Below are 56,011 nucleotides of genomic sequence, written 5' to 3' on the forward strand. Positions count from 1 at the left end.
TGACGAGCTCGCCTCGGTGGCGCCGCTGGTGCTGCCCTATCTCGACAATGTCGTCGCCCTGCTCGACAAGAAGCGCAAGGCCGGCAACCGCATCCTGTTCGAGGGCGCCCAGGGCGCGCTGCTCGACATCGACCACGGCACCTATCCCTATGTGACCTCGTCCAACACCGTCGCCGGCGCCGCCGCGATCGGCTCGGGACTGGGGCCGAACGCCGTCGATTACGTGCTCGGCATCACCAAGGCCTACACCACGCGCGTCGGCGAAGGGCCCTTCCCGACCGAGCTGTTCGACGATATCGGCCGGCGCATCGGCGAGCGCGGCCGCGAGTTCGGCACGGTGACCGGCCGGCCGCGCCGCTGCGGCTGGTTCGACGCGGCGCTGGTGCGCCAGTCGATCCGCACCTCCGGCATCACCGGCATCGCCCTGACCAAGCTCGACATCCTCGACGGCTTCGACACCATCAAGGTGTGCGTGCGCTATCGCCTCGACGGCGAGGAATATGACCACCTGCCCGCCGGGCAGTCGGCGCAGGAGCGCGTCGAGCCGGTCTACGAGGAGATCGAGGGCTGGAAGGGCTCGACCGCCAATGCCCGCTCCTGGGCCGACCTGCCAGCGCAGGCGATCAAGTACGTCAGGCGCATCGAGGAGCTGATCGGCGCGCCCGTGGCGATCCTCTCCACCAGCCCGGAACGCGACGACACCATCCTTGTCCAGAACCCGTTCCAGGTCTAAGTCTGGCAGCGGACATTTGCGGGTCGGTTCGCCGGGGGATTTGGCGGCCTCGACCATCTCGTAGGAGACTGCGACGGCCCGTGCGGAGACGGGAGCCGGAAGGCGCCGAACCACCCGTGGCCGGGCGGTTCGAGCCGTGCCGGCTTCATTTCCACCGCCGCGTCTCAGTCCGGTCCCATTTACCGCCTAAGCGGACAGCTGTTTCGCCAACCCGGGTTGCCTGCCTTGTCGACGGATTATTTCCCCCCCATCCAGCGTGCGGTGCAGAACCTGTCGCCGAACACCCTCGATGCGCGCCGGATCCTGTATGACAAGGCGCGCACCGCGCTGCTCAAGCAGCTGCGCAGCGCCGATCCGGCGCTGACCGAGACCCAGATCACCAAGGAACGGCTGCTGCTCGAGGATGCCATCCGGCGTATCGAGACCGACATGCTGCGTCCCGAGACCGCCGAGCGGGTGCTCGGTGCCCGGCCGCCCGCCCCGCCTCCGGCGCCGCCGCCCGCCCCTGCCCCGCAGCGCCGGGAGCCGCATGCCGACGAGCCCGACGCCCGGCCGATCGAGCACGCGCCGCCGCCGGCCGACGAGCCGATCGCCCCGCAGGGACGCCGCTCGAACGGCGCCCGCCCCAACGGCTCGCGCCCGCCGGCGCCGCGGCGCCCCGCCGCATCGGACGGACGCAACCGGCGCTTTGCCATTCTCGGCGGCACCGCCCTCGTCCTGATCCTGGTCGCCGCCGGCGTGATGACGATGATGGAGCGCGACACCGGCGAGCTGCCCTCCCCGGTCGTGCAGCAGCAGCCCGCCTCCGGCCCGGCTCCGGCCGACAAGCCGGCCGCCTCCGGCAAGCTGACCGAACGGCTCGGCGCACCCGAGTCAGGCCAGCCAGCCCCGGCCGCGGAGACGCCGCCGCCACAGCCGCCGCAACCCCAGCCTCAGGAGCAGGTCGCAGCAGTCCCGGCCCCCGAGACGCCGGCGCCCTCGACGGCTGCCCAGCCGCTGACCCCGGCCGCTCCGAACACCGCCACCGTCGCCCAGACCGCCGTGCTCTACGAGGAGCAACCCGACAGTCCGAACCGAGGCCAGGCCTTCCAGGGCACCGTGACCTGGCGCACCGAATCCGTCTCCGCCGGCGCCAACGCCCCGATGGATACCGCCATCAAGGGCGATCTCGACATCCCCGAGCGCAAGCTCAAGGCGACGATCACCCTGCGCCGCAACATCGACCCGGCCCTGCCGGCGACGCACACCATGGAGATCCAGTTCGTCGTGCCGCCCGATTTCCCGAATGGCGGCATTTCCAACATTCCCGGCGTGCTGATGAAGTCCAACGCCCAGCAGCGCGGCCTGCCGCTGGCCGGCCTGTCGGTCAAGGTGACGAACGGCTTCTTCCTGGTCGGCCTGTCCGACTCCCCCGCCGACAAGGGCCGCAACGCCCAGCTCCTGAAGGAGCGCGGCTGGATCGACATGCCCGTGCTCTACGACAATGGCCGCCGCGCCATCCTGACGCTCGAGAAGGGCGTACCCGGCGAGCGGGCCTTCGCCGAAGCGTTCAGCAGCTGGGAAAGCTCCCAGAGCGCGGCCCAGCCCTGACGGCCCAAGCGTCCTGACGGCCCTGCCCGGGCCTTCGGAAACGGCTTTCGGCAACCGACGGGCGCCGGCTGCAGGCCGGCGATGCGGGGCAGCGGCCGTCCTCTTGTCGAGCGATCCCGGAGCCTGGAAAGGCCCGCCCTGGCTTGCGTTGCGCTGACAAGGCGCATCCGCGACCGGGCCATCCGAAACCGGATCGCGGAAGTGGCCCGGCTCGCGTGCACGCCGGGACGCGGCCCGTCGTTCGGCCCCCACCGGGCCATGCCGGTCGGCCGGCGTCCCTGGACCAGCCGACGATAAAAAACGGGGGCAAGATGCCCCCGTTCGATCGGAACCCGCGGAATGCCGCCGATCGGCACCGGGAACCGGGAGGTCCCCTTGCCGTCTCGGGCGCTGGGCCGCCGTTATGCCACGGCCTCCAGCCGCGCCACGCCGGAGCGCACGGCCGCCTGCACCTTCTCGAAGGCGCGAACCTCGATCTGGCGCACGCGCTCGCGCGACACGCCGAACTCGTCGGACAACTCCTCCAGCGTCACCGGATCGTCGGCAAGGCGGCGGGCTTCGAAGATGCGGCGCTCGCGGTCGTTGAGCACCCCCAGCGCCTGGCGCAACGCCTTCGAGCGGTTGTCGCGCTCCTCGGTCTCGGCGAGTTTGGTCTCCTGGTTGGAGCTTTCGTCGACCAGCCAGTCCTGCCACTCGCCGTCGCCGTCCTCGCGGACGGGCGCGTTCAGCGAGGCGTCGCCGCCGAGGCGGCGGTTCATCTCCACCACCTCCTGCTCCTCGACGCCCAGGGACTTGGCGATCGACTTCACCTGGTCGGGACGCAGGTCGCCCTCGTCCAGGGCCGAGATCTGGCTCTTGGCCTTGCGCAGGTTGAAGAACAGCTTCTTCTGGTTGGCGGTGGTGCCCATCTTCACCAGCGACCAGGAACGCAGGATGTACTCTTGAATCGACGCGCGGATCCACCACATGGCGTAGGTCGCCAGGCGGAAGCCCTTTTCGGGCTCGAAGCGCTTCACGGCCTGCATCAGGCCGATATTGCCTTCGGAGACCACTTCGCTGATCGGCAGGCCGTAGCCGCGATAGCCCATGGCGATCTTGGCCACGAGCCGCAGATGCGACGTGACGAGTTTGTGAGCCGCATCGCGGTCGCCATGCTCGCGCCAACGCTTGGCGAGCATGTACTCCTGCTCCGGCTCGAGCATGGGAAACTTCCGGATTTCATCGAGATAGCGGGACAGACCGCTCTCGGCGGCAATCACGGGAAGCGCGGCAGACGCCATCGAACCCTCCTTAGGAACCCCCGTTCTGGGCAGTTCGGCGAGGTCGCCCCCGGACGGCAGACGACCTCTGATATGATGTAGGAAGCGTGAGGCCCTAGGTAAAGAGGGGCCTTCTCATTTCCGGTACCGCATATCATGACGGAAATTGCGGCGATTTGGCGTTGCTTTTTTGCATAGCCAGCGATGCAAAAACGGTATCACGGTGACGTGAACGCAAACCGGCATCGCCGCGAGCCGCCTACATCGCCTCCAGGCCCGCCTTCAGCGCGGCGAGATCGGCCGGCAGGACGCTTTCGAACACCAGATGCCGGCTGCTCCCGGGATGCTCGAAGCCCAGCAGACGGGCATGCAGGGCCTGGCGCCCCAGAGCCGCAAGGGCCGCCTGCGCCGGCTCGCCCAGCAGGGCGGCCTTGGTCCGGAATCCCGGCCCATAGACGTCGTCGCCGAGCAGGGGATGGCCGAGATGCGCCATATGGACGCGGATCTGGTGGGTGCGCCCGGTCTCCAGGCGGCACTCGACCAGGCTGGCGACCGGTTCGCCGTGATGCGCCCCGAAGCTCTCCATCAGGGCATAATGGGTGATCGCCTCCCGCCCGCGGCCGAGCGGCAGAGCGGCCATCTTCTCGCGGTTGCGGGTGGAGCGGTCGATGCCGGTCTCGACGGTGCCCTGGCGCTTGACCCCGCCCCAGACGAAGGCGAGGTAGGCCCGCTCCAGCGGCCCGGTACGGCCATGGTCGGCGAACTGCGCCGCCAGGCCCTGATGCGCCCGGTCGGTCTTGGCCACCACCATCAGGCCCGACGTGTCCTTGTCGAGCCGGTGCACGATGCCAGGCCGCCGGACGCCGCCGATGCCCGACAGGCTGTCGCCGCAATGGGCGATCAGGGCGTTGACCAGTGTGCCGGTCTCGTTGCCGCCGGCCGGGTGCACCACCAGGCCGGCCGGCTTGTCCAGCACGATCAGGTCGTCGTCCTCGTAGACGATGGCAAGCGGGATCGCCTCCCCCTGCGGCTCTGCCGGCGCCGGCGGCGGCACGGTCAGGCTCACCGCTTGGTCCGGCCGCAGCAGATGCCCGGCCTCCCGGACGGCCCGACCGTCGACCATGGCCTGCCCGGCCTCAATCAGGGCCTTGAGACGGGTGCGCGAGAGGTCGGCCACCTGCCGCACGAGATAGCGGTCGAGCCGCTCGCCGGCATCGGAGGCCGCGGTCCGGAAAGTCCTCGGCTCGGAGAAGTTCTGCGTCATCGCCCCATCGTCGAACATGCCTGCGCCGCGCTCCTTGTGCACGAAACGCCCCGGTTTCAGAAGCGGCGATATGGCGGTCGCCGATCCGACACGGGCCTGTCACGACGCCGTGCCACACAGAGCCCGCCCGCTCGCTGATATGGGGAACCTGCTTGGAAATCGCCGACGTCCTGAAGCGCGCCACCGCGATGCCGCTGACCAATCCGTCCTTCCCGCCCGGTCCCTACCGTTTCTTCGACCGGGAATATGTCATCATCACCTACCGCACCACGCGCGAGGCGCTGGAGGCGGTGGTGCCGGCTCCGCTGGAGATCGACGAGCCGCTGGTCAAATACGAGTTCATCCGCATGCCGGACTCGACCGGCTTCGGCGACTACACCGAGACCGGCCAGGTGATCCCGGTCCGCTTCCGCGGCCAGCACGGCGCCTATGTCCATTCGATGTACCTCGACGACGACGCGCCGATCGCCGGCGGCCGCGAACTCTGGGGCTTCCCCAAGAAGCTCGCCAGCCCGAAGATCGTGCATGAGGGCGAGGTGGTGGTCGGCACCCTGCATTACGGCAGCGTTCTGTGCGCCGTCGGCACCATGGGCTACAAGCACCGCCCGGCCGACCATGGCCAGGTGCTGGCCGCGCTGACGGCGCCCAATTTCCTGGTCAAGATCATTCCGCATGTCGACGGCACGCCGCGCATCTGCGAGCTCGTGCGCTATCACCTCACCGATGTGACGCTGAAGGAGGCCTGGGAGGGGCCGGCCGCGCTCGACCTGCGCCCGCATGTCGCCGCCGACGTCGCGCGCCTGCCGGTGCTGGACGTCGTCTCCGCCGTGCATTTCCGGGCCGACCTGACGCTCGGCCTGGGGGAGGTGGTGCACGACTATCTCGCCTCACCCCTCGCGTGATTCCCATCCTGCCCGAGACGTCCGCCCGGAGGCCCTGAGCCGTGCTCGAACGCAACCCGCAAAAGGCTGCCCGCGCCACCATCGCGGAAATCTCGGCGCAATATGACCGGATCGCCCTGGTGTTCCAGGGCGGCGGCGCGCTCGGCGCCTACCAGGCCGGCGTCTACCAGGCGCTGGCCGACGCCGGCTGCGAGCCAACCTGGCTCTCCGGCGTCTCGATCGGCGCGGTCAACGCCTCGATCATCGCCGGCAACGAGCCGCGCCACCGGCTGCAACGGCTCGAGCAGTTCTGGCAGACCGTCTCCGGGCGCAAGATCTGGGCCTACACGCCCGAGGGCGACATGTTCCGCGACATCCGCAACCGGACGAGCTCGTGGATGACGATGACCCAGGGCCAGCCCGGCTTCTTCAAGCCGCGCTTTCCCAATCCCTGGTTCCAGCCGCCCGGCGCGGACGGCGCCACCAGCTTCTACGACTCGGCCGAGCTCAGGCACACGCTGGAGGCGGTGATCGACTTCGACATCCTCAACGACGGCCGCAAGCGCCTCAGCGTCGGCGCCGTCAATGTCCGCACCGGCAATTTCGTCTACTTCGACACCGACACCGTGCGCATCGGGCCCGAGCACATCATGGCGAGCGGCGCGCTGCCGCCGGCCCTGCCGGCTGTCCGCATCGAGGGCGAATATTACTGGGACGGCGGCATCGTCTCCAACACGCCGCTGCAATACCTGCTCGATCAGGAGGAGGACCGCAGCTCGCTGGTGTTCCAGGTCGACCTGTTCAGCGCCCGCGGCACGCTGCCGCGCTCGATGCCGGACGTGCTGTCCCGCCACAAGGACATCATGTATTCCAGCCGCACCCGCCAGAACACCGACACGTTCCAGCGCGCCCACGGCCTGAAGATGAAGCTGCTGAAGGCGCTGCAGCGGGTGCCGGACAATCTCCTGAGCCAGGAGGAGCGGACGATCATCGAGGACTATTCCAACGCCGGCGTCGTCAACATCGTGCACCTGATCTACCAGCACAAGACCTATGAGGGGCACGCCAAGGACTACGAGTTCTCCGGCACCTCCATGCGCGAGCACTGGGATGCCGGGCTGGAGGATACGCGGCGCACCCTGCGCCACCGCGACTGGCTGCTGCCGCCGACCACCGAGGCCGGCGTCGCCGTCCATGACCTGCATCGCGAGGACCCGACCTGAGCGGCGGCGCCGGGCGGGAGGAATCCCGCCCTCCGATGCGTGCCGCTCCCGGCGCGGAAGCCGCGCCGGGAGCCTCCTGCGATTTGACGCAATCGTGCCAAGTCGCAAAGATGTGTCAAAACAATGAGTTGTAGCAAAGGGCGTTTCCGCCGGAACACGCTTTGCTCTAGCCCGTCTTCGCGGATTGGGGGCAGATTGAGGCATCCCCGCGGTTGGCGATCAATGGGTTAGGCTAAAAGGTCTTCACTACGTCGACTGGCTTGGGCGAGGACGGAGGAGGTGATTCTGGGCGGGGGCTGTGGCGGCAATTGGAGCTTGAGGCGGCTGATGAGGAGGCTGAGCTCGGGCTCGGGCTGGGTGTAGCGGGTCAGCTGGATCTCGCGACCATCGGTGGTGGGCAAGTGGACGTCGATCATCTGGATGGCAACGAACTTTTCCAGAGCACTTCGAGCGGTCAGTCCCGGGGCCAGGGCGTGGAGGCGGCGGGTCAGGGTGATCTGCAGGCAATAGGCCAGGAAGGCGATGAAGATGTGGGCTTCTATCCGCCTCTCATCCTTGTGGAAGACCGGGCGGATCGCCAGGTCGCCTTTCAGGGTCTTGAAGACCTCTTCGACGGCGACGAGCTGAATGTAATATTGCCATAGCAGCGCGGGATCGTTGTCGGTGAGATTGGTTCGCAGCAGATAGCGCCCTTCACGCCGTCTGATGGTTCGCAGCCTCTTGCGGTCGAGGCGGAAGGTCAGCCCGCCGTTCTTGTCGATGTCGACATCGACCAGGCGCCAGGCGGTCGGCGCCTTGGAGCGCGCGGCGCCCAGCTTCATCAGGAGCTCCTCGCGGGAGACCGCCATGGCGGCGATCTGCCGGAGCCGCTTCCACAGCCATTTCAACTGCCGCCGCCGCATGGCCCGTTCCTTGGAGACGCGGTCGAGGCTCTGGGCGAAGACATAGAGTTCGCCATCCTCGGCCAGCAGCTTCACCTGAACGCCCTGCCGCGCCTCCTGCCAGGGCTTGTCCAGCAGGTGCTTTTCCAGGCGGTTCAGCCGTCCCTTGGGCGTTCCCACCAGATACTGGACCGGCGGGTCACTGGCCCGCATCTGTGCCAGGGCCGCCTCGGTGGGAATGCCGCGATCCATCACCCAGACGCGCCGCGCCTTGCCGTATTGCTGCTCGATCTTGCCGAGGAACATCCCCAGCGTCTTGCTGTCGGCGGTGTTGCCGGCCAGCACCTCGTAGGCCAAAGGCAAGCCCTCCGGGGTGACGACCAGGGCGATCACCACTTGCGGACAGTCCGGCCGCTTGTCGCGGCTATAGCCGTGACGGCGCTTGTCGCCCTCGGGCAGATCCGAGGCGTTGACCTCAAAATAGGTGCTGGTCAGATCGTAGAGCAGCACGTCGAAGCGGGCGTTGAACAGATCGCGCCAGCGCTCCGCCAGATGAGCGAACAGGGTCTGCCTGTGCGCCAGGAGCAGGTCGTGGCAGGCATACAGTTTGTGCGCCTCGGCCAACCCGAAGTCCGCCCCCAAGAGATCGGCCATAGCGCTACGCTCGAACCATTCGCGATGCAGGCGCCATTCGCTGCCCGGTGCGATCAGGCGATAGGTCACCAGAACCTGAAGCACCTGGTCCCAGCGTGTCCCCTTGCGGCTCGGCGGCAGGCGGTCGGCCCAGAACCGATCGAGGTGCAGGTCGCGCCATAGGAGCCCGGCCAGCCAACAGGCACCCCATTGGCGCGGCCGGCACAGCCGGAGCTCCGACAAGCGAAGCTGCACCACTGAGGCATCGGCCGCGACGGCTTGGCAGCGATCCTCCGGAAACAGAGCCAGCGTCTGTCGATCGCCGGTGTCGGTATCGAGCACCTCGATGGCTTTGCGCCAGGCGGCGGCCTGAGAAGAGTTGATTTCACCCAAATACAAAACCTGCCGCTGCACCACCCGGCCATCGTCGAGACGCTTGTTCTCGACGATGTTCCAGTAGGTGTGCGTCTTGCCGTCCTTCCTTCGCTCGGTTCGTCGCAGAAACATGGCGACATGAATCTATGCACGCCAAACCGTATCTTGGAAATAGCCTAGGTCTTCACTACAGCCGATTCCGGTAGAACATGCGAACCTCGCCTCAATCAGATCAAATACTTACGCGCTCAAAAAACCTCGAAATCGACGTTTCCGCGCGCGAATCCGCGAAGACGGGCTAGGCGAAGGCGACGTCGATCGTGCCGTGGGGGCCGAAATCGGCGCGGATCGCATCGCCCGGGCGGGCCTCGACCGGGCGCACGAAGGACCCCGACAGCACCACCTCGCCGGCGGCGAGTCCCATGCCGTACCGGTGCAGCCGCTCGGCCAGCCAGACGATGCCCAGGGCCGGATGGTCGAGCACGCCGGCGCCGAGGCCGGTCTCCTCGACCTCGCCGTTGCGCGAGACGATGGCGCCGACCCAGCGCAGGTCGACGTCGCGCGGAGCGCAGCGGCGGCCGCCGACGACGATGCCGGCATTGGCGGCGTTGTCGGAGATGGTGTCGAAGATGGTGCGCGCCTTGCCCGTCGCCTTGTTGAACCGCTCGATGCGGGTGTCGAGGATCTCCAGCGCCGGCGTGACATGGTCGGTGGCATCGAGCACGTCGTCGATCGACAGGCCCGCCCCCCGCAGCGGCGCCTTCATGACGAAGGCGATCTCCGCCTCGATGCGCGGCTGGATGAAGCGCCCAGCCGGAACCGTCGCCCCGTCGGCGAACAACATGTCGTCGAACAGGATGCCGGAATCCGGGATGTCGATGTTGAGCGCCGACTGCATCGCCTTCGAGGTGAGGCCGATCTTCCAGCCCTTGACGACAAGGCCGGCGGCGATCTTCCGGCGCACCAGCGCCGCCTGCACCCGGTAGGCGTCGTCCATCGTCGCCTCCGGGAAGTCGAGGCTGAGCAGCCTGATCTGGCTGCGCCTGCGCTCGGCCTGGAACAGCCGCTCAGCCGCGTCCTCGACCTGGTCGGGCGTCATGGTCATCGCGTCACCTCGTCGGCCACGCCGTTGCGCAGGAGGCCGATGCCCTCGGCCTCGACCTCGATCACGTCGCCCGGCTTCAGCCAGATCGGCGGCTCGAAGCGGGCGCCGGCGCCGGTGGGCGTGCCGGTGACGATGACGTCGCCCGGCACCAGCGTGGTGAAGGTCGAGATATAGGCGATGATCCGGCGGAACGGGAAGATCATGCGGCCGGTCCGGTCGCTCTGGCGCCGCTCGCCGTTGACGCGCGTCTCCAGGCGGATATCGGCGATCTGCGCCTCCTCGACGAAGGGCACGAGCCATGGGCCGATCGAGCCGGTGCCGTCGAAATTCTTGCCCTGGGTGACATTGAACTTGGCGTGGCGCACCCAGTCGCGGATCGTGCCCTCGTTGCACAGCGACAGCGCCGCGACATGGTCGAGCGCCGACGCCTCGGGAATGCGCCGGCCGGCCTTGCCGATGACGATGACGATCTCGCCCTCATAGTCGAGCTGCGGCGATTCCGGCGGCCTGAGGAGATCGGCGCCGTGGCCGACGAAGGAACGGGGGAAGCGGATGAACAGGGACGGGTTGGCGGGCGCCGCCTGGCCGTCCTTGTACTCCTCGTTGCGGTCGGGGAAGTTGACGCCGACGCAGATGATCTTCTCCGGCGCCGGCACCGGGATACGGTAGGCGATGTCGGCAAGGCCGAAATCAGCCGGGCGGCCCTCCGCCTCCTCGGCGAGCCGGCGCAGGGCGCCGGCCTCGATCGCCTCGCGCAGGCTCGGCCATGCGGCGCAGTGGCGGGCCGAGAGGTCGACCACGCCGCGGTCGGTGACGGCGCCGTAGCGGATGCGGCCGTCGGCGGTGAAGGTGGCGAGGCGTCCGAAGGCGCTCATGGCCGGCTCCTGGAGGATGCGATGGGCAGGGCGCCGGTCATGGCGCGACGATCGGCGTGGCGGCGAGCTCCGGCTCGCGCGGCGCGACGCCGGCGAGCAGGCTGCCCTCCTCGAACCAGGACCGCGGCGCCGGGGCGCCCCACAACGTCTGGCGCTGCGGGTCTTTCAGGTCCCATTTGATCGGCTCGAGGTCGGGGTCGACCGTCTGGTAATCCGAGCAATAGATCTCGAGGCGATGATTGTCGGGATCGCGGATATAGAGGAAGAAGGCGTTGGAGATGCCGTGCCGGCCAGGGCCGCGCTCGATGTTGCCGACATAGCCCGTGGTCGCCATCAGGTCGAGCAGGTCGATGACGTTGAGCGGCGTCGGCACCCAGAAGGCGACATGGTGCAGGCGCGGACCGCGGCCATTGGTGAAGGCGATGTCGTGCACGCCGCCCTTGCGGTGGGTCCAGGCAGCCCAGAGCCGGCCGGTCGCGGCATCCTCGGTGTATTCGGTCACGCGGAAGCCGAGCTCGTTGTAGAAGGCCACGGACTCGTCGACATTCGGCGAGAAGCAGTTGAAATGGTCGATGCGCAGCGGCTTAACGCCCTTGTACAGCGCATATTTCTGGTGGATCGGCGCCAGGCGCTCCATCCGGGCGTAGAATTCGAGCGGGATGCCGTGCGGGTCGCGGGTGCGGAAGGTGCGCGACTGGAACGGGCGCTCCACCCATTCCACAGGCAGGCCGCGACCCTCGAAGAAGGCGGCGGCCTTGTCGAGGTCCTCCTCGGAGAACAGCTTGAAGCCGAGGTCGCGGGCCTCGGCCTGATCGGCCTGCCTCAGCACGATGCAATGGTGGCCGCGCTCCTCCAGGGCGCGCAGGTAGATCGCGTCCGCGCTTTCGTCGGTCACCTGCAGGCCGAGCGTGTCGACATAGAAGGCGCGCGAGCGCGCCAGGTCGGTCACCGCCAGCTCGACATGGCTGAGCCGCACGATGTTGAAGGCGGGATAGAGGTTGGGCGGCGGCACGGGCATCGGGATCCTCCTCCTGTGCGCCGTCAGCCGCCGAGCTTCTGGATGGCGTGCGGCGCGGTCGCGAATGCGACGTTCTTGGTTTCCATGTAGAAATCGAACGACCAGTCGCCGCCGTCCCGGCCGATGCCAGAGGACTTCACGCCGCCGAACGGGGTCGGCAGGTGGCGGACATTCTCCGAATTGACCCAGATCATCCCGGCGTCCAGCCCGTCGGTGAAGCGGAAGGCACGGGTGACGTCGGCGGTCCACAGATAGCCTGAGAGGCCGTACATGCTGTCGTTGGCGAGCGCCAGCGCCTCGGCCTCGTCGCGGAAGGGGATGGCGGTCAGCACCGGCCCGAAGATCTCCTCGCGGGCGATGCGCATCGTGTTGGTAGCCCCGGTGAATAGGGTCGGTGCCACATAGCAGCCGCCGCCGGGGCCTTCGTGCCGGCTGCCGCCGACGGCGACCGTCGCGCCTTCGGCCCGGCCGACGGCGATGTAGTCCAGCACCTTCTTCTCGTGGACGGGATGGATCAGCGGGCCGATCACGGTCGCCGGGTCAAGCGGATGGCCGATCCGGATGCGCGCGGCCTTCTCGGCGACCAGGGCGGTAAAGCTGTCGTAGATCGAGGCTTCGACCAGCAGGCGGGAGGACGAGGTGCAGCGCTCGCCGTTCAGCGAGTAGATCATGAACACGGCCGCGTCGGCCGCGCGCTCCAGGTCGGCATCGGCGAAGACGATCACCGGGTTCTTGCCGCCGAGCTCGAAATGCACGCGCTTCAGCGTGTCGGCGCCCTGCTTCATGATCATCGAGCCCGTGCGGCTCTCGCCGACGAAGCCGATGGCCTTGATGTCGGGATGCTCGGTCAGCGCCTTGCCGGCCTCCTCGCCCAGGCCGTTGACGAGGTTCCACACGCCCTTGGGCAGCCCCGCCTGCTCGGCGATCTCCACCAGGAGGCGAGCGGTGAGCGGCGAGAATTCGGCCGGCTTGTGGACGACCGTGCAGCCGGCGGCGAGCGCCGGGGCGATCTTCCAGGTCGAGAGCATGAAGGGCGTGTTCCACGGCGTGATGACGCCGACCGGGCCGATCGGCACGCGCGTGGTCATGTTGAGCTGGCCGGCGGTGCGCAGCGTCCGGCCGTCGCGGGCCTCCGGCGCGCGATCGGCGTAGAAGCGGAAGTTCTCCGCGCCGCGCAGCGCCGCCTTGGCCATGAACTTCAGGGCCTGGCCGGTGTCCATGCACTCGACGAAGGCGATCTCCTCGGCGCGCGCCACGATCGCGTCCGCGACCCGGTGCAGCAGCGCCTTGCGGGCCTCACCCGGCAGCGCCGCCCAGCCGGGAAAGGCAGCCTTGGCCGCCCTGGCGGCGCGATCGACGTCGCCGGCCTTGCCGTGGGCCACCCGGGCCAGCGGCTGCAGGTCGACCGGCGAGATCGTCTCGAAGGTGGCGCCGTCGGCGGCGGGGACCGCTTCGCCGGCGATCTGGTTGAGCACGCCCTCGTGGCGGAAGCGTTCGAGATAGACCTCCGCCTTGCGCAGATTGTCGTCGAGTGCGGTCATGGCCATGTCCTCGTCACTTGCCGCGCAGGCGCGGATGGATGGCGTTCTTCTTCCAGCTGAGCTCGCCGTCGATCTCGCGGATCTCCAGCGACAGGGCGAAATGCGGGGTGTCGAACAGTGGAGCGAGGTGATCGCCGACGGCCGTGAAGATCGCCGTGCCGGCGCGCTTCTTCTCCTCGGCGCTGCGGCCCCTGCCGATGCGCAGGCTCATGTCGATGAAGCCGTTCTCCGGCAGTTGGTCGGCGACGGCATAGGCCTCGGCCCGGAAGGCCCGCACCCGTATGGCCCCCGGCTCGAACAGGCCGGTGTCGAGCATGGTCTGCGCCACCAGCGCGCAGAGCCGGCCGAGATCGACGGACGCGTCGAGATTGGCCGAATACTCGATCGCCATATGCGGCACGGCGGTCCTCCCCGGATGCGGCTCCAGATCAAATAATTAACATGTGAATTACAGTCGAAACCGTGAAAGTCAAGCGCCTGCGGCCCGGACGGCGCCGGGATTGTCGACGCCGAAACAATCGCGATATAGCGAACTGGCGAAGGCGGCGGAAAGACAGCCCGTCCGCCGCTCCCGGCGGGCTCCGCCGGCCCAGGTCCCGGAGGCTCGCGTTGCTGCCGCCCAGCACCCGCCGATCCCTGCCCATGGTTCTGCTGCGCGCCCGCGAGGCGGTCATGGCGCATTTCCGGCCGATGCTGGCCCGCCACGACATCACCGAGCAGCAATGGCGGGTGCTGCGGGTCCTCGGCGAGAACGGCGCCCTGGAGGCGACCGAGCTGGCCGACCGCGCCTCGATCCTGCCGCCGAGCCTGACACGCATCATCAAGGCGCTGGAGGAGCGCGGCTTCATCACCCGCAGCAAGGTCAAGGACGACGGGCGTCGGGCGCTGCTGGCGATTGCTCCGGCCGGCGCGGCCCTGATCGAAGACCTGGCGCCGGAGCGTAGCGCCATCTACGAGGCGATCGAGAAGCGCTACGGCGCCGAACAGCACGAGAAGCTCCTGGATATGCTGGAAAGCCTGATCCGATCGGAGGCGGCCGCGACCGGCCGGCCGCCTCACCCCGGCGAAGCGGACAAGGGCGGCAGCCAGGTGTCGCCGGTCCAGCCGGCCTCGTCATAGTCGGCCATGCACCGGTCGACCAGGTCCTCCATCGCCTTCAGCCGGCCGCCGCGCTCGGCGCCCCTGAGCACCTGCACCCGCACCTCCTCCGGCGCGCCGGCATAGTTCAGCTCGTAGAGCGCATGCCGGCCGCCGAACTCGGTGCCGGTCGCGTCCCAGAGCAGCTTCATGATCTTGATGCGCTCGACATGGCCCATGTCGTCGGAGCCGCGCACATACCGGGCGAGGTAGCGGTCGATCTCGGGATTGCCGAAATCCCTGGCCGAGGACGGCAGGTAGATCAGGCCGGACGCGATCACCTTGCGAACGATGTCGATCACCCGCGGATAGGCTTCCGACATGAAGGTGCGGTAGGCGAGCGCGGCCTCCAGGTCGGGCAGCACCGCGCCATCGGTCCATGGGATCGGGTTGTGCGCCATCGCGTTGGAGAAGCTCCAGAACATGTGGCGCAGCGCGATCACCTCGCCCAGCGCCGCCTGGTTGCCGCGGAAGCCGTCGCCCCCCGTCGCCCGCAGCGCCTTGGCCAGCAGGCCGGCCAGGAAGTCGAGCTTGACGGCAAAGCGCGTGCAGCCCTGGAAGCAATAGCCGTGCATGAAGCCGGAGGCGGGGTGGAAGGACAGGATCTTCTGCGCGTCGCGCAGCACCAATACGTCCTCCCAGGGCACGAAGACGTCGTCGAGCACCAGGATGGCGTCGTTCTCGTCGAAGCGCGACGACAGAGGATAGTCGAAGGGCGTTCCGACCGTGTTGGCCGTCTGCTCGTAGGAGACGCGGCAGAACATCTTCACGCCCGGCGCGTTCATCGGCACGATGAACATCACCGACAGGGACGGGTCTTGCGTCACGGTCGCCGATCCCTGCGCCAGGAAATTGTAGTGGGTGAGCGCCGAGGAGGTCGCCACCACCTTGGCCCCGGACACGCGGATGCCGGCATCGGTCTCGCGCGTGATGTGGACGAAGACGTCCTTGACCTGCTCGGCCGGCTTGTGCCGGTCGACCGGCGGATTGACGATGGCATGGTTCATGAACAGGACGGCTTCCTGGGCCCGCCTGTGCCAGGCCCTGGCATTGTCCTGGAACGGCCCGTACCACGCGGCATTGGCGCCGAGCGTGTTCATCAGCGCGGCCTTGTAGTCGGCGGTCCGCCCCATCCAGCCATAGGTCATGCGCGCCCAGTGGGCGATGGCGCCCTGCTGGGCCACGAGCTCCGCCGACGACCGGGCGACGCGGAAATACCGGTGCGTGTAGCCTCCCGACCCGGTGTCGGTCGGCGCCGTCAGCACCGACTGCTGGGCCGGGTCGTGCAGCCCGTCGTAGAGCCGGGCGAGCGAACGGACCGAATTGCGCATCGCCGGATGGGCGGTGACGTCGGCGACCCGCTCGCCGTTGACGTAGACATCCCGTCCGTCGCGCAGGCTCGCCAGATATTCGGCGCCGGTGAACGGCCGCGTGGTCTCGGCCCGAAACTCTTCCGCTCGCATGCTGTCCTCCCTGACGGGTGCAGAGTAGCCGGACGCGATTGATGGGTTATGGACGAAAGCGCAAACCGCCCGGACTTTTTCGGGCACCGCGGCAAGGCCGGCACCGCGGGCCGGGAAGCCCGAGTCCTCCCCTCAGCCCGCGTCAGGTGATCCTGAACAGCCGGGTCAAGGCCAGGAACTGACCGCCCGGCAGGGCAATCGAGGATCCAGGGTTGCTCGGAACGCCTGGCGTCGTCACGACTGCGCCGATCCCCCGCCCCGCGGCCCGGCAAGGCGCGTGCGCAGCGCGGCCACGCCGGCCAAAGTCAGTCCGGCGAAGGCGGCACCGGCGAGGAAGGTGCCTTTCGGGCCCGCCGCGTCCCAGAGGCTGCCGGCGATGATGCTGGCGGCCAGCAGGACCACGCCCGTCACCAGGTTGAACATGCCGAACGCGGTGCCGCGCAGTTCGGGCGGGGCGTTGTCGGCAACGAGCGCCGCGAACAGGCCCTGGGTGAAGCCCATGTGCAAGCCCCAGAGCAGGACGCCGGCGCCGAGGCCGGGCAGTCCCGGTGCAAGAGCCAGGACGATGTCGGCGGCGACCAGCAGCAGCAGGCCGACGCCCAGGATCGTCGCCCGGTCGGCCCGGTCCGCGAGGATGCCGACGGGATAGGCCGAGACGGCATAGGCCAGGTTCATGACCACCAGCACGGCCGGGACCAACATCAGCGGCAGCCCGGCCGCCTGCGCCTTCAGCACCAGGAAGGCCTCGCTGAAGCGCGCCAGGGTGAACAGCGCGGCGATGCCCACGACCCACCAATAGCGCACCCCGAGGCGCCGCAGCTCGGCCAGGCTGAGCGGCATGCGCACCCGGCGCAGGCCGGCCGGCCGCTCGGGTTCGCGCACCGCCAGGGCGATCAGGGCAAAGGACAGGAAGGCCGGGACGACCGCGACCCAGAACACGGCCTGGAAATGGTCGGTCGTCAGCCACATCAGGCCGATGGCCAGGAGCGGGCCGAGAAAGGCGCCGACCGTATCGAGCGACTGGCGCAGCCCGAAGCTGGCGCCGCGCAGATGCGGCGGGCTGATGTCGGCGACCAGAGCGTCGCGCGGCGCGCCGCGGATGCCCTTGCCGACGCGATCGACGAATCGGGCCGCGACCAGCCACCCCACCCCCGTCGCCAGGGGAAAGACCGGCTTGGTGATCGCCGCGAGGCCGTAGCCGAAGGCAGCGAGCCATTTGCGCCGCCCGAGCCGGTCGCTCAGCGCGCCCGAGAACACCTTGGTGATCGAGGCGGTCGCCTCGGCGATGCCTTCGATGATGCCGACGGCAAGGCCGGAGGTGCCGAGCACCGCCACCATATAGACCGGCAGCAGGGCGTGGATCATCTCCGAGGAGATGTCCATGAGCATCGAGACGAAGCCGAGGATCCAGATGCCAGCCGGCAGGTTGCGCCATGGCCTGGCGCCGCCTGCGCCCGTGCCGCCCGCAGTCGAATCGCCGGTCGTCATCGTGCACCTCGAAGGCTTGCCCGCGGCCGCGAAACGGCCTTGCCGCAGCGCCCTTCTGTCCGACCAGCCCGTCGAAGTCGAGTGAGACGGCGAAGGTCGCCCGGCCGGCCCCCTCCGTGCCCGGTCGAGCCTCGGGCCGGGCGCCTCGTCCCGCGGACAGGCCGGGAACGAGTCGGGCGGCGCCTCCGTCCGGAGGGCGCCGCCCCACGTGGGAATCGCGGGCCCGCGGTGCTCAGAACACCTGGCGGAAGGCCACGAACAGCACGAAGGCGAGGCCGATCGAGGCCGGCAGGGTCAGGACCCAGGCCATCAACATGTTGCGCACGGTCGACCATTGCAGGCCCGAGCCGTTCGCCGCCATGGTGCCGGCGACGCCGGAGGACAGCACATGCGTGGTCGAGACCGGCAGGCCGAGATAGTCGGCGGCGCCGATCGTGCCCATGGCGACCAGTTCGGCCGAGGCGCCCTGGCCGTAGGTCAGGTGGCTCTTGCCAATCTTCTCGCCGACGGTGACGACGATGCGTTTCCAGCCGACCATGGTGCCGAGCCCGAGGGCCAGCGCCACCGCCACCTTGACCCAGAGCGGGATGAACTTCGTCGCGTTGTCGACGGCCGTGTGGTACTTCGTCACCGCCTGCAGGTCGGCCGCCTCCATCGGCAGCAGCTTCTTCTTGTCGATCAGCTTCAGCGCCTCGCCGATCAGGTAAATGTCGTTGCGGGCGTTGCCGACCAGCTCGATCGGCAGCTTCTCCACGCTCGGATAGGGCGAGACCTTGGCGGTGGTGTCGCGGATGAAGGCCCGCAGCGCCGGCGTGGTGACATCCGTCCAGCTCTTGGAGCGGACCGCCTCACCCACGACCGCCTTGGGGTCGCCGACGGCGATGCCGGGCTTGGCGTATTTGGCGAGCACGGCCTCGACCTGGCCGGCCGCCGACTTGTAGGCTTCGAGATAGTTGATGTCCGGCGTGCGGTTGAGCGCGAAGGCGGTCGGCACCACGCCGATCAGGATCAGCATGATCAGGCCCATGCCCTTCTGGCCGTCATTGGAGCCGTGGGCGAAGCTGACGCCGGTGCAGGTGAAGATCAGCAGGCAGCGGATCCACAGCGGCGGCGGTGCATTGCCCTTCGGCGCCTCGTAGAGCTCCTTGTTCTTGATCAGGAGCTTCATCGCCAGCAGCAGCAGCGCCGCCATGCAGAAGCCGAACAGGGGCGAGATCAGCAGCGACATGCCGACCTCGGTCGCCTTCGACCAGTCGACGCCGCTGGTGGCCGTGCCCGCCGGCGCCAGGAACTGGTTGGCGAGGCCGACGCCGATGATCGAGCCGATCAGCGTGTGCGAGCTGGAGGCCGGCAGGCCGAGCCACCAGGTGCCGAGGTTCCACAGGATCGCGGCGACCAGCAGCGCGAACACCATGGCCAAGCCCGCCCCGGAGCTGACCTGCAGGATCAACTCCACCGGCAGCAGCGAGATGATGCCGAAGGCCACGGCGCCGCTGGCGGTCAGCACGCCGAGGAAATTGAAGAAGCCCGACCACATCACCGCCAGCTCGGCTGGCAGGGAGTGTGTGTAGATCACGGTCGCCACCGCATTGGCAGTGTCGTGGAAGCCGTTGACGAACTCGAAGCCGAGGGCGATCAGCAGCGCCAGCCCGAGCAGGATCCACGGCACCGCGACGGCGCCGGCCAGGTCCTGGCCGAGGGCGTAGCCGACATAGGCCAGCCCCCCGAGCACCAGGACGGCGAAGGCCGGCATGAACCACCTGCCGACCGTGCTCGGCCGCTCCAGCGGATGATCCGACCGTGGAATTCCTGCTTCGTTTGCGACCATGTCGACCATGCGACGTCCCTTCCGTACCGCATATCAGGATGGGGACGACGCTAATCGCGCTGCATGAAGCTGCCATGACCGCCGCCCCGGACAGGCGGAGGGCGCGGCGACGCCGATCGGCATTCCGCACAATCACCTGATATTGCGCGTGAATTTCGGCACGGCCCACGCGGGAGCGAGTTTCGATACCCGCCGACGCGATATTTCCTGCCGTCGGCTGCAACTTCTGCCTTGATGCCTGCCGCGTTCATGGCTATAGAGCCGTCCTCCGCCGCTGCTCCCTTCGTCTAGTGGCCCAGGACGTCGCCCTCTCACGGCGAAAACAGGGGTTCGAGTCCCCTAGGGAGCGCCAGCACTTGCTAAGTGTTGAGCCGGCCTGAATTTTCCGTAAAATCAAAGCCTTGGGCACCACCGTTGTACAAACGGTCGGTACAAACGACATGGCTTTGATGACCTACCTCCTCAAAGATCGGAATGGCACCTACCACTTCCGGCGGATCATCCCGCCGGCCCTGCGGCCCTTCATGCCGGCCCCGTGGCTGGGGAAGACCGAGTGGAAGCTGTCGCTCTGCACGAAGAAGCCGGCCGCCGCAAAGGTCGAGGCATCGAAGGTGCTGCGGGAATGCGTCCAAGCGTTCGACGTCGCGGAACGCAGGAGGCGTGGCGAAGCCGCCCTGCCCTCCTCGGTCGACCTCAGCGACCTCTCGGTGGCGGAGATCGAGGCGGACATGGTCGCCCAGCTTCTCGAAGTCGACTCGGCGGGACGGGAAGACGGCGACGACAGACGGCGCCTTCAGACCCCGGAGGAGCGGCGGCAATGGCCCAACCTCATCGAGGTGGACTTCCGAGCCAAGGGCATGGCCGAGGACCACGCGGTGGCCTACGGCGAGAGCCTCGAAGAACTGTCGGCGGATTACCGGCGAGCACTCTCGCGCATGGCCCCCGGGATCATTGAGGCGGAACTCAGGGCTTATCTGCGGAGGCACGGCGCCCCGATTGATCCCGCCTCCCGTTCTACCGTGAGGCTGGCCTTGCGGTCCTTCGTGGCTACGTCCGGGCCTATACACTGATGCTGAGCCGGCAGGCCGGCGAGATCGTCGTCACCCCCCGCCCCGAGCGCCGACCGCGGGCCCAGGCTCTCGGAAGCCTTCGACCTGTGGAAGGCCGGCGGGACCGCCAAGGGCTCGAAGGTTCCGGGGCCCAACACCGTGCGGGAAGCTGAGCACGCCGTCCGCCGCTTCCGCGAGTGGTATGGCGATATGCGCCTTGGCGACATGACCCGAGAGAAAGCCCGGGAGTTCCGCGATGCCCTCGCACGGGTGCCCCCCGCCTGCCCAGGGAATGGCTGAAAGACCCACTGCGCGACCTGCTGAAGCGCAATTTGTCGGGCCTGCCCCCTGTCACGCCAGCACCGTCAACAAGTCGCTACAGCCCCTCTCCGCCGTCGTATCGCTGGCTCGCGCCAGGGTCGCCTTGACCGGGTGGCCGGCTTCACCAATCCCTTCGACAAGGGCATGAAGCTCAGCATCGACAGCCGCGAGACAGAGGGTCGCGAAGTGTTCGACACTGCGGACCTCCGAGCCCTCTTCGGCTCCCCTGTCTGCGCTCGCGGTGAGCGCCCGGCGGCCGGCGGAGGCGAGGCGGCCTACTGGCTTCCCCCTCATCGCACTCCTCACCGGGGCACGGCAGGGCGAGACTGCGCAGCCCCCGGCGCCGAACCTGTGGCCGGCCGCGAGGGCTGCATCCCAGTTGCCGTTGTGGTCCGCGAGGGCCTTGGCGTCGTCCCGGGTGGACTTGATGAGGCTGGCGAGCCCCTCATCGGAGATGATGGGGACGGCTAGCAGGCTGCTGAAAAAGTCCCCGATGTACCCGGTTCGATTCGGCTTCGGACTCATTCCGATTGCGGTACGTCCCGTGAACAAAGCAGTTTTTCAGCAGCCTGCTAGAGGCGTGGCCGCCGGGGTGGCCGGAGCGAGGACCCCTTGGCCCTTGGCGTTGGGGGCATTGTTCGCAGTGCGAGGAGGGACCGGGCTGTCCGAGGCGGCGGCTGCCTGGGAGGCCGGGAGCTTGGACGGGCCGCCTCCCGCCACTACTTCATCCGCTGCCTTCGCTCCTCCGGCCCCCTTCGAGGCTTCGTCGAGGAACTGCACCGCGGGGTTGGCGTTGGCCGGGATGGGAGGTTGAGGCGGGGAGGCCTCCTGTCCCGCCGGAGGAACACTCTGCGCATCAGACCCCACCGGCACCGGGTTCTTGTTGGCCGCCTTGTTGTCGTTGCCGGGGAACGCCCGCAGGTTCTGATTGTCCGGCTTCGGGACCGGCCCCTTGGTGCCTGAGGATCGAAGGGCGTCATCTGGGGGACCGTAGAGGCCGGCCCCGTGGTCACGCTGTCGGCCGGGCTTCAGGGCGAGGTTGCCGTCCACCAGAGCCCCCGCAGGCGCATTGACGGTCCCATTGTCGTTCCCGGAGACCAGGGGAGGCTGGGCCACGTTGGCGTTGTCCGCCCTATCGATCACCGTGCTTGGTGGCTCATAGGGTTGCGCCCAGGGCCTGGACCTGCCGCCCGGGGGTATAGGGTTGCTCCCAGGGTCTCTTCCGTTGGGCCGCTTCCGCCTCCCTGGTCGCGGCTTCGATTGCCGCCTTGTCTCCCGAATTGAGGACCTTGAAGAGCCGCAGTGTCCCTAGCCATGTCTGCGTAACCATGCGAGATAGCCCTGACGGTTCATGCGCAGCTCGATCAGCGGAAACCGCTTCACCTCCATCGTTCGAAGCTCGGCTTGGCGCAGAGGATTTCTTCGGTCGGGATGCCGATCCACTGCTCCACGATCGGATGGTCGGGGGAGCGCTTCCAGGTGAAGCCCGCGAGCTCTCGCACCTTCCGACGGATCGGGACGATCTTGAAATCGGTGGTGCATTGTCGGCGGATCATCCCGATCGAGGTCACCGGTGCTGCTGGAACGGCGCGAGCCGATTTCCACGAGAGCGCCCTCGTCATCCCCGTCAAATACCGGAATGATCGTGCCAGCCGACGTCGCAGTCTTGGCGAAGGCCGGCATGGACGCCCAGCGGCGCCCGTCACCTGCCTGGAGAAGTTGATTGCGGATATTGCCGCCTGAGACGATGTGGACCGGGAACGGCAGGACGTTCACGGACATAAGCCAGCGCAAATGATCCCAGACAGGTCGGGGCTCGACTCCCGCGACGAGCTTGCCATAGGCTGATCGGGCGGAGAGGTCTCACTCTTCGCCATGTCGAAACTCTGTCATATCGGTCAGTTGCCGCCCCTTTGGTTCTGCTCGGTAAGCACGGACAGCCAGGAAGAGTCTCGTGAGCATTGGTGCCCACCGGAGGAAGGCGACGCTCGTCGCCGCGCTCCTCTCCACCGCATTCGTGCTGCCTCCTTCCGCGGGAAGCGCTCAAGCACAGCCTGCGGTCCCGGAGTTGTCTCAGGCAAGGCCCGCGGGGCCCGTCGCTGGAACCACTCTGCAAAAGGCCTATGTGCGCGAGATGGCGAAGGCGGCCTATGTCTGGGGCTGGCCGCTAGTGAACCTGCACAACCGGCGCCTCGTGTTTTCCCAGCTTCAGGAATCTGGACTCGGCGACGGCGTCCTGCCTGTCGCGCCGCTCAACCACCTGACGATGCTGACCGACTACATCGCGCCGGAGGAAAGGGCGGTCGCCTGCCCGAACCAGGATGTGGTCTACGGCTTTGGCATCTTCTCGCTCGACAAGGAGCCTGCCGTCTTCCAGGTGCCCGATTTCGGCGACCGCTTCTGGGTCTACCAGCTCGGCAACCAGCGCACAGATTCGATCGGGCAAGCCGGCAAGATGTACGGCACGAAGCCGGGCTTCTACATGGTCGTGGGTCCGGACTGGAACGGCAGCGTGCCGGACGGCATCGCCGGCGTGTTCCGGTCGCCTACCAATCTGGCCTACATCATCCCGCGCGCTTTCGTTGACGACACGCCGGAGGACAAGCGCGCAATCCAGCCGGTGATCAGCCAGATCATGGCCTATCCGCTCAGCCAGTTCGACGGCAAGCAGAAGACCAAGGACTGGAACAAGATCCCGAAGCTCGCCGACCCCGCCGGCGGCAAGCAGGGCGGTGGCGCCGAAACGCAATGGGTGAAACCGGATAAATTCTTCGACGAGCTGCCGGCCATCCTGAAGGACGTGCCGCCCATGCGGGGTGAGGAGGCACTCTATGGCTGGCTCGGCTCGATCCTCGACGCGGCGGCGAAGGACCCGGAGCTGAAGGCCACGCTGAAACAATCGGCACTTGAGGCCGAAAAAGAGATCCTGACGCCGCTAAAGGCCTTCCGCTATTCCGGCGTGCCGGTCCAGAACGGCTGGACCTCGCCGCTCAACGGCGCGAATTTCGGCACGGATTACTACACCCGGACCGCCGTCGCTCGGACCAATATCTTCGTCAACGCGCCCAACGAGACAGCCTACTTCTACCAGGAGTACGATGGCGACAAGAGGCGGCTGAACGGCAGGAACGCCTACACCGTGACCTTCGCCAAAGGCGAAGTGCCGCCCGTGGACGGCTTCTGGTCGCTGACGCTCTACGATGCCGACCACTTCTTCGCCCCCAACGAACTCAAGCGCTTCTCGCTTGGCACCAAGAACAAGGATCTGAAGTTCAATCCCGACGGGTCGCTGATGCTCTATGTCCAGCCAACGCGGCCGGGCGCCGACAAGGTCTCCAACTGGCTGCCCGCGCCGAAGGGCGATTTCGAGCTTTATATCCGCGCGTACTGGCCGAAAGAGTCTGTTCTGAAGCGCCAGTGGGCGCCGCCCGTCGTCAACCGCGCCAAGTAGGAGCAGCAAAATGAAGCTCGGTCTCGCCAAGACGATTGTCACGGCGGCGTTCGCCGCTGCCCTCGGGCTCGGATCATCGGCTCTTGCGCAGTCGTCGCGTTATGAAGAACTATCGACCCTGCCGCTGACGGAAGGCTATCTGTCGAAAGCCGACACGGCCAAGCTCAAGGACGAGTTGCTGTTCCAGCGTGCGGTCCAGTCCTATCTCTGGGCCCAGCCGGCGCTCAACATCTTCGCGATGAAGGAGGGCTCGGAGAAGCTCTTCGGCAAGGGCTACAACATCCTCCCGGTCTGGAAGGAGCGCCTCAACGCCAACACGCAGGTCACGACGCCGAATTCCGACGTCATCTACGCGATGGGCTATATCGACCTGAAGCAGGACGGGCCGATGGTGCTGGAAGTGCCGCCGGGGCTTCAGGGCATCCTCGACGATTTCTTCCAGCGGCCGATCTGCAATCCGGCGCCCGTCGCGGAGAAGACCTGGTATCCGGAGCCATATTCGAAGAACATCTGGTGCGGCGATGTCGGCCTGCCTGGGCCGGACAAGGGCAAGGGCGCGAACTACCTCGTGATCCCGCCGGACTACACTGGCGAGATCCCGAAGGACTACATCGTCTACAAGTCGCGCACCTACAACGTCTTCGTCTTCTGGCGGGCCTTCTTCAAGGATCCCAAGGATCTTTCGGAACCGGTGAACCTTATCACGCAGACCCGGATCTACCCGCTCGGCAAGAAGGACGGCGCCAAGCCGATGCAATTCCCGGATGGCTCTGCGGCGGCGCCGAACATGCTCTATCCGCAGGACGGCAGCGCCTTCGACATGCTCTCGCGCTTCATCGACAGCGAATATGTCGATCCGACTGACGCGGACATGCGGGGCATGCTCGCGAGCATCGGCATCATCAAGGGGCAGCCCTTCGCTCCTGATGCGCGGACGCGCGAGATCCTCGACCGCGCCGGACGCACCGCCTTCCGCATCGGGCGCGCCATCGCCTATGATCCGCCGCCGATCGTACCGAACACCCGCTGGTACAAGGACCGGCAATGGGTCAACCCGTTCCCGGCGAACACCGAGTTCACCGGGCCGTCCTTCAAATATCTCGACCTGCGCACCGGCTTTTTCGCGCTGGCCTATTCGGCTAGCCCGGCGATGGCAGTCAACATGGCCGGAATGGGTGCGAAATATCCCGTCGCGTTCACCGATGCCGATGGTGATCCTCTTTCGGGCGTCAAATCCTACAAGCTGCATCTGCCGAAGGACATTCCTGCCGGGATATTCTGGTCCGTCACCGTCTATCGGCCAGAGACAGCCTCGGGATTGGCCAATGGTCAGCCATTTCCGTCCCTCAACACGATGGACAAGCCGGAGATGAATGCCGACGGCTCGCTCGATCTTTATTTCGGCCCCGATGCGCCGGCAGGCAAGGAAAGGAACTGGCTGAAGACGGTCTCCGGCCAGGGCTTCTTCGTCATCCTCCGCCTCTACGGCCCGACACAGCCCTTCTTTGACCAGACGTGGGTGCCCGGCGATGTCGAGAAGGTGAAATAGCACGGGGCAGAATATGTCATCGCCATCAGGCCGGGTTGATCGATCCGGCCCGATCGTTTGGAGTGCCCGACTGATCTCCCCGAACGCCTCGCTGATCAGCGAATATTGAACCGCGCCGGGATTGCCGGAGGCGATTTGGCTTGAGTCGCGCGGCCATGGCGGGCTGTTCCAGCGTGGCGTGGTGACGCGCCTCGGCTTCGGCCGGCGGGATGTTGCCGATGGGCTCCGGGAGCCGGCGCTTGGCGACATGGTCATGATAGGTGGACGGGGCGATCGGCAGCACCCGGCAGATCGGCTCGCCCCCGTATTTCCCATGGTGATCGTCGATGAAGGCGATCATCGCTTGAACGGGCGGTCGAGCTCCGCCATCGCAAAATAGGCCGACGCCCTGCGCGGGATCTCATTGGCCTGCCGCAGTGCGCGGGTCTCGCGCTCCGGCGCCTTGAGCCGCTCGGCGACCTCGGTGGCAAGGCCGCCGCGCCCGCCGCTGTCCACCTCGGCCTTCCTCACCCGTTCGTTGAGTGTCCGCGCCGTGCAGCCGATCTTGGCCGAGATCGCCGAAACCGCCGCCCAGCGCGACGGATGCTCCCTCGCGTGATCCAAAACCATCCGAACCGCGCGGGCTCGGACCGCGGGTGGAAATCGATTTGTCGTATTGCTCATGATGGCTCCCACTTCTCAAGAGTTGGAGCCTCCGGCAATCCCGGCGCGGTTCACTGGTGTCGTCTTAAGTATTTGATTTTGTAAGATTTTCAGGTTTCGTCTTGCGTTTCCTCCAGGGAGCGCCAAAGCGCTTATATTTCAATAGCTTAGCAGCATGTTAGACAGTCGGTTAGACACGCCATCTTCGCTTCCGGCTCTTGAGGGCACACACCGCAGCCCTCATACCTATGCGCGCCAGTCGGACCTGTTCCGCTTTTGCCGAATACAGCAAGCGTGATTGATATCGTCGTGCCGCTTCCTGATCTCCGGGGGTGCTTCCCTTCTAGGTCGGATCAGCCTTCGCGATCCGTGAGGCGGCTCCGGGGATTTCGGCGCGACTGCGTTGGGGAGCTTGATTACGGGCGCCCGTGGCCGCGCTGTCCGCACCGGCAGGCCGGCGAGGATTCCGACCGCGGCGTCATCGCCGTCTGGCCGTCGGTCGCCCCTCACTGCCGACGCATCGCGAGTTCGCGCCTCTCGGCGTGGTTCAGCACGCACGCCAAGCTCTCGGCGTCCCGCCGCAGGCCGAAGACGCATGGCACGCCATAGATCCAGGCCAGCTTATCGACGCGCGTATCGTAAACCGCCCAGCCGCCGTCATCCTCACGGACCTCGTAGCTGCCCCTGGAAGGAACCGGCCCATCGACATGTGCAATCGTCTCCCGGCGGCGCGACGTCACGCGCTCCGTCTCACCGCTGCTGCCGACTCCGCGGCAGGACGCGGGGCGCCCCCACCGGGCAGGCACTTCAGTCGATCCGCTTTCATGCGCCTCTCCTCCCGCCACCGATGCGGACGAACGCCGTCGCTTCCCGCGCGGGTCAAACGACGATGGCGGCAGCGGATGAGGAGAGAATTAGCTCCGGCGTCCCGGTTCGACAGTTGCAAGCGGTGACTTGTCAGCCCTGCCGTCTCTCTTCCCCGGGCGATGGAACCTCTCTCCGGCGCGTTATGCCGTGGGCCCGCGCCACCATCGGCTCGGCGCTCGCCTGCTCGCCACAGCCCGCCGCGGCGGTCGACGTCTCCGGCGTGGCCCCTGGCCGGAGATCACGACACGCCCGACCTCGACGGCCTGAACGTCCGGCTGTTCGGGATGGACACGCAGGAGACGGAGCGGGGCTACGACGAGACCGTTGCCGTCGCCACCGGATGGCGGCAGGCCAAGCAGCAACAGCCGGGGCGCGCTTGCCGCGATCGCCGCACATGCCGTAGACGCCCCTCGAGCCCGGCCGTCCACAGGACGGCGCCTCAGCCTTGCCCCTAAAGGAGGAAGTCCCCGGCGACGAGCGCGGAGACATGCGCAAGCTCGATGGAGAAATCCGCCTTGCCGTCGCCGTTGATGTCGCCGGAGACGATGACGCTGGTGCCGGCGACCGCGTAGCGTAGCTCGCCGGCATGATGGCCGAAGGCGGCCGTGCCGATGAAATGGAAGGCCTGGTTGCCGGCGACCGTGGTGTCGGCGTCGATGCCGCGGATGTCGACCCGGTCATCCTGGGCGGCGCTGAAATCCTCGATCACGTCCCGGCTGGTCGTGGCGACGCTTTCGATCGTCGCCTTATAGACGAAGGTATCGGCGCCCGTACCGCCCCACAGGTGGTCGAGGCCGGTGCCGCCGGTGAGCAGGTCATTGCCGGCACCGCCCTTGATGATGTCGTTGCCCTTGCCGCCAAGGATGGTGTCGGCATAGGCGCTGCCGATGACCGTATCATTGCCGTCGCCGCCGTCGATGACGCCGTTGATCCGGCCGGCGCTGGTGTCGAGCCGGTCATTGCCGCCGCCGAGATCGACGGCGCCGTTCATCGTGCCCTTGTTGACGATGATGTCGACGGCGACGCTGTCGCTATGGCTATGGCCGTAGGAGAATTTGCCGCCCGTGATCGTACCGGTGTTGGTCAGCGACAATGCCTCCGTGCTGTTCAGATTTAGGTCAGTGCTGGCAGATCGGTCGATACCATACTGCCCACCCTCGATTGTTCCATCATTGGCGATAGTGGATGTCGTCGTGTCACTGGACGTCCTGAACAGAATTCCTTGATTTCCTCCGGCAATATATCCGTGATTTATTATCGAAAATTGATATGAAATAGCAGCAATTCCAAAATCCGTTAGTCCACGGACAATGCCTGTACTGTAAACGGTGACGTTGTTTCCATGCTCGGCCTGGCTCGAAAAAAGGATACCCTGGTCCGAAGCGATCGTGCCGTCGACGAGGACCTGCTGGTTGGACCCGTCAGCATAGACCGTTCCGATGACGATCGGCTTGGAGACGTACAGGCTATCCGCTCTTGTGAGGTCTGTATACGCATTCGTGTTCGCGATCGGGATCTGCCACGCCATAGTCGTTCTCCGATTGACGTTGATGGGCGCAGAAAGATTTTACGGCACATGCTGTTCTGTCAACGGCATGACGCGGAGTAAACTTCCATCAGGAGTCGGGTCAGGTCGGACCCATCCGTGTGCTGGACCGCCCCCTTCGCCCCGCCCCTGTACAGAGCGCTGGTGGCACAGCGCTAGCCGGCGAGACGCGAGCGCGGCGTTCCGGCGCGTGCCGTAGACGGCTTCAACCCGAGGCCGCCCTTGATCGGGCGGAAGCCCGAACGACGGACTTGCGAAAGTAGACGGATGCCCGGGAAACGAATGATCATGTGCCCCTGGATCAACAATTCCTTAAAGGCATGTACGTGGTATAGCTTGGGTTGAGATGGAGGAACGCATGGGAAAGAGCCGGCTTTGCAGGAGGTGGCGATAGATCTCACTCTTGAAATCGGTAGAACTCGAAGTGACAGCGTCCTTCGTTGTCCATCGCCATTTCAAACAGCCATGATATCACGCGCGGCGCGGCCGGAGCGGGCGCAGGTTTGTCCTGCGTAGTTGAGTTGGTACCCAAAATCGTGCTGATGCCTGAAATCGCGCCCGCGAACGGGATTATATCCATACTAACCTCCTCCAGGGCCTCGCCTGCGCGAATGCACCTCAGCGTATCGTTTGAAATGAGGAGGGGGAGCCATGATCTCTCCTCGAAGGAGAAGCGTGGCACTCCGTCTCGGTCCGTTTCCTGGTAAACGGCAGATGAATGGTCCAATGGGGCACATATAGCCACGCAAGCAAGCATCGTCGACAGCATCCGCATCGACATAACCTCCCCAAAGGGAGCACCTACCAGAGCGGTCCCTTCGCAACAATCTTGAAGCATTGCCGCACCAGAAACTACCCTGGTAGTCAGTCGTTCGGAAAGAGCCGGCTCTGAAATTCAGCCATGCTTGTCAGGCCGCCGACGCCTGGTTCATTCCGAGGGGAACCATGACCGGATATCCGATCACACCGAGATCGACGGCTTCCCGCACGACTGGCGCGGGGTATCCTTCCTCGTGCCGGCCTTCAATCCCAGCCTCAGGCACCTCCGATACGGCTCTGGAATCGCAGGCTTGCCGTGAACGCGGCGCCTCAGTTCAGCGACGGCAGTGACTGGAAGGTGACGCCCTTCTCGACGATTGTCACCCGCCGATCAGGCGGAGTTAATTTATGGAAAACATAATAATACATAGTATTTTTCTGTATATTTATGAAATTATAATTTCTTTTCACTGCGGAAACAGAAAATTTCGATATCGTCGACAAGATCGACAAGACCATCCAATGGAATCCTGAAAACGAGCGCGGCCACGCATGTTGCCATCGGGATGACGGCGCAGCCTTTGCTCGAGCCGGCATTCGCGCGGGTCTGCCCCTCGCCGCGCCCGACCGTCCCCTCCCCCGTTGGATCTTTCTCGTATCCTGTGCGACTCTCCGCCCCGGTTGAATTCGGGAGAGCCTGCCCATGCCGAACCGGTCCGTCGCCCTCGTCGCCCTGCTGGTGACGTCCCTGGTCCTGGCGGCCTGCGCCAACACCGTGCGCGGTGTCGGGCGCGACGTGAAGCAGACCGGCCGGGCCGTGGCCGACGTGGTGCGCTGACGCAGGAAGGTCGGTCGGGGCCGGCGAATCGCCCGATGCGGGTCTTGTGCCCGGTCGGGGATCGCCGTCCCGGGATGGTGCGGTCCTCGCCTGTCCCACTCTTGGAGGTATGCCATGCCGGTGTTCGACGACGAACCTGTGAAGAAGCCAGTCAGCCACGCGATCGGGCAGGACCTGTCCGCCCTGTCGCTGCATGAGCTCGACGAACGTATCGGGCTGCTGCGCGCCGAGGTTGTCCGCCTCGAAGAGGCCAAGCGCACGAAATCGGCGTCGATGGATGCGGCGGCGGCTTTCTTCAAGCCGAAAAGCTGATCGCTTAACTTTTAATTAAGCTTTCTGGTTTACCACCTTGGGTATCCAGTTTTCTGGATGTCGAGTGGCTCCTGTCCACTCTGTTTGACGCCTCCCTGTTTCGACTTTCCAAAAGCCGCGGCTCGTCCGCGGCTTCTTTTTGTGGATTCACCTTCCCTTTCCCGGCGGGGCCGCTAGCCTGTTAACCATGAGGCGCTGGCCTGGGGACAATCCCGATTTGGCCCTCGCCTTGCAGGGTCTTCTCTCGCTAGTCACGACCTGTTCCGTTTCGGGACGCGTGCCGGCGTGTCACGGGTGAAGCAAGGAAGGGCGCTCGATGACCGAGAGCTTGAGCAGAAATCCGGCGGAGACGGTGTCTCTCGGCGAGAGGCTGGTGTCCTCCTCGGCCTTCAAGGCGTTGTTCCGCGAAGGCATGGGCCTGGTCGAAACCACCGCCGCCTATCTCGACGGCCCCGGCCGGGCCGAATCGCGCGGGCTCGACCGGGCCGGCGCGCTCGCCTACGCCACCGAAAGCATGCGCCTGACCACGCGGCTGATGCAGCTCGCCTCCTGGCTGCTGCTGCAGCGCGCCGTCAACGAAGGCGAGATGACCCAGGAGCAGGCCCGGGCGGAGAAGCACCGCGTCCGGCTGGTGCCGGCAGCGCCCGACCCCGGCCCCGAGGTGCTCGACCTGCTGCCCCCCGCCCTGGTGGAGCTGATCCGCCAGTCGCTGCGCCTGCAATGGCGGCTGCGCAGCCTGGAGGAGGTGCTGGCGAAGTCGCCCGCGGCGGCGGTCCCGGATGCGGACAATGCCGTCGGCCAGCAGATGGACCGGCTGCGCCAGGCCTTCGGCCGTCGCTGACCGCTCACCCCGCCGGCGCCGATTTCGGGAAGGGCTTGCTCAGGAAGGGCGAGCGGGCGAGCCCGAATCGCCAGGGCAGTTCCTTCGCCTGGGAGATGCCGATACGCGGGCCGACCGCGATCTCCGGCTCCGCCGTCCGCGCCTCGAGCCGGAACGGCGGCGCGCCCAGCGGCAGCCCGCTATGCCCGCCGTCGACGCCGAGGGCCTGTGCCAGGCGCGCCGGGCCGGCGCAGAGCAGACGTTCGGCTTCCAGCCCGCGCCGCGTCCGCATCGCCGCCAGGCCCGCGGTCGGCGCCAGCGCCCGCACGAGCACGGCGCTGGCCTCGCGTCCCGGCCCGCACACCATGTTCAGGCACCAGTGCATGCCATAGGTGAAATAGACATAGGCATGGCCGCGCGGACCGAACATCGGCGCGTTGCGCCGGGTCGGCCCGCGGAAGGCGTGGGAGGCCGGATCGTCGGGACGATAGGCCTCGGTCTCGACGATCACGCCGCCCACCCCGTCGACCAGCAGCGTCGCGCCGATCAGCCCGCGCGCCACCGTCAGGACATCGGCCTCGAAGAAGCCGGACGGCAGGACCTCGCCGGTCACAGCATGTCCAGCGGCACCTTGCGCCGCGGCGGCGGAAAGCCCTTGTCGAGCAGCGCCAGGTCCTCGTCCGACAGCACGATATCGAGCGCCGCGACGTTGTCGCGGACATGCGCCACCCGCGCGGCCTTGGGGATGGCGATCACCCCGGGCTGCCGCAGCAGCCAGGCCAGGGCGACCTGATGCGGCGTGGCGCCGTAACGGGCGGCGACCGCGCCCAGCGGCCCCGCCGCCGGCAGGCGGCCCTGCTCCACCGGGCTATAGGCCATCAGCGGCACGCCGTGCCGCGCCAGCCAGGGCATGAGGTCGTATCCCGGGCCGCGGCGGGTGATGTTGTACAGCACCTGGTTGACGGCGCAGGCCTGTCCGCCGGCTTCGAACAGCTCCTCCATGTCGTCGGTGTCGAGGTTGCTGACGCCCCAGTGCCGGATCTTGCCGGCACGCTGCAGCGCCTCGAAGGCGGCGACGGTCTCGGCCAGGGGGATGCCGCCGCGCCAATGCAGGAGGTAGAGGTCGAGGCGGTCGGTGCCGAGGCGCTTCAGGCTGCGTTCGCAGGCCTGCGGCAGGCTGGTGCGGCCGGCGTTCTGCGGATAGGCCTTGCTGACCAGGAACACCTTGTCGCGCAGTCCGGCCAGAGCTTCGGCCAGCAGGCTCTCGGTGCGGCCGTCGCCATACATCTCCGCCGTGTCGATCAGGGTCAGGCCCGCCTCGACGCCGGCGCGCAGCGCCGCAATCTCCTCGGCGCGCCTGGCGGCCTGCTCGCCCATCATCCACGTGCCCTGCCCCAGCGCAGGGACAGTCTCTCCGGTCGGCAGGCTGATCATCGGCATCGACATTAACCTTTATCCACGTGATGATGGCGGCGTAATTTCGCCTCAGAGACAAGTCAATTCCGCCCCCCGCTTCCGCATTGACACCGCGCGCTCCGACAGTAGCTTGCGGCTGAATTCCAGCCAGGGACCCTTTCATGACCGACGATATCGACCGCCGGCTTTTCCTCAAGGGCGGCGCCGCCCTCGCGACGCTGGCCGCGATAGGCCTGCCGGAGCAGGCCTTTGCGGCCGACGGCCCGCTCGCGTTCGGCGAGGAAAAGCCGTTCTCGTTCGATGGGCTGGTCGAGCGGGCCAAGGCCCTGGCGTCCCAGGCCTATGTGCCGGCGGAGCGCCCGGCCCCGGAGATCACCAGCCAGCTCGACTATGAGAAGGTCGGCAAGATCACCTTCCGCACCGAGGCGGCGCTGTGGGCCGACGGGCCGCCGCCCTTCCCCGTCACCTTCTTCCATCTCGGCACCTTCTTCGCCAAGCGCGTCGGCATTTCCGTGCTCGAAGCCGGCAAGGCCCGCGAGATCCTGTACAAGCAGTCCTATTTCGACATGCCGGCCGACAGCCCGGCCAAGCAATTGCCGGAAGGCGCCGGCTTTGCCGGCTTCCGCTTCCAGGAAAACCGCAACGGGCCGCTCGACTGGAGGAAGAACGACTGGGTCGCCTTTCTCGGCGCCTCCTATTTCCGGTCGATCGGCGAATTGTTCCAGTACGGCCTCTCCGCGCGCGGCATCGTGGTCAACGCCGCCAACCCCAACCCGCCGCATGACGAGGAATTCCCGGACTTCAAGGAATTCTGGCTGGAGGCGGTGCCGGACTCCCACGACCAGGTCCGCGTCTTCGCCCTGCTCGACGGCCCCTCGGTCTCGGGCGCCTTCTCCTTCCTGATGACGCGCGACAAGGCCGTGCTGATGGACATCGACGCGCATATCTTCGCGCGCAACGACATCGCCCGCTTCGGCCTGACGCCGCTGACCTCGATGTTCTGGTTCTCCGAGACGGTGAAGCAGACCGCGATCGACTGGCGGCCGGAGGTGCACGATTCGGACGGCCTGGCCATGTGGACCGGCGGCGGCGAGCGGATCTGGCGCCCGCTCAACAACGTGCCGTCCACCACCGTCTCCTCCTTCTCCGACTCCAATCCCAAGGGATTCGGCCTGCTGCAGCGCGACCGCAACTTCGACCACTATCTCGACGGCGTGAAGTACGACCTGCGGCCCTCGGCCTGGGTCGAGCCCCTCGAACCCTTCGGCGAGGGCGCGGTGCAGCTGATCGAGATCCCCACCAATGACGAGATCCACGACAACATCGTCGCCATGTGGGTGCCCAAGGATCCGGTCAAGGGCGGCCAGGCCTTCAAGCTGAAGTACCGTCTGCACTGGGCGGCGGACGAGCCCTTCCCCACCGATCTCGCCCGCTGCGTCGCCACGCGCCTGGGCAATGGCGGCCACCCCGGCACCACCCGCCCGATCGGCGTGCGCAAGTTCATGGTCGAGTTCCTCGGCGGCCCGCTCAAGGACATTCCCTTCGGCGTCATGCCGGAGGTGGTGCTGAGCACGTCGCGCGGCGAGTTCTCCTATGTCTTCGCCGAAGCCGTGCCCGACGGCGTCGCCGGCCACTGGCGCGCCCAGTTCGACCTGACCGTGACCGGCCAGGAGCCGGTGGAAATGCGCTGCTTCCTGAGGACCGGCGACAAGGTTCTGACCGAGACCTGGCTGTACCAGTACCACCCGTTCTGAAGCGCGGCGGCATCCGCCCCGACCATGTCCGCGACGGCGCTTCCGCGGGAGCGCCGTCCGGCCCGAAGCCATGGCTGTCCACACGCCCTCGCCCCGCGGCGCAGCAATGGGGTTGAACCCCCCTCCCCCGTCCTTATACTCGCCGGCTTTCGGGGAGAGCCCATGCGAGCAGGCGCGAATCATGGCGGGTGAGACCTTGAGGCCCGTCGCCATCATCATGGGCAGCCAGTCAGACTGGGCGACCATGCGCCACGCCGCCGAGACCCTCGACACGCTCGGCATCGGCCATGACGCGCGCATCGTCTCGGCCCACCGCACCCCCGACCGCCTCTACGACTTCGCCAAGGGCGCCAAGGCCGCCGGCTTCCAGGTCGTCATCGCCGGCGCCGGCGGTGCTGCGCACCTGCCCGGCATGACGGCTGCCCTGACGCCGCTGCCGGTGTTCGGCGTGCCGGTGGAATCCAAGGCGCTTTCCGGCGTCGACAGCCTGCATTCGATCGTGCAGATGCCGGCCGGCATCCCCGTCGGCACCCTGGCGATCGGCCGGGCCGGCGCGGTCAATGCGGCGCTGCTCGCCGCCGCGGTGCTGGCGCTGCACGACGAGGCCCTGGCCCGCCGGCTCGAGCGCTGGCGCGCGGCGCAGACCGCCGCCGTGGCCGAGCGGCCGTCCGCGACAGAGGAGACGCACCGATGAGCCGCATTCGCGTGGCCCCCGGCGGCGTTCTGGGCATTCTCGGCGGCGGCCAGCTCGGCCGCATGCTGGCTCTTGCCGCGGCCGAGCTCGGCATCGAGTGTCATATCTACTGCCCCGATCCCGACAGCCCCGCCTTCCAGGTGGCGCGACGCATCACCTGCGCGCCCTACGAGGACGAGACCGCCTTGGCCGCCTTCGCCGCGGACGTCGACGCCGTCACCTACGAGTTCGAGAACATCCCGCCCCTGGCCGCCTCCTTCCTCTCGGCGGCCAAGCCGGTGCTGCCCGACGTGCGCGCCCTGGAGACCACGGCCGACCGGCTCACCGAGAAGAGCTTCGTGCGGGCCCTCGGCATCGGCACGGCCGAGTTCCGGCCGGTCGACAGCCGGGCCGACCTGGCTTCGGCCGTCGGCGCCCTCGGCCGGCCGGCCGTGCTGAAGACGCGCCGCTTCGGCTATGACGGCAAGGGCCAGACCGTCATCCGCCCGGGCAGCGACCTGACCGAATCGCTGGCGCGGATGGGCGGGCAGCCGGCCATCCTCGAAGCCTTCGTGCCCTTCGTCATGGAGGTCTCGGTGGTGGCGGTGCGCGGCGCCGACGGCGCGGTGCGCACCTATGACCTGGTCGAGAACGAGCATCGCGATCACATCCTCGACATTTCGGTGGTTCCCGCCCGGGTCGCGCCCGCGGTGGCGCGCGAGGCCGGCGAGATCGCCAGCCGCATCATCACGGCGCTCGACTATGTCGGCGTCCTGGCCGTCGAGATGTTCCTGACCCGGGACAACAGCCTGCTGGTCAACGAAATCGCGCCGCGCGTGCACAATTCCGGGCACTGGACCCAGGACGCCTGCCTGGTCAGCCAGTTCGAGAACCATGTCCGTGCCGTCTGCGGCTGGCCGCTCGGCTCGACCGAGCGCCATTCCGACGCGGTGATGACCAACCTGATCGGCGACGACGCCGAGGCCTGGGCCGCCTTGGCCGCCGAGCCTGCGGCGCTCCACCTCTACGGCAAGGCGGCGGCGCGGCCGGGCCGCAAGATGGGCCACATCACGCGGATTTCGCCCCGCGGCAACTGAGGTCAACTGGACAATAAAGGCCTGTTCTGGTAGGAGAGCCGCCCTGTCGGATGGTGCTTCGGCGACGCTGGCGTGCGTCCCTGGCGGCCGCGGGGGTTCAACGTTCAAACACGGGATATGGCGCGTGCAGATTCTTGTCCGCGACAACAATGTCGACCAGGCGCTGAGGGCGCTGAAGAAGAAGATGCAGCGCGAAGGCATCTTCCGTGAGATGAAGCTGCGCGGCCACTACGAGAAGCCGTCGGAGAAGCGGGCTCGCGAGGCGGCGGAAGCCATTCGCCGGGCGCGCAAGCTCGCCCGCAAGAAGCTGCAGCGCGAGGGCCTGTTGCCGCCCTCGCCGCCGCGCGCCGAGAAGAAATAATCCGCCGTTCGGCGGAGAGGCCACGCTGATATTGCGCCCGGCCGTCGTCGAAGGGAGAAGTCCCGGGACGACGCGGGCGCTTGCTTTTTGGAACCGACTGCAACCGGATGGGAGCCTGTCCCTTCCCAGCGTCTCGCAGTTGCCGCACGCGGCGCCTGGGATGATCGGTCGCAGACATGTTGAAGGCCGGATGATCGAGATGGCTGCAGCCCTGCCGCGAGACCTTGCCCCCCCTGCCGCCCCCGCCATGCGGCGTCTCGGCGTCGTCCTGGCCGTCGGTCTCCTGGTCGCCGGCCTCGGTGGCTGCGAGACGGTCGGCAACAGCGTGTCGCCCCGCGGCGGCGACGCCGAGGACTCGCAGACCGCCAGCACCGACATCGCCTCGCTCTCCGCGGTGGTGCAGCGCAACCCGAACGATGCCGAGGCCTGGAACATGCGCGGCTCGGCCTATGCGCGCTCCGGCCAGTACGATGCGGCGGTGAAGGACTTCAACCAGGCGCTGACGCTCAATCCGAGCTTCGCCCAGGCGCTCGCCAACCGGGCGCTGGTCTATCGCCGGATGAAGCGCCCCGACGCGGCCCTCGCCGACTACAACACCGCGATCAGCACCAATCCGAGCTATGCGCCGGCCTATGTCGGCCGCGGCAACATCTATCGCCAGCAGGGCCAGGTCGATCTGGCCATGGCCGACTACAACCGCGCCATCCAGGTCAAGCCGGAGACGGCCGAGGCCTACCACAACCGCGGACTGATCCGGCAGGGGCGCGGCCAGAACGAGCTGGCGATCGACGACTTCACCTCGGCGCTGTCGAACGACCCGCTGGCGCCCGAGCCCTATTATGCCCGCGGCACCAGCTACCTCGCCTTGCAGAAGTACAAGGAGGCGCTGGAGGATTTCAACGCCTCGCTGCAGATCGACAATAACAACGCCGCCGCCTGGGCCGGCCGCGGCCTGTCGCAGGAGGGCCTCGGCGATCGCCAGAAGGCCCGCGAGAGCTTCCAGCGCGCCCTGGTGATCGACAAGGGTTACCAGATCGCCAAGGACGGCCTCGCGCGAACCTCCGGCTCCTGACGAGCCCCGGCTCGGAGCCCTTGAAGCGCCCCGACGGGATCCGTAGGCCCTGAGACAGGGCCGGACCGTACTGCCCGGGGGAAAGGCGGCTCCCTCTCAGCCGTCTGCGTATCTTGGCGCCCGTGGGATGGGAACCGGGCGGTCAGTTGCGTGGCGCCGGCCGCGCCCTTGACGTGCCGGTCCGTCCTGCTCTCCTCGCACACGGCCACGGAAAGAGAGCCGTCGGCATGTCCACCCCTGAAGCGTTTTGCGATTTGACGGAATCGCGTCAAGTCGCAAAGACGCGTCGAAACAAGGCGTTGGAGCAAAGCGCGTTTCCTCCGAAATGCGCTTTGCTTCAGAAATCGTCGTTTCGTCTTTCACGGCAGGACGGCCACGCAATCGACCTCGAAGAGGATGCCGTTGAGAGTGCAGCCGATGGTCGTGCGGGCCGGAAGATCACCCTTGAAGAAAGTCGAATAGACCGCATTGAAGCTGTCGAAGTCGGCGAGGTCGGCGAGATAGGCGTTGACCTTCACCACGTCGGAGAGGCTGCTGCCCGCACCCGTCAGGATCGTCTCCATGTTGAGGAGCGCCTGGCGCACCTGCCCGCCGAAATCGGCCGGCATCGTCCCCGTTCGGGGATCGACCGGGCCCTGCCCCGACACGAAGACGAAGCCGTTGGCGACCACCGCGTGGGAATAGGGTCCGGCGCGCCCCGGCGCGTTTTCCAGCACGATATGCTGCTTGGGCATCGTTTTCCTCGCTTCAGAAGAAGGTCTTCACCGCGTCGACCACATTGAAGTCCGCGTCGAGCACGCAAAGCACGTCCCATTTGTCGAAGGTCGTGCAGGGATGCGAGATGCCCAGTTCCACGAGGTCGCCCGGGCGAAGCGGACTTTCCGGCGGACATTTGAGATAGGCATGCTGGTCGTTCAGCATGGTGATCTCGTGGCCCGCCGACAGGTCCCTCACCGTCATCGCCGCCGCGCCCGAGGCATAGCGCAGCGGCCGGGGCAGATGCGCGTCGTAGGACACGTCGCGCCGGCCGGCGTTCAGGAAGGCCAGGCCCGGCTCCGGCCGCGACTGCACGGTCGCCCAGACGGTGAGCGCCTGGCGCGGCTTGGCGTCGAGCGCCGCCAATTCGGGCGAGCGCTCGAGGGCGCGGGCGATCTCGCGCTCGTACATGCCGGCATCGTGCGAGATGTAGCAGCCGCTGCGCAGCACCACGCGCGAGGGCCTGTCGAAGCGCGGGCGGCTCAGCGCCTTGGCGACGAGGTCGAAATAGGCCGAGCCGCCGGCGGTGAGCAGGATCTCCTTGCCGCCGAACAGGCCGGCCTCGGCGAAATGCTCGGCCGTCCCCGTCATGAAGGCGAGAAACTCGCCGATGCGGCGCTCGATCTCGGCCCGGTCGGCACCGCGAATGCTGCCCTCGAACCCCTCGATGCCGACGAGGATCGCCGCATGGCGCATGCGCGCCAGGCGTTCGGCGACGGCCCGCGCTTCGGCCTCGCTGCGGCAGCCGGTGCGCGCGAAGGGCGAGCCGAGCTCGATCAGCACCTGGAACGGCCGGTGGCCGGGATGGCCGGCCGCGACCTGCTCCAGAAGCGCGGCGCCTTCCAGCGAATCCATGAGGAAGTAGAAGTCGAAGTCGGGATCCTCGACCTGCGTTCGCGCGATATAGGCCAGGAAGCCCGGATCGAGGATCTGGTTGGCGAGGAAGATCCGCGACACGCCGTAGTGGCGGGCGACCTGAACGTGGTGCTGGGTGGAAAGCGTGATGCCCCAGCAGCCGTCGTCGAGCTGCCTGCGGAAGAGCTGGGGCGCCATCGTCGTCTTGCCGTGCGGGCAGAGCGACACGCGATAATGACCCGTCACCGCCGCGATCCATCGGCTGTTTTGCGCGATGGCGGCCCGGTCGAGCACCGCCAGCGGGGTCGGCAGGTCGCGCTGCAGCAGGTTCCAGCCCCGGCGGCCGACCTCGGCGAGCGGCATGTCCGGCAGGTTCGCCGGCATTCCCTTGGTGCGGCTGTCGATCCGCACGTCCGGGAGCGAAGAAAACAGCGTCGATGGCCTTTCGGCCTGTGCGTTCGGCACCGGAAACACTCCTTCGGTCGGCTTGCCCATCAGGGCTGGAAGCGGGCCATCTCCCCGTCATAGCGCTTGGCGTTGGGATAGGCATATCCGCATGCCCGGCTGGTGGAGAGGCCCATGCCGACCAGCCCCTCGAGGATCTTCACCCCCGCCGCGACGCCGTCGACGACCGGTACGCCGAGGTCTCGGGAAATGAAGTCGACGAGATCGGCCATGCCGGCACAGCCGAGCACGATGCAGTCCGAATGGTCCTCGGCGATCGCCCGGCGGCATTCCTCCAGGATGACGCGGCGCGCATCCGATCCCTCCACCTCGAGGTCCAGCACCGCCAGTTCCGTCGTGCGGACCTTGCGGCACTTGTGCTCCATGCCGTAGGCGCGCACCAGATGCTCGAGGATGATGCGGCTGCGGTGGCCGGTGGCGACGACGGAAAAGCCTTCGCAGAGGAAAGAGGCCATGTGCATGGCCGCCTCCGCGATGCCGACGACGGGGCCGTTGGCGATCTCGCGGGCGGCATGCAGGCCAGGATCGTCGAAACAGGCGACGAGATAGCCCTCGACGCCTTCCGCCGCGCCCTTGCGCACCTCGTCCACGACACCGAGCGCGCTCACCGCCTCATCATAATGCCCCTCGATCGAGGCCGGCCCCATGGAGGGGCTGACGGCCAGGATCTCCGTTCCCGGAAAGGCCGCGGCGGACGCCGCTTCGCCGATCTTCGCGGTCATGGTCAGCGTGGTGTTCGGATTGATGACCTTGATCTTCATCGCCCTCTCCTGTCAGCACCCGGCCGTTTCCAGCTCGCCCGTCACGGGATCGAAGGGCGTCACATGCCGGCCGAGCGGCCTGATGGCATCGTAGGGGCCGCGGGCGAGGAAGCGCCCGTGCCCCGGCCTGCCGACCACCGCGCCCTCGTCGCAGACCACCTCGCCGCGCGACAGCGTCATGACCGGCCAGCCCGTCACCTCGATGCCTTCGTAGACGGTGTAGTCGACGCCGTGATGCAGCATGTCGTTGCGGATCGTCACCTTGCGCTCGGGATCCCAGATCGCGATGTCGGCATCCGCTCCGACGGCGATGGTGCCCTTCCTCGGATGCAGGCCGAACAGCTTCGCCGGATTGGTCGCCGTGATCGCCACGAAGGTGTTAAGGTCGATGCGGCCCTTGACGACCCCTTCGGAAAAGAGAATCGGCAGCCGCGTCGCAAGGCCTGGCACGCCGTTCGGGATGGCGCTGAACGGCGCGTTCACGCCGCCGACCTTCTTGCCGTGCGGATCATCGAAGCGGTTGGGCGCATGGTCGGAGGAGACGACGCCCAGCGTGCCGGTGCGGATATAGCCCCAGAGCGCCTCCTGGTCGGCCTCGGTGCGCGGCGCGGGGCTGCACAGGAATTTCGCGCCCTCGAAGTCCGGCCGGTCGAGGTCCTTTGCCGTCAGCATCAGATATTGCGGGCAGGTCTCGCCGAAGACCTTGAGGCCCCGGTTCTGCGCGCGGCGGATCTCCTCGGCGGCTTCCGCGCCGGAGACGTGGAAGATCTGGATCGGCACGTCCAGCAGCTCTGAGAGCGCGATGATGCGGTGGCAGGCCTCGCGCTCGACCGGCATGGGCTTCGCCCAGGCATGGTGCTTGGGATGGGTAAGCCCGGCCTTTTCCAGCGCGCGGGTGAGATACATGATCGCCGCATGGTTCTCCGCGTGCACGGTGACCAGCGCGCCGGCACGCCGGGCGAGCGCCAGGACACGCAGGGTCTGCTCGTCGTCGAGCACGACATTCGTGTAGGTCATGAAGATCTTCAGCGAGCGGTGCCCCTCCTCGATGAGCGGCACCAGTTCCTCCAGCACGGCGTCGGTCGGATCCGTGACGACCAGGTGGAAGGAATAGTCGATCAGCGAGCGGGTCGCCTTGCGGTGATAGTCGCGCAAGGCGTCGGTGACGCCGCTGCCCTTGGTCTGTTGCGAGAAGGAGATGACCGTCGTGGTGCCGCCGGTCGCCGCCGAGGCGGTGGCGGAGGCGAAGGTTTCGGCATTGCGCACCTCGCCCACCTGCGGCTCCTCGATATGGCAATGGGAATCGACGCCGCCGGGCAGCACGAGTCGGCCTGCCGCCGAGATCTCCCGCGCAGCCGTACCGAGGCTTTCGCCGATCGCGACGATCCTGCCCCCGGCGACCGCGATGTCCGCCCGGAAGCAGTCGCTGGCCGTGGCGACGGTCCCTCCACGGATGACGAGATCGTAGTCCTTCATGGTTTCAGCTCCGGCTGTCGGTTGCGGTTTCGGTCGGGTCGACGGCGAGCAGGAGCTTTCCCGAGACGGTCCGGGATTCGAGGCGCTCGTACATCTGCTCTGCCCGTTCGAAGGGGAAGACGCGCTCGACCGCAACGTGCAGCGCCCCGTCGGCCACGGCGGCAAGGGTGCGGCGCAGTCCGTCGTGCCAAGCCTGCGAGGCGCAGTCGAGATGGCCGAGGTGGAAGCGCGTGAAGGTCGCGGATTTCTCGACGAGGCGCGCCCACAGAGTGTCGAGCGGCCGGCCTTCCGCCTCGCCATAGCTGACGACGTGCCCCAGCGGGCGCAGCAGGGCGAAGCTGCGGTCGAGGATCGTCGCGCCGGTGGAATCATAGATCTTGTCGACGCCGCGGCCGTTCAGGAACCGGCCGATCTCCGCCGCGAAATCCGCCTCGGCACGGTTGACGACGAGGCTGGCGCCATAGTCGAGCGCCCGCCTCTCCTTGCCGGCCGTGCCGACGGTTCCGACGACGACCGCTCCGGCCTGCACGGCGAGCTGGGTGAGATAGAGCCCGACGCCGCCGCCGATGGCATGGATGAGAACGATTTCGCCCGGCCGAACGGTCGAGACGGTATGCAGCAGATGCCAGGCCGTCTGGGCTTGGATGAGGAAGGCCGCAGCCGTCTCGAAAGCCACGGCATCGGGAAGCCGTATCGCGCGTGCGGCCGGCACGGCACAAAGCGCTGCGAAGCCGCCGCCCGCTTCGGCATAGCCCGCCACGCGGTCGCCTTCGGCAAAGCCCGTCACGCCCGCGCCGACCGCCGCAACCGTGCCGGCGATCTCGAAGCCCGGAACGAGCGGATATCGCCTGGGATGCGGATAGGTGCCCCGCCGCATCATCGTGTCGGCGAAATTGCAGCCGCAGCAGGCGACGGCGACGACTAGCATTCCCGGGCCGGCAGCGGGCGCGGCGATCTCTGCGACGCGCAGGACGCCCGGCGCTTCGCCGGGCTGGTCCAGCAGGATCGCGCGCATGGTCTCTTCCTTCTCCTGGGATCGCCGGCGGCAGGCAAGCCGCTCCCGTTCCGCCTCCCGTGGGGAAGCGGCGACGGCGATGCTCTTTCCGTTTGGGATCGGGCCGGTCAGACGGCGGCGATCAGTCCGTAGTTCTTCGGTTCGCGATGCAGCGCGAAATTGAAGATGTTCTCGCGGATTTCCCGGCAGCGGGCGAAGTCGGCCACCGCCGTGATGACTTCGTCCTCCAGCGTGTTGGTGAGCGCCGCCAGCTCGCCCGTCGGCGCGACGATGCAGGAATGGCCGAGCAGCATGCAGCCCTCCTCCACGCCGACCTTGCCGGCCGCCGCCGTCCATGCGCCGTTCTGGTAGGCGCCCGCCTGCATCGACAGCAGGTGGTGGAAGGAGCTGAGCTGATCGTGCTGCGGCACCGGCGGATTGTGCAGAGGCGTGTTATAGCCGCCGCAGATCAGCTCCGCGCCCTTGAGGCCCATCACCCGCCACGTCTCCGGCCAGCGCCGGTCGTTGCAGATGAACATGCCCATCTTGAAGCCGTCGACCTCGTAGACCGGGAAGCCGAGGTCGCCGGTCTCGAAATAGCGCTTCTCCAGGTGCTGGAAGGGGCGGTAGTCCTCATACTCCTTGTGGCCGGGCAGGTGCACCTTGCGGTACTTGCCGACGATCCTGCCCGTCCTGTCGACGGCGACCGAGGTGTTGAAGCGCCGCTTCCCGCCGCCCTCGGTCACCAGCTCGGCAAAGCCGAGATTGAAGCCGATGCCGTGTCTTGCGGCGGCCTCGAACAGCGGCCGCGTCGCCGGGCCCGGCATTTCCGTCTCGTAGAACGCATCCAGCTCCGCCTCGTCGGCGAAGTACCAGCGTGGGAAGAACGTGGTCAGCGCCAGCTCGGGAAAGACGATGAAATCCGAGTTGCGCGCGGCGGCCTGCTCCAGCATGTCGATGAGCCGCTTCACCACCTGGTCGCGGCTGTCGCCGCGGGCGATGGGGCCGAGCTGACCGACCGCGAGAATGATCTTTCCTGACATGGTCCCGTCCTTTCCCATACGGATGTCCGGTCCCGGCGCTTCAGCCGCCGAGATAGAGTTGCTTGACGTTGTCGTCGTTCAGAAGATCTTGCGATGGCCCTTCGAGACCGATGCGTCCCGTCTCCAGCACATAGGCGTATCGGCTGATGCGCAGCGCCATGCGCGAATTCTGCTCGACCAGCACGATGCTGGTGCCCTCCTCGCGATTGATCTCGGCGATGAGGCGGGCGATGTCGCGCACGACGAGCGGCGCCAGTCCGAGCGAGGGCTCGTCGAGCAGCAGCAGGCGCGGCTTCGACATCAGGGCGCGGCCGATCACCAGCATCTCCTGCTCGCCGCCCGACAGCGTGCCGGCCGGCTGCCTGAAGCGCTCGCGCAGGCGGGGGAAACGCTCGAGGATGCGATCCAGATCTCGCTTCATCGCGCCGTCTCGGCGCGTATAGGCGCCCATCAGCAGATTGTCCTTGACCGACATCAGCGGGAAGACGCGCCGGCCTTCCGGCACCATGGCGATGCCCATCGCCACGCGGCGCGCCGCCGGCACCCGGTCGATGCGCTGCCCGTCGAACCAGATCTCGCCCTCGACGAGGCTGGCGAGGCCGGTGATCGCCCGCAGGCTCGTGCTCTTGCCCGCGCCATTCGCACCGATGAGCGACACGATCTGGCCGGCATCGAAGCCGATGCTCACATCGCCGATCGCGCGCACCCGATCGTACCGGACGGTCATGCGGCGCGCCTCGAAATACCTGCTGCTGCCGGTCATGCGTCAATAGCTCCCGATCGTCTCGTCGTCCTGGCCGAGATAGGCTTCGACGACAGCCGGGTTGGCCCGGATTTCGGCGGGCAGGCCTTCCGCGATCTTCGAGCCGAAGCTGACCACGACGATGCGATCGCTGATGCGCATGACCGCGCGCATGTCGTGCTCGACGAGCAGGACCGTGATGCCGCGCTTGCGGATGCCCTCGACCATTTCCACGGCGCGGTCGGTCTCGTCCGGATTCATGCCCGCGAAAGGTTCGTCGAGCAGCAGCACCCGGGGCCTGGCGGCGAGCGCGATGGCGATGCCGAGCGCGCGCAGATGCCCGTGCGGCAGATTGCGGGCCAGCTCGTTCATCACATGGCCGAGGCCGAGATAGCCAAGGATTTCGGCCGCGCTTTCGGTGGAGGCCCTTGCGTCGGCGCGCGCCGCGGCGGTCGAGAAGTAGGCGCCGAACGGCGTCGCCCTCAGGCCGAGCTGATGCGAGACGACGACGTTCTGGAGAGCCGTCATTTCCTTGAACACCGTCGTTTCCTGGAAGGTGCGCACGATGCCGGCTTGAGCCACCTGATGCGGCTGCCTGCCGCTGACCACCGCGCCGTCGAGCAGGACGCGGCCGGACGTGGGCTTGAGGAAGGAACCGATCAGCTTGAACAGCGTCGACTTGCCCGCGCCGTTCGGGCCGATGACCGACAGGATCTCCCCCTGCGCGACATCGAAGGAAATGTCGTTGACCGCCGTCAGGCCGCCGAAGCGCTTGGTCAGGTTCTCGATTGCGAGCAGGCTCATCGGGTCACCTCGCTCCGCGGCGCAGCAGCGAGCCGATGCTGAGCAATCCGTTCGGCAGGAAGAGCATGACGACGATCATCAGCACGCCGTAGAGCAGCGCCTGGTATTCCTGAATCGAGCGCAGCAGCTCGAAGGCCATGACAAGGCCGAACGCGCCGACGATGGGGCCGAGGGCATAGTCGAGCCCGCCGAGGAAGCAGTAGAGCATGAAGTTGATGGAATCGGAGACGGTGTAGGTCGACGGATAGATGTTCTGCTGCAAGGCCGCGAAGCAGGCACCGGCGACGCCGCCCATGGCCGAGCAGAGCACGAAGGCGAGGACCCGGTAGCGGGCGATGTCGACGCCGATCGACATGGTCAGCTCCTCGTTCTCGCGCATGGAGCGGAAGACCCAGCCGATCCGGCTGTTGGCGAGCCGCCACACCAGGACATAGCCGGCCAGGAGCAGCGTCGCGGCGAAGAGATAGAAGGCCAGCGACGTGGAGAGCCCTGCCGGCCGGGGGATATTCAGGACGCCGCCGCCGCTGGCGCCCAGCGTGTTGAGGAACAGGAGGCGGACCGCTTCCGTCAGGCTGAGCGTGACCATCGCGAAGTAGATGCCGCGCAGCCGCAGCAGCGGCCAGCCGATCAGGAAGCCGACCAAGCCGGCGATCAGCGCCGACAGCGGCAGGCAGATCCAGAAGGACAGCCCGCAGGTCGTGGACAGGATGGCCGTCGTATAGCCGCCGAGCAGCGCAAAGGCCCCCTGCCCGATGTTCACGCGGCCGATGGCGAAGGTGATCCACACGCCGAGGCTCGCGAAGGACAGCAACGAGGCGTTGGTCATCACGTTCAGCCAGTAGGCCCGGCCGGAAAGGGCGAGGGGCACGAAGGCGTAGAGGAACGCCGCCAGCAGGACGATCGCAAGCAGGCCCCCCCGATCGCCGAAAAGGCGCGCGGGTACCGGAAGCTGCGTCGCGGAAACGGTCTGTGCCATGATGTCCGTCCTTGCCGATCGTTCGTTGGCTTGCGGGCGCCGGGCTCAGCCCCAAGGCCGGCCCATGATCCCCTGCGGCCGCACCAGGAGAAAAACGATGAGGGCGACGAAGATGATGAGATAGGTGACGGAGCCGGGGAACAGCGCGTAGCCGACCGCCTCGGCGAAGCCGAGCACGACGGCGCCCAGCAGGGCGCCGCCGATGACTCCCGCGCCGCCGATCATGATCATGATGAAGGCTTTGGTGGAGATTGCGGTGCCGATGCCCGCATTGACGCCGGAAACCGAGATGAGCAGCCCGCCGGCAATCCCCGCCAGCATCGCGCCCAGCCCGAAGCCCAGCATGCTGATGCGGCCGACGTCCACGCCCATGAGCGTGGTGGCGGTCCGGTCCTGGGCAAGCGCCCGCATGGCGCGCCCTGTGCGGGTGTAGGTCACGAAGGCGAGGACCGCGGCGACCAGCAGCAGCGAGATGACGAAGACCACGAGCCGGTTCGCCGGCAGGAAGGCGCTGCCGATGCGGTAGACGCCCTGGACCATCGGAGGGATGCCGCGCTGCTTCTCCCCGAAGAGGTAGAGCGCGGCATTCTCCAGCAGGAAGGCGGTGCCCACGGCGAGCAGCATGGAGTTTTCCTCCCGCCCCGCAACGCGCATGACCCGCTGGAAAAGGCCCTTCTCCATGGCCATCCCCACGGCGCCGACGCCGACGGCCGCGGCCGCAAGCCCGACGCCGTAGGGAAAGTTCAGGACCGCGCAGGCCCAGTAGACCACCATGCCGCCGATCATGAACATCTGGCCATGGGCGAAGTTCAGCACGTTCATGATGCCGAAGATCAGCGTCAGGCCGAGCGCGACCAGCGCGTAGTTTGCCGAGAGGATCGCGCCGTTGATGAGGACCTGTTCCATGCCGCCCTTCCGTGGCCGTTCTTCCGTGGATTGCGCCTGCCGCGATGGCCGCCGGCCGGCCCGGCCTATTTCACGGCGCCGACCGAGATGGTGACGAACTCGCCCCCCTTGGTTTCGGTCAGCACGAGCGGAACGCCGATCTGCCGCTTCTGGCCGTAGTCGGTCTCGCCGGTATAGCCGAGCGCGTCCTCCTTCTTCAGGAACGGATTGGGCATGGAGAAGCCCGGGATGGCCTTCTTGAAGAGGTCCGTGTCCTCGATCGCGGCGGGACCGACAGCCTGGAGCGTGGCGAGGATCACTTCCAGCGCGTAGACCTTGGTGCCGGCCTCGTCGTTCCACTCGCCGGCGACCTTGGTGTACTGCTTGATGAAGTCGTCCATGTAGGCGCTGCGGATCTCGGGCGTGGACGCGCCGCCGATGGAGATCAGGCCGTTGCCATAGTCGCCGGCCATTTCCTTGATCACCTTGATGTCCTGGCCGGAATCGCTGGCGAACAGGCCGGTATAGCCGAGCTCGCGCGCCGCGCGCATGAGCAGCGGCGTGTTGGAGGGCGCCGAGGCCGGCAGGAAGATGAGGTCCGGCGACTTGCTCACCACATTGGACATCACGGGAAAGAAGTCGGTCACGTTCGGCTCGTACGTGGCGTCGGCGACCACGACGTCGAGGCCCAGCTTCTTGGCGGCCGCCACGCCGTCGTCGCGGTTGCTGAGGCCGTCGCTGTCGTTGCGGGCGACGAAGGCGACCTTCTTGACGCCGCGCTCGTTCTTCAGAAGCTCCAGGATCGCAGGCGCGACCTGGTAGCTCGCCACCATGCCCATGACGGCATTTTCCGCCGGCTTGGTAAAGAGCGAACGGCTCGACGCATAGGGGAAGTAGACCGCGTGATACTTCTCGGCGATCGGGCGCACGCTCGTGGCCGTGACGTCGGTGTTGGGGCCGATGACGTAGCGGATGCCGTCGTCGCCCATCAGACGCTCGGCGCCGGACACGGTGAGCTTCGGATCGTTGCGGTCGTCGACCGAGACGATCTCGATCTTGTACTTCTCGCCGCCGATCTCGATGCCGCCTTTCTCGTTCCATATCGCCGCCGTGGCCTGGGCCGCATATTTGTTGACAAGGCCCCAGGACGCCTCCGGGCCGCTCATCACGCCGAGTTGGCCGATCTTCAGCGTCTTCTCCGCCGCCATGACGGAGGCCGGGCCACCGACGGCCGCCGCCAGCACCACCGCCCCGGCCAATTTGAGCATCGCCCGCCGATGTCTCGAAACACTCATGTCAACCTCCCTCTGTCCGCGCGAAGCTTCAGGCTTCAAGCTGCCCCCAATGAGATTGTCCTGTATAAAGAACAATGTTCTTCATGGAGAACAAACGTGTAGCTATGCGCCGGCCCCTTTGTCAACGGCGGGAGTCGCAGATTCGATCGCGGACAGGGTGCCGTCCGGGCGGACCGAACAGCCGGGAGGATTGTTCAACTGGTCGGGAAGTCACCGGGAACGCGCGCCAGGAGCGCGCGGTTGATGGCCACGGCGGTCCTCACGATCTCGCGCGCGAGCATTTCCTCGCGAGGCGCGAGTGCGGTCAGCAGGCCGGAGCAGGTGAAGACGTACATGACTTCGCCGTGCCGCCCGAAGATCGGCATCCCGAGGGCCATCAGGCCTTCCGTCAGTTCGCCGACGCTGCGCGCATAGCCTCGCCTGCGCGTGGCGGCGATTTCAGCGCGAACCTGCGCCTCGGTCGTCAGCGTGGCCGAGGTATAGCGGACCGGCCGCCAGGTCTTCATCCAGCGATCGATCTCGCTCTCGGGCTGCCATGCGAGGTAGGCGCGCATGTTGGCCGTCGCGTCGCGCGGGAAATGATGGCCGATGGGGAAGGAAACCTCCATCGACTGCGCGCCGTTGAACTTGTCGATGACGATGAAGGTGTCGTCCCCCTGCGGCTGCGACAGGACCGCGGGAATTTCGGTGCGCCGGACGAGAAGCTGCAATTCATGGCGGATCGTGTCCAAGACCGGCGAGCCGAGCAGGGAAGAAGCGCTGGCCAGAATTCCCGAATTCAATTGATAGGCCTTGGTGCGGCCGTCGAATTTCAGCCAGCCGAAATGGGTGAGCGTCTTCAGAATGGAATGACAATGGCTCTTGGAGATGGAGAGAACCCCCAGGATCTCCGTCAGGGCAGCCGCGTGAGACGGCGTATGATTGAGGTAGTTGACAATAGCGATCGCGTTTTCCACCGCGGGTACGAGACCCGGCGACGGAGGCGGCGGATGCACGTCGTCATCCTGTGCCGTCAGCAGCCAACGTGATCCGCTTTGCCGCAGTTCGGACGTGTAGACAATTCCCGTGGAGGCAGCCTCACTTGATTGGGCCGGCTTTTCGGACGCACGCTTCTTGGTCGTCGTTTTCTTCATCCGATCTTTCGCTTCCCAGCCAAGCCATTTTGCGGAACCATGTTCCAATAGGAGAACATAATTCCGTATAAACTCCAACCGTCAATCGTCAGGATGCCAATGAGGCAGGTGCGAACAGGGTCGGCAGGACGGCGCGGTCGGCGAAGAAGACGAAGGGGTGCGCCCGCAGCGCTCGATGACGTCCCGCGGTTTCCGGCCGGCGCCATGACCGGGCAAGAGGCCCCGGAGAGTGTCGAACTGATCGGCGCAGTCTGCAAGGTGGTGTCGGCGAAGCCGGCGCGACGAGCGCCCATGCGACGGGCTCGCCTGGGCAGGGCGGGCGAGGATGGTGCCGCCGGCCTCGATGGCGTACCGGGCTTCGCGCAGGAGATGGGCAAGGCAGACCTGATTGTCCGGCCTGGACCGACCCGCGGAGCTCTCTCTCAGCGCATGCCTTTGTAGACCGGTGAGCCGCCCTGCGAGACATAGGCGAGCCTGATCAGTCCCTGCTGCTTGGCCAGCTTGATCGCCTCGGCTGTGGCGACGCCTCCGTAGCAATGGGCGAAATAGCCCGGCACGATCCAGCAGTCCTTCATTGCAACGGTGCTCCTGATCGCTTCGAGCACGTCGTTCGTCCGTTTCGTCATCGTCCTTTGGTCGGTGAGAGCTCTCGGGGATGGGCCGTCATAGGCCGGACGGGCCGAGATGACAACGCCGTCCGTCCCGGGGCCCTTCGCAAGGGCTTCGAGTTTACAAGGGCCTTGAGTCGCCATATGTGATACTATAACGTTTCCCTCCCGAGCCTGATTGCCGCCATGCCGCATTCGCACGACCACGCCGTTCCCGCTTCGCCCACCGCCTCGTTGCTGCGCCTGTCGGCGGCGGCGCGCCTGGCGGGCGTGGCCGTGCTCGTGGCGGCGATCTGGGCGGGCGTGGCCTGGGCGTGGAGTTGAGGACACAGTGACCGCTGCAACCCCGCCCCTGCGCTTTCGCGACCTGACCCTCGGCTATGACCGCCGTCCGGCTGTGCACCACCTCGACGGCGAGGTGCGGCCCGGCTCGCTGCTGGCGGTGGTCGGCCCGAACGGAGCCGGCAAGTCGACCTTGCTCAAGGGCGTGGTCGGCGCCATTCCCGCCTTGTCCGGCCATGTCGACCGCACCGGCCTGACGCCGCGCGAGATCGCCTATCTGCCCCAGGCCGCGGACATCGACCGCAGCTTTCCCATCAGCGTCTACGACCTCGTCGCCATGGGCCTGTGGAGGCGCGCCGGCCTGTTCGGCGGCATCGGCCGCCGCCATCGCGACGCCATCGATCATGCCCTCGCCGCCGTAGGGCTGACCGGCTTCGAGAATCGCGTCATCGGCACGCTCTCGGGCGGCCAGATGCAGCGCGCCCTGTTCGCCCGCCTGCTGCTGCAGGATGCCCGCGTCATCCTCCTGGACGAGCCTTTCACCGCCATCGACACCAGGACCGCCGCCGACCTCCTGGCCCTGGTGCGCCGCTGGCACGGCGAGGCCCGCACGGTGATCGCCGTGCTGCACGACCTCGACATGGTGCGGGCGCACTTCCCCGAATGCCTGGTGCTCGCCCGCGAGGCCGTGGCCTGGGGGCCGACCGAAGCGGTGCTGACCCCCGAGACCCTGCTGCGGGCCCGCCGCATGGTCGAGGCCTGGGACGCCCGCGCCGAGGTCTGCGGCAAAGCCGCCTGATGCTCTACGACACGCTGATCGCCCCCTTCGTCGAGTTCGAGTTCATGCGCCGCGCTTTGGTCGGCGCGGTGGCGCTGGCGCTTGGCGCCGGCCCGATCGGCGTCTTCCTGATGCTCAGGCGCATGTCGCTGACCGGCGACGCCATGGCCCATGCCATCCTGCCGGGCGCGGCCGTCGGCTTCCTCGTCGCCGGCCTGTCGCTGCCGGCCATGACCATCGGCGGCCTCGTCGCCGGCTTTGCCGTGGCGATCCTCTCCGGCGTCGTCGCCCGCGCCACCAGCCAGCGCGAGGACGCCTCGATGGCGGCCTTCTACCTCATCTCGCTGGCGCTCGGCGTGATGATCGTCTCGCTCAAGGGCTCGAACGTCGACCTCTTGCACGTGCTGTTCGGCACCGTGCTGGCGCTCGACGACCCGGCGCTCGCCCTGATCGCCGCCATCGCCAGCCTGACGCTGGTCGCCCTCGCCGTGATGTACCGGCCGCTGGTGATGGAATGCCTCGATCCCGGCTTCCTGCGCTCGGTGTCGCGGGCCGGCGCCCCAGCCCACCTCCTGTTCCTGGGCCTGGTGGTGCTCAACCTCGTCGGCGGCTTCCAGGCGCTCGGCACGCTGCTCGCTGTCGGCGTCATGATGCTGCCGGCCGCCGCGGCCCGGTTCTGGTCCGACGACATCACCCTGATGCTGGCGGCCTCCGCCCTGATCGGCGCCGTCTCCTCGGCAGTCGGGCTGCTGATCAGCTACCACGCCGAGGCGCCGAGCGGCCCGGCCATCATCCTGGTCGCCGGCGCGTTCTATCTCCTGTCGCTGCTGTTCGGCCCGGCTGGCGGCCTGGTGACGAAGGCCTTGCCACGCCGACACCTCGAAGCGTAATAGCATAACATACCCTCTCCGGTTTCAGGCTCCGCCACCCCAAAAAGGTCTCGCCATGATCAATCGACGTTACGTTATAACATCTATTGTCGGCCTCGCATTCGCCGCCGGCCTTGCGCTCCCCGCGCCGGCCCAGGACCGGTTGCCGGTCGTCGCCAGCTTCTCCATCCTCGGCGACCTCGTCGCCAATGTCGGCGGCGACCGCGTCGCCGTCACCACGCTGGTCGGGCCCGACGGCGACGCCCACACCTTCCAGCCCGCGCCGACCGACGCCAAGGCGGTGGCGGCGGCCAGGCTGGTGTTCGTCAACGGCCTCGGCTTCGAGGGCTGGATGCCGCGCCTGATCAAGGCATCCGGCGCCAAGGCCCCGGTGGTCGAGACGGCCAAGGGCATCACCGCCCAGACCATGGAGGAGGACGGCAAGACGATCACCGATCCGCATGTCTGGCAGTCCGTGGCCAACGCCAAGCTCATGGTCGAGGCCATCCGGGACGGTCTCGACGCGGCGGACCCGGCCGGCAAGGCAACCTACGACGCCAACGCCGCCGCCTATCTCGCCCGGCTCGACGCGCTGGACGCGGAGGTGAAGGCCGCGGTCGCCTCCATCCCGCCGCAGAAGCGGCGCCTGATCACCTCGCACGACGCCTTCGGCTATTTCGGCAAGGCCTACGGCGTCGCCTTCATCGCCCCGCAGGGCGTATCCACGGAGGCGGAGGCCTCGGCCAAGGCCGTCGCCCGGATCATCCGCCAGATCAAGGCGGAGAAGATCCCGGCGGTGTTCATGGAGAACATCTCCGACCCGCGCCTGGTCAAGCGCATCGCCGACGAGACCGGCGCCAAGATCGGCGGCACCGTGTTTTCCGATGCCCTGTCGAAGCCGGATGAGGGAGCGGGGACTTACATCGACATGATGCGTCACAATATAAAGGCCTTCGCGGGCGCGCTCTCGAGCTGAAGCCCCAAAACGATTCCCGGGGAGGTCCTCTCCCCGCTTCTGCCTCGGAGACGTTCATGTCCGACAAGATCCCCGTCACGGTCCTCACCGGCTATCTCGGCGCGGGCAAGACGACGCTGCTCAACCGCATCCTCACCGAGCCGCACGGCAAGCGCTATGCCGTCATCGTCAACGAGTTCGGCGAGATCGGCATCGACAATGACCTCGTCGTCGACGCTGACGAGGAAGTGTTCGAGATGAACAATGGCTGCGTGTGCTGCACCGTGCGCGGCGACCTCATCCGCATCATCGACGGGCTGATGAAGCGCAAGGGCAAGTTCGACGCCATCCTGGTCGAGACCACCGGCCTCGCCGATCCCGCGCCGGTGGCGCAGACCTTCTTCGTCGACCAGGACATCGCCGACAAGGCCCGGCTCGACGCCATCGTCACCCTCGCCGACGCCAAATGGCTCAAGGACCGGCTGAAGGACGCGCCCGAGGCCAAGAACCAGATCGCCTTCGCCGACGTCATCATCCTCAACAAGACCGACCTCGTCACCCCGGCCGAGCTCAGGGACGTGGAGATGCGCATCCGCGCCATCAACCCCTATGCCAGGCTGCACAAGACCACGCGGGCGGCCGTGAAGATCGAGGACGTGCTCGAGCGCAATGCCTTCGACCTCGAACGCATCCTCGACCTCGAGCCCGCCTTCCTGGAAGCGGACGAGCACGACCATGGCCATGATCACGACCATGGGCATCATCACCACGATCATGACCATGGCCACGGCCTGAAGCACTATCACGACGAGAGCATGCAGTCGGTCTCGCTGAAGATCGACGGCGACGTCGATCCCGACAAATTCATGCCCTGGGTCAACGAGGTGGCGCAGAAGGAAGGCCCCGGCCTGCTGCGCTGGAAGGGCATCCTCGCCTTCAAGGACGAGCCCCGGCGCTTCGTCTTCCAGGGCGTGCACATGATGCTGGACGGCGACCTGCAGCGCGAATGGAAGGACGGCGAGAAGCGCGAATCCCGGCTGGTGTTCATCGGCCGCGACCTCAAGACCGACGAGTTGCGCAAGGGCTTCCAGGCCTGCGCCGCGTGAGGCTTCCCGGGGCCTCCGCCGTTGGCAGGAGCCCCGCGACACGATAAGGGGGGACGGCGAACACGAACGGGGCGGGATGGGCCGCTTCGGGATCCGACGCGGTGCCCGCGCCGTCCCCTCTCCCGGAGGGGAATGGCCGGCATCGCGCTCCGGGGCCCGCGTTCGCCGCCGCAACCCATGCCCTCCCGGCCGGGAGGAGTTCCGAATGCCTGTTCCGAAGCCGATGTCCGCACCAGCTCCCCTTGCCTCACTCTCCGATCGCGTCGCGCCGCTCGCGGCCGGCTCCCATGTCGTCGCCGGCGCCTGGCTCGGCCGCACGCCGGTCTTCGCGCTCGGCGACGGCACGGCGCTGGTCGCCGGGATCGGCGAGGAGAAGCGGATCGTGCTGCATCCGGACGCCGGCCTGCTCTGCGCCGCGGCCGACCGGAGCCGCCTCGTCACCGGCGGCGACGACGGCCGCGTCGTCCAACTGGCGGCGAGCGGCGACGTCGTCACCCTGGGCGAGTCCGGCGGCAAATGGATCGACGCCGTGGCGCTGTCGCCTGCCGGCGCGGTCGCGTGGTCGGCGGGCAGGACCGTGTCCGCCCGCGACGAGAAGGGCGTGGTGAAGGCCTGGCAGGCCCCCTCCAGCGTCCGCGGCCTGGCCTTCGCGCCCAAGGGCTATCGGGTGGCGGCCAGCCACTACAACGGCGCTTCGTTCTGGTTCCCGAATGCGGCGGCCGCTCCGGAGTTCTTCGAGTGGAAGGGCAGCCATCTCGACATCACCGTCTCGCCCGACGCCCGCTTCCTCATCACCTCGATGCAGGACAACATGCTCCATGGCTGGCGCGTCGCCGACAAGGGCCATATGCGTATGTCGGGCTACCCGTCGAAGACGCGCTCGCTCTCCTGGTCGCATGACGGCAACTGGATGGCGACCTCCGGCGCCGACGCCGCCATCGTCTGGCCGTTCCAGTCCAAGGACGGTCCGATGGGCAAGGCGCCGCGCGAATGCGGCATCCGCCCGGCCCGCGTCTCGCGGGTCGCCTTCCATCCCAAGGCGTTGGTGCTGGCCATCGGTTATGACGACGGCTGCGTGCTGCTCTGCCGCCTCACCGACGCCTCCGAGCTGCTGGTCCGCCGCGCCGTGGAGGGCTCCGCCGTGACCGCGCTCGCCTGGGACCATACCGGCGCCCAGCTCGCCTTCGGCGCCGAGGACGGCGCCGCCGGCATCCTCACCCTGCCGGCCTGAGCCGTGTTCGGCCTGTTCCGCAAGCGCGACGCCGAGCAGCGCCGGCAGGCCGATGCGATCAAGGCCCTGGTTCGCGCCCGGCTCGGGCTCGACGAGGCGGTGGCGCTCTCGGTCAGCGAGATCCAATGCGGCGACGATGCCTGTCCGGGCACCGAGACCGTGATCCTGGTGATGGC

General features: G+C 67.3%; 53 protein-coding genes, 1 tRNA gene, 2 pseudogenes and 1 other annotated feature (2 of these 57 cut by a window edge). Of the genes and pseudogenes, 24 read left to right on the forward strand and 32 right to left on the reverse strand.

Annotated elements, in window-relative coordinates:
* Together AC27L4_RS12395 and AC27L4_RS12400 are read left to right on the forward strand one after the other, a co-directional pair.
* A protein-coding gene (locus AC27L4_RS12395; RefSeq protein WP_487142464.1) for an adenylosuccinate synthase crosses the window boundary here: on the forward strand, window positions 1-733 show its 3' portion. Its footprint begins 557 nt before the window's first position; only the last 733 of its 1,290 coding nucleotides appear in the window; its start codon lies off the left edge, out of view; it ends in the stop codon at window positions 731-733.
* 225 nt (window positions 734-958) lie between these two features.
* Entirely contained in the window at window positions 959-2,323 is a 1,365-nt protein-coding gene (locus tag AC27L4_RS12400) for a hypothetical protein (RefSeq protein WP_487142465.1), read from the forward strand.
* 401 nt (window positions 2,324-2,724) lie between these two features.
* Here AC27L4_RS12400 and rpoH read toward each other — a convergent pair whose 3' ends face one another.
* Together rpoH and AC27L4_RS12410 are read right to left on the reverse strand one after the other, a co-directional pair.
* Entirely contained in the window at window positions 2,725-3,603 is an 879-nt protein-coding gene (gene rpoH / locus AC27L4_RS12405) for an RNA polymerase sigma factor RpoH (RefSeq protein ID WP_487142467.1), read from the reverse strand.
* Window positions 3,604-3,841: 238 nt separating this feature from the next.
* A complete protein-coding gene (locus tag AC27L4_RS12410; protein WP_487142468.1) occupies window positions 3,842-4,864 on the reverse strand; it encodes an RluA family pseudouridine synthase in 1,023 nt (340 codons plus the stop codon).
* A 134-nt stretch (window positions 4,865-4,998) separates the two neighbouring features.
* On the opposite strand from AC27L4_RS12410, the gene AC27L4_RS12415 reads away from it, so the two are divergent.
* Together AC27L4_RS12415 and AC27L4_RS12420 are read left to right on the forward strand one after the other, a co-directional pair.
* Window positions 4,999-5,748 carry an acetoacetate decarboxylase gene (locus AC27L4_RS12415; protein ID WP_487142470.1) on the forward strand — a complete coding sequence of 250 codons (750 nt, stop codon included), beginning with the start codon at window positions 4,999-5,001 and terminating at the stop codon, window positions 5,746-5,748.
* A 41-nt stretch (window positions 5,749-5,789) separates the two neighbouring features.
* The gene (locus tag AC27L4_RS12420; protein WP_487142471.1) at window positions 5,790-6,950 is read left to right on the forward strand and encodes a patatin-like phospholipase family protein; all 1,161 of its coding nucleotides are present in this window, start codon (window positions 5,790-5,792) and stop codon (window positions 6,948-6,950) included.
* Between the two features lie 227 nt (window positions 6,951-7,177).
* Here AC27L4_RS12420 and AC27L4_RS12425 read toward each other — a convergent pair whose 3' ends face one another.
* The 6 genes from AC27L4_RS12425 to AC27L4_RS12450 form a co-directional block, all read right to left on the reverse strand.
* On the reverse strand, window positions 7,178-8,971 hold the full coding sequence (locus tag AC27L4_RS12425; protein WP_487139914.1) for an IS1634 family transposase: 1,794 nt from the start codon (window positions 8,969-8,971) through the stop codon (window positions 7,178-7,180).
* 166 nt (window positions 8,972-9,137) lie between these two features.
* Window positions 9,138-9,938: a 2-oxo-hept-4-ene-1,7-dioate hydratase gene (hpaH, locus tag AC27L4_RS12430; RefSeq protein WP_487142933.1), complete on the reverse strand. Its 801-nt coding sequence runs from the start codon at window positions 9,936-9,938 to the stop codon at window positions 9,138-9,140.
* A gap of 2 nt (window positions 9,939-9,940) precedes the next feature.
* Window positions 9,941-10,819 (reverse strand): fumarylacetoacetate hydrolase family protein, encoded by an 879-nt coding sequence (locus tag AC27L4_RS12435; protein WP_487142472.1) that lies wholly within the window; start codon window positions 10,817-10,819, stop codon window positions 9,941-9,943.
* 37 nt (window positions 10,820-10,856) lie between these two features.
* Complete coding sequence (gene hpaD, locus AC27L4_RS12440) at window positions 10,857-11,837, reverse strand: 3,4-dihydroxyphenylacetate 2,3-dioxygenase (RefSeq protein ID WP_487142473.1); 981 nt, start codon at window positions 11,835-11,837, stop codon at window positions 10,857-10,859.
* Window positions 11,838-11,860: 23 nt separating this feature from the next.
* Entirely contained in the window at window positions 11,861-13,378 is a 1,518-nt protein-coding gene (hpaE, locus tag AC27L4_RS12445; RefSeq protein WP_487142474.1) for a 5-carboxymethyl-2-hydroxymuconate semialdehyde dehydrogenase, read from the reverse strand.
* Between the two features lie 13 nt (window positions 13,379-13,391).
* Window positions 13,392-13,778 (reverse strand): 5-carboxymethyl-2-hydroxymuconate isomerase, encoded by a 387-nt coding sequence (locus AC27L4_RS12450; protein ID WP_487142476.1) that lies wholly within the window; start codon window positions 13,776-13,778, stop codon window positions 13,392-13,394.
* Window positions 13,779-14,020: 242 nt separating this feature from the next.
* Between AC27L4_RS12450 and hpaR the strand changes: the two are divergent.
* Window positions 14,021-14,398, forward strand: a pseudogene (gene hpaR / locus AC27L4_RS12455) (homoprotocatechuate degradation operon regulator HpaR); the annotation flags it as partial.
* Window positions 14,399-14,433: 35 nt separating this feature from the next.
* Here hpaR and AC27L4_RS12460 read toward each other — a convergent pair.
* From AC27L4_RS12460 to AC27L4_RS12470, 3 genes are all read right to left on the reverse strand, one after another.
* Window positions 14,434-15,978 (reverse strand): 4-hydroxyphenylacetate 3-hydroxylase N-terminal domain-containing protein, encoded by a 1,545-nt coding sequence (locus AC27L4_RS12460; protein WP_487142478.1) that lies wholly within the window; start codon window positions 15,976-15,978, stop codon window positions 14,434-14,436.
* Window positions 15,979-16,212: 234 nt separating this feature from the next.
* On the reverse strand, window positions 16,213-17,466 hold the full coding sequence (locus AC27L4_RS12465; RefSeq protein ID WP_487142479.1) for an MFS transporter: 1,254 nt from the start codon (window positions 17,464-17,466) through the stop codon (window positions 16,213-16,215).
* 232 nt (window positions 17,467-17,698) lie between these two features.
* Entirely contained in the window at window positions 17,699-19,303 is a 1,605-nt protein-coding gene (locus AC27L4_RS12470) for an inorganic phosphate transporter (protein WP_487142480.1), read from the reverse strand.
* Window positions 19,304-19,570: 267 nt separating this feature from the next.
* On the opposite strand from AC27L4_RS12470, the gene AC27L4_RS12475 reads away from it, so the two are divergent.
* Together AC27L4_RS12475 and AC27L4_RS12480 are read left to right on the forward strand one after the other, a co-directional pair.
* Window positions 19,571-19,646: transfer RNA gene (locus AC27L4_RS12475), tRNA-Glu, on the forward strand.
* Window positions 19,647-19,743: 97 nt separating this feature from the next.
* Window positions 19,744-20,364, forward strand: coding sequence for a DUF6538 domain-containing protein (locus AC27L4_RS12480; protein ID WP_487142481.1), 621 nt, complete (start codon window positions 19,744-19,746; stop codon window positions 20,362-20,364).
* 330 nt (window positions 20,365-20,694) lie between these two features.
* Here AC27L4_RS12480 and AC27L4_RS12485 read toward each other — a convergent pair whose 3' ends face one another.
* Both AC27L4_RS12485 and AC27L4_RS12490 read right to left on the reverse strand, forming a co-directional pair.
* Window positions 20,695-21,189 carry a hypothetical protein gene (locus AC27L4_RS12485; RefSeq protein ID WP_487142483.1) on the reverse strand — a complete coding sequence of 165 codons (495 nt, stop codon included), beginning with the start codon at window positions 21,187-21,189 and terminating at the stop codon, window positions 20,695-20,697.
* A 783-nt stretch (window positions 21,190-21,972) separates the two neighbouring features.
* Complete coding sequence (locus tag AC27L4_RS12490) at window positions 21,973-22,440, reverse strand: hypothetical protein (RefSeq protein ID WP_487142484.1); 468 nt, start codon at window positions 22,438-22,440, stop codon at window positions 21,973-21,975.
* 178 nt (window positions 22,441-22,618) lie between these two features.
* Here AC27L4_RS12490 and AC27L4_RS12495 point away from each other — a divergent pair, with 178 nt between their 5' ends.
* Window positions 22,619-24,115 carry a DUF1254 domain-containing protein gene (locus tag AC27L4_RS12495; protein ID WP_487142485.1) on the forward strand — a complete coding sequence of 499 codons (1,497 nt, stop codon included), beginning with the start codon at window positions 22,619-22,621 and terminating at the stop codon, window positions 24,113-24,115.
* Window positions 24,116-24,125: 10 nt separating this feature from the next.
* Window positions 24,126-25,664, forward strand: coding sequence for a DUF1254 domain-containing protein (locus AC27L4_RS12500; protein WP_487142487.1), 1,539 nt, complete (start codon window positions 24,126-24,128; stop codon window positions 25,662-25,664).
* Window positions 25,665-25,890: 226 nt separating this feature from the next.
* Here AC27L4_RS12500 and AC27L4_RS12505 read toward each other — a convergent pair.
* From AC27L4_RS12505 to AC27L4_RS12520, 4 genes and pseudogenes are all read right to left on the reverse strand, one after another.
* Window positions 25,891-26,327: pseudogene (locus AC27L4_RS12505) on the reverse strand (IS3 family transposase); the annotation flags it as partial.
* Window positions 25,930-26,046, reverse strand: a sequence feature (AL1L pseudoknot). (Overlaps the previous pseudogene by 117 nt.)
* Window positions 26,328-26,812: 485 nt before the next feature.
* Window positions 26,813-27,046, reverse strand: a complete 234-nt coding sequence (locus tag AC27L4_RS12510; protein WP_487142488.1) for a hypothetical protein — start codon at window positions 27,044-27,046, stop codon at window positions 26,813-26,815.
* A 578-nt stretch (window positions 27,047-27,624) separates the two neighbouring features.
* Window positions 27,625-28,701: a calcium-binding protein gene (locus AC27L4_RS12515; RefSeq protein ID WP_487142489.1), complete on the reverse strand. Its 1,077-nt coding sequence runs from the start codon at window positions 28,699-28,701 to the stop codon at window positions 27,625-27,627.
* Between the two features lie 415 nt (window positions 28,702-29,116).
* On the reverse strand, window positions 29,117-29,299 hold the full coding sequence (locus AC27L4_RS12520) for a hypothetical protein (RefSeq protein WP_487142490.1): 183 nt from the start codon (window positions 29,297-29,299) through the stop codon (window positions 29,117-29,119).
* Between the two features lie 882 nt (window positions 29,300-30,181).
* On the opposite strand from AC27L4_RS12520, the gene AC27L4_RS12525 reads away from it, so the two are divergent.
* From AC27L4_RS12525 to rcdA, 3 genes are all read left to right on the forward strand, one after another.
* A complete protein-coding gene (locus tag AC27L4_RS12525) occupies window positions 30,182-30,316 on the forward strand; it encodes an EncA/B family entericidin (protein WP_487142492.1) in 135 nt (44 codons plus the stop codon).
* Window positions 30,317-30,430: 114 nt separating this feature from the next.
* Window positions 30,431-30,628 (forward strand): DUF1192 domain-containing protein, encoded by a 198-nt coding sequence (locus tag AC27L4_RS12530; RefSeq protein ID WP_487142494.1) that lies wholly within the window; start codon window positions 30,431-30,433, stop codon window positions 30,626-30,628.
* Window positions 30,629-30,944: 316 nt separating this feature from the next.
* Window positions 30,945-31,469 carry a protease adaptor protein RcdA gene (gene rcdA / locus AC27L4_RS12535; protein WP_487142495.1) on the forward strand — a complete coding sequence of 175 codons (525 nt, stop codon included), beginning with the start codon at window positions 30,945-30,947 and terminating at the stop codon, window positions 31,467-31,469.
* 4 nt (window positions 31,470-31,473) lie between these two features.
* On the opposite strand, the gene AC27L4_RS12540 is transcribed toward rcdA, so the two are convergent.
* Together AC27L4_RS12540 and AC27L4_RS12545 are read right to left on the reverse strand one after the other, a co-directional pair.
* Window positions 31,474-32,061: a DNA-3-methyladenine glycosylase gene (locus AC27L4_RS12540; protein ID WP_487142497.1), complete on the reverse strand. Its 588-nt coding sequence runs from the start codon at window positions 32,059-32,061 to the stop codon at window positions 31,474-31,476.
* Complete coding sequence (locus AC27L4_RS12545) at window positions 32,058-32,888, reverse strand: aldo/keto reductase (protein WP_487142498.1); 831 nt, start codon at window positions 32,886-32,888, stop codon at window positions 32,058-32,060. Before AC27L4_RS12545 ends, AC27L4_RS12540 begins: the two co-directional genes overlap by 4 nt.
* 137 nt (window positions 32,889-33,025) lie before the next feature.
* Here AC27L4_RS12545 and AC27L4_RS12550 point away from each other — a divergent pair, with 137 nt between their 5' ends.
* The 5 genes from AC27L4_RS12550 to AC27L4_RS12570 all read left to right on the forward strand — a co-directional run bounded on the left by AC27L4_RS12550 (window position 33,026) and on the right by AC27L4_RS12570 (window position 37,821).
* Entirely contained in the window at window positions 33,026-34,618 is a 1,593-nt protein-coding gene (locus AC27L4_RS12550) for an OpgD/OpgG family glucan biosynthesis protein (RefSeq protein ID WP_487142499.1), read from the forward strand.
* Window positions 34,619-34,799: 181 nt separating this feature from the next.
* Entirely contained in the window at window positions 34,800-35,312 is a 513-nt protein-coding gene (gene purE / locus AC27L4_RS12555) for a 5-(carboxyamino)imidazole ribonucleotide mutase (protein WP_487142500.1), read from the forward strand.
* On the forward strand, window positions 35,309-36,388 hold the full coding sequence (locus AC27L4_RS12560; RefSeq protein WP_487142501.1) for a 5-(carboxyamino)imidazole ribonucleotide synthase: 1,080 nt from the start codon (window positions 35,309-35,311) through the stop codon (window positions 36,386-36,388). The genes purE and AC27L4_RS12560 overlap by 4 nt, the downstream gene beginning before the upstream one ends.
* A gap of 124 nt (window positions 36,389-36,512) precedes the next feature.
* Window positions 36,513-36,749 carry a 30S ribosomal protein S21 gene (rpsU, locus tag AC27L4_RS12565; protein WP_487142502.1) on the forward strand — a complete coding sequence of 79 codons (237 nt, stop codon included), beginning with the start codon at window positions 36,513-36,515 and terminating at the stop codon, window positions 36,747-36,749.
* Between the two features lie 199 nt (window positions 36,750-36,948).
* The gene (locus AC27L4_RS12570; RefSeq protein ID WP_487142503.1) at window positions 36,949-37,821 is read left to right on the forward strand and encodes a tetratricopeptide repeat protein; all 873 of its coding nucleotides are present in this window, start codon (window positions 36,949-36,951) and stop codon (window positions 37,819-37,821) included.
* A 359-nt stretch (window positions 37,822-38,180) separates the two neighbouring features.
* Here the strand turns inward: AC27L4_RS12570 and AC27L4_RS12575 are convergent, their stop codons facing one another.
* From AC27L4_RS12575 to AC27L4_RS12635, 13 genes are all read right to left on the reverse strand, one after another.
* The gene (locus AC27L4_RS12575) at window positions 38,181-38,555 is read right to left on the reverse strand and encodes a RidA family protein (protein ID WP_487142504.1); all 375 of its coding nucleotides are present in this window, start codon (window positions 38,553-38,555) and stop codon (window positions 38,181-38,183) included.
* A gap of 13 nt (window positions 38,556-38,568) precedes the next feature.
* Window positions 38,569-39,897 carry an alanine racemase gene (locus AC27L4_RS12580; protein WP_487142505.1) on the reverse strand — a complete coding sequence of 443 codons (1,329 nt, stop codon included), beginning with the start codon at window positions 39,895-39,897 and terminating at the stop codon, window positions 38,569-38,571.
* Between the two features lie 29 nt (window positions 39,898-39,926).
* Complete coding sequence (locus AC27L4_RS12585) at window positions 39,927-40,658, reverse strand: aspartate/glutamate racemase family protein (RefSeq protein WP_487142506.1); 732 nt, start codon at window positions 40,656-40,658, stop codon at window positions 39,927-39,929.
* A 12-nt stretch (window positions 40,659-40,670) separates the two neighbouring features.
* Window positions 40,671-42,134 (reverse strand): dihydropyrimidinase, encoded by a 1,464-nt coding sequence (gene hydA, locus AC27L4_RS12590; RefSeq protein WP_487142507.1) that lies wholly within the window; start codon window positions 42,132-42,134, stop codon window positions 40,671-40,673.
* Window positions 42,135-42,138: 4 nt separating this feature from the next.
* Window positions 42,139-43,149: a quinone oxidoreductase family protein gene (locus AC27L4_RS12595; RefSeq protein ID WP_487142509.1), complete on the reverse strand. Its 1,011-nt coding sequence runs from the start codon at window positions 43,147-43,149 to the stop codon at window positions 42,139-42,141.
* A gap of 107 nt (window positions 43,150-43,256) precedes the next feature.
* Entirely contained in the window at window positions 43,257-44,171 is a 915-nt protein-coding gene (locus AC27L4_RS12600; RefSeq protein ID WP_487142510.1) for an N-carbamoyl-D-amino-acid hydrolase, read from the reverse strand.
* A 40-nt stretch (window positions 44,172-44,211) separates the two neighbouring features.
* On the reverse strand, window positions 44,212-44,934 hold the full coding sequence (locus AC27L4_RS12605; RefSeq protein WP_487142511.1) for an ABC transporter ATP-binding protein: 723 nt from the start codon (window positions 44,932-44,934) through the stop codon (window positions 44,212-44,214).
* 3 nt (window positions 44,935-44,937) lie between these two features.
* Window positions 44,938-45,717: an ABC transporter ATP-binding protein gene (locus tag AC27L4_RS12610; protein ID WP_487142512.1), complete on the reverse strand. Its 780-nt coding sequence runs from the start codon at window positions 45,715-45,717 to the stop codon at window positions 44,938-44,940.
* 4 nt (window positions 45,718-45,721) lie between these two features.
* Window positions 45,722-46,693: a branched-chain amino acid ABC transporter permease gene (locus AC27L4_RS12615; RefSeq protein WP_487142514.1), complete on the reverse strand. Its 972-nt coding sequence runs from the start codon at window positions 46,691-46,693 to the stop codon at window positions 45,722-45,724.
* Between the two features lie 45 nt (window positions 46,694-46,738).
* Complete coding sequence (locus tag AC27L4_RS12620) at window positions 46,739-47,599, reverse strand: branched-chain amino acid ABC transporter permease (protein ID WP_487142516.1); 861 nt, start codon at window positions 47,597-47,599, stop codon at window positions 46,739-46,741.
* Window positions 47,600-47,664: 65 nt separating this feature from the next.
* Entirely contained in the window at window positions 47,665-48,873 is a 1,209-nt protein-coding gene (locus AC27L4_RS12625) for an ABC transporter substrate-binding protein (protein ID WP_487142517.1), read from the reverse strand.
* Window positions 48,874-49,067: 194 nt separating this feature from the next.
* A complete protein-coding gene (locus tag AC27L4_RS12630; protein ID WP_487142519.1) occupies window positions 49,068-50,006 on the reverse strand; it encodes an IclR family transcriptional regulator in 939 nt (312 codons plus the stop codon).
* 422 nt (window positions 50,007-50,428) lie between these two features.
* A complete protein-coding gene (locus AC27L4_RS12635; RefSeq protein WP_487142520.1) occupies window positions 50,429-50,632 on the reverse strand; it encodes a hypothetical protein in 204 nt (67 codons plus the stop codon).
* Between the two features lie 168 nt (window positions 50,633-50,800).
* Between AC27L4_RS12635 and AC27L4_RS12640 the strand changes: the two genes are divergently transcribed.
* The 7 genes from AC27L4_RS12640 to AC27L4_RS12670 form a co-directional block, all read left to right on the forward strand.
* Entirely contained in the window at window positions 50,801-50,938 is a 138-nt protein-coding gene (locus AC27L4_RS12640) for a hypothetical protein (protein ID WP_487142521.1), read from the forward strand.
* A 7-nt stretch (window positions 50,939-50,945) separates the two neighbouring features.
* On the forward strand, window positions 50,946-51,695 hold the full coding sequence (gene aztA, locus AC27L4_RS12645; RefSeq protein ID WP_487142522.1) for a zinc ABC transporter ATP-binding protein AztA: 750 nt from the start codon (window positions 50,946-50,948) through the stop codon (window positions 51,693-51,695).
* Complete coding sequence (gene aztB / locus AC27L4_RS12650) at window positions 51,695-52,564, forward strand: zinc ABC transporter permease AztB (RefSeq protein ID WP_487142523.1); 870 nt, start codon at window positions 51,695-51,697, stop codon at window positions 52,562-52,564. Before aztA ends, aztB begins: the two co-directional genes overlap by 1 nt.
* 55 nt (window positions 52,565-52,619) lie before the next feature.
* Window positions 52,620-53,519: a metal ABC transporter substrate-binding protein gene (locus tag AC27L4_RS12655; RefSeq protein WP_487142525.1), complete on the forward strand. Its 900-nt coding sequence runs from the start codon at window positions 52,620-52,622 to the stop codon at window positions 53,517-53,519.
* Between the two features lie 56 nt (window positions 53,520-53,575).
* Window positions 53,576-54,604, forward strand: coding sequence for a CobW family GTP-binding protein (locus AC27L4_RS12660; RefSeq protein ID WP_487142526.1), 1,029 nt, complete (start codon window positions 53,576-53,578; stop codon window positions 54,602-54,604).
* A 223-nt stretch (window positions 54,605-54,827) separates the two neighbouring features.
* Entirely contained in the window at window positions 54,828-55,835 is a 1,008-nt protein-coding gene (locus AC27L4_RS12665; RefSeq protein ID WP_487142934.1) for a WD40 repeat domain-containing protein, read from the forward strand.
* A gap of 3 nt (window positions 55,836-55,838) precedes the next feature.
* Window positions 55,839-56,011: the 5' portion of a hypothetical protein gene (locus tag AC27L4_RS12670; RefSeq protein ID WP_487142527.1), read on the forward strand. The gene runs 97 nt beyond the window's last position; the window shows 173 of its 270 coding nt (coding positions 1-173); it begins with the start codon at window positions 55,839-55,841; its stop codon lies beyond the right edge, outside the window.

It is taken from the genome of Labrys sp. Lb11 (assembly GCF_057554225.1).

Excerpts from the sequence above, each read along its gene's own strand:
- rpoH (WP_487142467.1), bottom strand. The coding sequence starts at position 3,603 with ATGGCGTCTGCCGCGCTTCCCGTGATTGCCGCCGAGAGCGGTCTGTCC.
- AC27L4_RS12410 (WP_487142468.1), bottom strand. The coding sequence starts at position 4,864 with ATGTTCGACGATGGGGCGATGACGCAGAACTTCTCCGAGCCGAGGACT.
- AC27L4_RS12425 (WP_487139914.1), bottom strand. The coding sequence starts at position 8,971 with ATGTTTCTGCGACGAACCGAGCGAAGGAAGGACGGCAAGACGCACACC.
- hpaH (WP_487142933.1), bottom strand. The coding sequence starts at position 9,938 with ATGACGCCCGACCAGGTCGAGGACGCGGCTGAGCGGCTGTTCCAGGCC.
- AC27L4_RS12435 (WP_487142472.1), bottom strand. The coding sequence starts at position 10,819 with ATGAGCGCCTTCGGACGCCTCGCCACCTTCACCGCCGACGGCCGCATC.
- hpaD (WP_487142473.1), bottom strand. The coding sequence starts at position 11,837 with ATGCCCGTGCCGCCGCCCAACCTCTATCCCGCCTTCAACATCGTGCGG.
- hpaE (WP_487142474.1), bottom strand. The coding sequence starts at position 13,378 with ATGACCGCACTCGACGACAATCTGCGCAAGGCGGAGGTCTATCTCGAA.
- AC27L4_RS12460 (WP_487142478.1), bottom strand. The coding sequence starts at position 15,978 with ATGCGAGCGGAAGAGTTTCGGGCCGAGACCACGCGGCCGTTCACCGGC.
- AC27L4_RS12465 (WP_487142479.1), bottom strand. The coding sequence starts at position 17,466 with ATGACGACCGGCGATTCGACTGCGGGCGGCACGGGCGCAGGCGGCGCC.
- AC27L4_RS12470 (WP_487142480.1), bottom strand. The coding sequence starts at position 19,303 with ATGGTCGACATGGTCGCAAACGAAGCAGGAATTCCACGGTCGGATCAT.
- AC27L4_RS12480 (WP_487142481.1), top strand. The coding sequence starts at position 19,744 with ATGACCTACCTCCTCAAAGATCGGAATGGCACCTACCACTTCCGGCGG.
- AC27L4_RS12485 (WP_487142483.1), bottom strand. The coding sequence starts at position 21,189 with ATGAGTCCGAAGCCGAATCGAACCGGGTACATCGGGGACTTTTTCAGC.
- AC27L4_RS12500 (WP_487142487.1), top strand. The coding sequence starts at position 24,126 with ATGAAGCTCGGTCTCGCCAAGACGATTGTCACGGCGGCGTTCGCCGCT.
- AC27L4_RS12515 (WP_487142489.1), bottom strand. The coding sequence starts at position 28,701 with ATGGCGTGGCAGATCCCGATCGCGAACACGAATGCGTATACAGACCTC.
- AC27L4_RS12520 (WP_487142490.1), bottom strand. The coding sequence starts at position 29,299 with ATGGATATAATCCCGTTCGCGGGCGCGATTTCAGGCATCAGCACGATT.
- AC27L4_RS12525 (WP_487142492.1), top strand. The coding sequence starts at position 30,182 with ATGCCGAACCGGTCCGTCGCCCTCGTCGCCCTGCTGGTGACGTCCCTG.
- AC27L4_RS12530 (WP_487142494.1), top strand. The coding sequence starts at position 30,431 with ATGCCGGTGTTCGACGACGAACCTGTGAAGAAGCCAGTCAGCCACGCG.
- rcdA (WP_487142495.1), top strand. The coding sequence starts at position 30,945 with ATGACCGAGAGCTTGAGCAGAAATCCGGCGGAGACGGTGTCTCTCGGC.
- AC27L4_RS12545 (WP_487142498.1), bottom strand. The coding sequence starts at position 32,888 with ATGCCGATGATCAGCCTGCCGACCGGAGAGACTGTCCCTGCGCTGGGG.
- AC27L4_RS12550 (WP_487142499.1), top strand. The coding sequence starts at position 33,026 with ATGACCGACGATATCGACCGCCGGCTTTTCCTCAAGGGCGGCGCCGCC.
- purE (WP_487142500.1), top strand. The coding sequence starts at position 34,800 with ATGGCGGGTGAGACCTTGAGGCCCGTCGCCATCATCATGGGCAGCCAG.
- AC27L4_RS12560 (WP_487142501.1), top strand. The coding sequence starts at position 35,309 with ATGAGCCGCATTCGCGTGGCCCCCGGCGGCGTTCTGGGCATTCTCGGC.
- AC27L4_RS12570 (WP_487142503.1), top strand. The coding sequence starts at position 36,949 with ATGGCTGCAGCCCTGCCGCGAGACCTTGCCCCCCCTGCCGCCCCCGCC.
- AC27L4_RS12575 (WP_487142504.1), bottom strand. The coding sequence starts at position 38,555 with ATGCCCAAGCAGCATATCGTGCTGGAAAACGCGCCGGGGCGCGCCGGA.
- AC27L4_RS12585 (WP_487142506.1), bottom strand. The coding sequence starts at position 40,658 with ATGAAGATCAAGGTCATCAATCCGAACACCACGCTGACCATGACCGCG.
- hydA (WP_487142507.1), bottom strand. The coding sequence starts at position 42,134 with ATGAAGGACTACGATCTCGTCATCCGTGGAGGGACCGTCGCCACGGCC.
- AC27L4_RS12595 (WP_487142509.1), bottom strand. The coding sequence starts at position 43,149 with ATGCGCGCGATCCTGCTGGACCAGCCCGGCGAAGCGCCGGGCGTCCTG.
- AC27L4_RS12600 (WP_487142510.1), bottom strand. The coding sequence starts at position 44,171 with ATGTCAGGAAAGATCATTCTCGCGGTCGGTCAGCTCGGCCCCATCGCC.
- AC27L4_RS12605 (WP_487142511.1), bottom strand. The coding sequence starts at position 44,934 with ATGACCGGCAGCAGCAGGTATTTCGAGGCGCGCCGCATGACCGTCCGG.
- AC27L4_RS12610 (WP_487142512.1), bottom strand. The coding sequence starts at position 45,717 with ATGAGCCTGCTCGCAATCGAGAACCTGACCAAGCGCTTCGGCGGCCTG.
- AC27L4_RS12615 (WP_487142514.1), bottom strand. The coding sequence starts at position 46,693 with ATGGCACAGACCGTTTCCGCGACGCAGCTTCCGGTACCCGCGCGCCTT.
- AC27L4_RS12620 (WP_487142516.1), bottom strand. The coding sequence starts at position 47,599 with ATGGAACAGGTCCTCATCAACGGCGCGATCCTCTCGGCAAACTACGCG.
- AC27L4_RS12625 (WP_487142517.1), bottom strand. The coding sequence starts at position 48,873 with ATGAGTGTTTCGAGACATCGGCGGGCGATGCTCAAATTGGCCGGGGCG.
- AC27L4_RS12630 (WP_487142519.1), bottom strand. The coding sequence starts at position 50,006 with ATGAAGAAAACGACGACCAAGAAGCGTGCGTCCGAAAAGCCGGCCCAA.
- AC27L4_RS12635 (WP_487142520.1), bottom strand. The coding sequence starts at position 50,632 with ATGACGAAACGGACGAACGACGTGCTCGAAGCGATCAGGAGCACCGTT.
- AC27L4_RS12640 (WP_487142521.1), top strand. The coding sequence starts at position 50,801 with ATGCCGCATTCGCACGACCACGCCGTTCCCGCTTCGCCCACCGCCTCG.
- aztB (WP_487142523.1), top strand. The coding sequence starts at position 51,695 with ATGCTCTACGACACGCTGATCGCCCCCTTCGTCGAGTTCGAGTTCATG.
- AC27L4_RS12655 (WP_487142525.1), top strand. The coding sequence starts at position 52,620 with ATGATCAATCGACGTTACGTTATAACATCTATTGTCGGCCTCGCATTC.
- AC27L4_RS12660 (WP_487142526.1), top strand. The coding sequence starts at position 53,576 with ATGTCCGACAAGATCCCCGTCACGGTCCTCACCGGCTATCTCGGCGCG.
- AC27L4_RS12665 (WP_487142934.1), top strand. The coding sequence starts at position 54,828 with ATGTCCGCACCAGCTCCCCTTGCCTCACTCTCCGATCGCGTCGCGCCG.